The 57,671-nt window shown below is 61.8% G+C and carries 53 protein-coding genes (2 of these 53 cut by a window edge); 20 read left to right on the forward strand and 33 right to left on the reverse strand.

The window, feature by feature from the left end; all coding sequences use genetic code 11:
* The 3 genes from QEH68_RS11310 to QEH68_RS11320 all read right to left on the reverse strand — a co-directional run.
* Nucleotides 1–52: the start of a tautomerase family protein gene (locus QEH68_RS11310; RefSeq protein ID WP_280622902.1), read on the reverse strand. 353 nt of this gene lie to the left of the window's left edge; only the first 52 of its 405 coding nucleotides appear in the window; its start codon is at nucleotides 50–52; the stop codon falls past the left edge of the window.
* Nucleotides 53–296: 244 nt separating this feature from the next.
* Nucleotides 297–737, reverse strand: coding sequence for a VOC family protein (locus QEH68_RS11315; protein WP_280622903.1), 441 nt, complete (start codon nucleotides 735–737; stop codon nucleotides 297–299).
* Nucleotides 738–837: 100 nt separating this feature from the next.
* A complete protein-coding gene (locus QEH68_RS11320) occupies nucleotides 838–1,293 on the reverse strand; it encodes a VOC family protein (RefSeq protein WP_280622904.1) in 456 nt (151 codons plus the stop codon).
* A 134-nt stretch (nucleotides 1,294–1,427) separates the two neighbouring features.
* Between QEH68_RS11320 and QEH68_RS11325 the strand changes: the two genes are divergently transcribed.
* Together QEH68_RS11325 and QEH68_RS11330 are read left to right on the forward strand one after the other, a co-directional pair.
* Entirely contained in the window at nucleotides 1,428–1,817 is a 390-nt protein-coding gene (locus QEH68_RS11325; protein WP_280622905.1) for a DUF3054 domain-containing protein, read from the forward strand.
* A 71-nt stretch (nucleotides 1,818–1,888) separates the two neighbouring features.
* Nucleotides 1,889–2,167: an Lrp/AsnC ligand binding domain-containing protein gene (locus QEH68_RS11330; protein ID WP_207593620.1), complete on the forward strand. Its 279-nt coding sequence runs from the start codon at nucleotides 1,889–1,891 to the stop codon at nucleotides 2,165–2,167.
* 13 nt (nucleotides 2,168–2,180) lie between these two features.
* Here the strand turns inward: QEH68_RS11330 and trpD are convergent, their stop codons facing one another.
* Entirely contained in the window at nucleotides 2,181–3,245 is a 1,065-nt protein-coding gene (trpD, locus tag QEH68_RS11335) for an anthranilate phosphoribosyltransferase (RefSeq protein WP_207593621.1), read from the reverse strand.
* Nucleotides 3,246–3,393: 148 nt separating this feature from the next.
* On the opposite strand from trpD, the gene QEH68_RS11340 reads away from it, so the two are divergent.
* The 4 genes from QEH68_RS11340 (at nucleotide 3,394) to QEH68_RS11355 (ending at nucleotide 7,727) form a co-directional block, all read left to right on the forward strand.
* Nucleotides 3,394–4,032, forward strand: a complete 639-nt coding sequence (locus tag QEH68_RS11340) for a heme-copper oxidase subunit III (protein ID WP_089595178.1) — start codon at nucleotides 3,394–3,396, stop codon at nucleotides 4,030–4,032.
* An 88-nt stretch (nucleotides 4,033–4,120) separates the two neighbouring features.
* Nucleotides 4,121–4,909: a c-type cytochrome gene (locus QEH68_RS11345; protein WP_089595179.1), complete on the forward strand. Its 789-nt coding sequence runs from the start codon at nucleotides 4,121–4,123 to the stop codon at nucleotides 4,907–4,909.
* A gap of 96 nt (nucleotides 4,910–5,005) precedes the next feature.
* Nucleotides 5,006–6,076 (forward strand): Rieske 2Fe-2S domain-containing protein, encoded by a 1,071-nt coding sequence (locus QEH68_RS11350; protein ID WP_089595180.1) that lies wholly within the window; start codon nucleotides 5,006–5,008, stop codon nucleotides 6,074–6,076.
* Nucleotides 6,054–7,727 carry a cytochrome bc complex cytochrome b subunit gene (locus tag QEH68_RS11355; RefSeq protein WP_089595181.1) on the forward strand — a complete coding sequence of 558 codons (1,674 nt, stop codon included), beginning with the start codon at nucleotides 6,054–6,056 and terminating at the stop codon, nucleotides 7,725–7,727. The genes QEH68_RS11350 and QEH68_RS11355 overlap by 23 nt, the downstream gene beginning before the upstream one ends.
* Before the next feature lie 160 nt (nucleotides 7,728–7,887).
* Here QEH68_RS11355 and QEH68_RS11360 read toward each other — a convergent pair whose 3' ends face one another.
* Entirely contained in the window at nucleotides 7,888–8,679 is a 792-nt protein-coding gene (locus QEH68_RS11360) for a GntR family transcriptional regulator (protein WP_207593622.1), read from the reverse strand.
* Between the two features lie 156 nt (nucleotides 8,680–8,835).
* On the opposite strand from QEH68_RS11360, the gene QEH68_RS11365 reads away from it, so the two are divergent.
* Nucleotides 8,836–9,129, forward strand: a complete 294-nt coding sequence (locus QEH68_RS11365) for an HPr family phosphocarrier protein (protein ID WP_207597563.1) — start codon at nucleotides 8,836–8,838, stop codon at nucleotides 9,127–9,129.
* A 72-nt stretch (nucleotides 9,130–9,201) separates the two neighbouring features.
* Here QEH68_RS11365 and QEH68_RS11370 read toward each other — a convergent pair whose 3' ends face one another.
* The 5 genes from QEH68_RS11370 to QEH68_RS11390 all read right to left on the reverse strand — a co-directional run bounded on the left by QEH68_RS11370 (nucleotide 9,202) and on the right by QEH68_RS11390 (nucleotide 14,390).
* Entirely contained in the window at nucleotides 9,202–9,603 is a 402-nt protein-coding gene (locus QEH68_RS11370; protein WP_089595184.1) for a cytochrome c oxidase subunit 4, read from the reverse strand.
* Entirely contained in the window at nucleotides 9,600–11,324 is a 1,725-nt protein-coding gene (gene ctaD / locus QEH68_RS11375; RefSeq protein ID WP_280622906.1) for a cytochrome c oxidase subunit I, read from the reverse strand. Before ctaD ends, QEH68_RS11370 begins: the two co-directional genes overlap by 4 nt.
* A gap of 10 nt (nucleotides 11,325–11,334) precedes the next feature.
* Complete coding sequence (gene coxB / locus QEH68_RS11380) at nucleotides 11,335–12,207, reverse strand: cytochrome c oxidase subunit II (protein WP_089595186.1); 873 nt, start codon at nucleotides 12,205–12,207, stop codon at nucleotides 11,335–11,337.
* 183 nt (nucleotides 12,208–12,390) lie between these two features.
* Nucleotides 12,391–12,780, reverse strand: coding sequence for an iron-sulfur cluster assembly accessory protein (locus QEH68_RS11385; RefSeq protein ID WP_207593623.1), 390 nt, complete (start codon nucleotides 12,778–12,780; stop codon nucleotides 12,391–12,393).
* 176 nt (nucleotides 12,781–12,956) lie between these two features.
* Entirely contained in the window at nucleotides 12,957–14,390 is a 1,434-nt protein-coding gene (locus QEH68_RS11390; protein ID WP_280622907.1) for a dipeptidase, read from the reverse strand.
* A gap of 115 nt (nucleotides 14,391–14,505) precedes the next feature.
* On the opposite strand from QEH68_RS11390, the gene QEH68_RS11395 reads away from it, so the two are divergent.
* The gene (locus QEH68_RS11395) at nucleotides 14,506–15,099 is read left to right on the forward strand and encodes a DUF3043 domain-containing protein (protein ID WP_207597564.1); all 594 of its coding nucleotides are present in this window, start codon (nucleotides 14,506–14,508) and stop codon (nucleotides 15,097–15,099) included.
* Between the two features lie 107 nt (nucleotides 15,100–15,206).
* Here QEH68_RS11395 and QEH68_RS11400 read toward each other — a convergent pair whose 3' ends face one another.
* Nucleotides 15,207–16,283 (reverse strand): quinone-dependent dihydroorotate dehydrogenase, encoded by a 1,077-nt coding sequence (locus tag QEH68_RS11400; RefSeq protein ID WP_280622908.1) that lies wholly within the window; start codon nucleotides 16,281–16,283, stop codon nucleotides 15,207–15,209.
* A gap of 169 nt (nucleotides 16,284–16,452) precedes the next feature.
* On the opposite strand from QEH68_RS11400, the gene QEH68_RS11405 reads away from it, so the two are divergent.
* Entirely contained in the window at nucleotides 16,453–17,463 is a 1,011-nt protein-coding gene (locus QEH68_RS11405) for an alpha/beta hydrolase (protein ID WP_207593626.1), read from the forward strand.
* Complete coding sequence (locus QEH68_RS11410) at nucleotides 17,460–18,533, forward strand: alpha/beta hydrolase (RefSeq protein ID WP_280622909.1); 1,074 nt, start codon at nucleotides 17,460–17,462, stop codon at nucleotides 18,531–18,533. The genes QEH68_RS11405 and QEH68_RS11410 overlap by 4 nt, the downstream gene beginning before the upstream one ends.
* Nucleotides 18,534–18,548: 15 nt before the next feature.
* Here the strand turns inward: QEH68_RS11410 and QEH68_RS11415 are convergent, their stop codons facing one another.
* The 3 genes from QEH68_RS11415 to leuA all read right to left on the reverse strand — a co-directional run bounded on the left by QEH68_RS11415 (nucleotide 18,549) and on the right by leuA (nucleotide 21,954).
* Nucleotides 18,549–19,373, reverse strand: coding sequence for an isoprenyl transferase (locus tag QEH68_RS11415; RefSeq protein WP_207593628.1), 825 nt, complete (start codon nucleotides 19,371–19,373; stop codon nucleotides 18,549–18,551).
* Nucleotides 19,374–19,375: 2 nt separating this feature from the next.
* On the reverse strand, nucleotides 19,376–20,128 hold the full coding sequence (recO, locus tag QEH68_RS11420) for a DNA repair protein RecO (protein WP_207593629.1): 753 nt from the start codon (nucleotides 20,126–20,128) through the stop codon (nucleotides 19,376–19,378).
* Between the two features lie 86 nt (nucleotides 20,129–20,214).
* Nucleotides 20,215–21,954, reverse strand: a complete 1,740-nt coding sequence (gene leuA / locus QEH68_RS11425) for a 2-isopropylmalate synthase (RefSeq protein WP_207593630.1) — start codon at nucleotides 21,952–21,954, stop codon at nucleotides 20,215–20,217.
* A 249-nt stretch (nucleotides 21,955–22,203) separates the two neighbouring features.
* On the opposite strand from leuA, the gene QEH68_RS11430 reads away from it, so the two are divergent.
* Nucleotides 22,204–24,156, forward strand: a complete 1,953-nt coding sequence (locus QEH68_RS11430) for a M13-type metalloendopeptidase (protein ID WP_207593631.1) — start codon at nucleotides 22,204–22,206, stop codon at nucleotides 24,154–24,156.
* A gap of 95 nt (nucleotides 24,157–24,251) precedes the next feature.
* On the opposite strand, the gene QEH68_RS11435 is transcribed toward QEH68_RS11430, so the two are convergent.
* From QEH68_RS11435 to QEH68_RS11455, 5 genes are all read right to left on the reverse strand, one after another.
* Nucleotides 24,252–25,811: an LCP family protein gene (locus tag QEH68_RS11435; RefSeq protein WP_280622910.1), complete on the reverse strand. Its 1,560-nt coding sequence runs from the start codon at nucleotides 25,809–25,811 to the stop codon at nucleotides 24,252–24,254.
* Between the two features lie 105 nt (nucleotides 25,812–25,916).
* Nucleotides 25,917–26,879, reverse strand: a complete 963-nt coding sequence (gene era / locus QEH68_RS11440) for a GTPase Era (protein ID WP_207593633.1) — start codon at nucleotides 26,877–26,879, stop codon at nucleotides 25,917–25,919.
* Nucleotides 26,863–28,194, reverse strand: coding sequence for a hemolysin family protein (locus QEH68_RS11445; RefSeq protein ID WP_280622911.1), 1,332 nt, complete (start codon nucleotides 28,192–28,194; stop codon nucleotides 26,863–26,865). Before QEH68_RS11445 ends, era begins: the two co-directional genes overlap by 17 nt.
* On the reverse strand, nucleotides 28,191–28,664 hold the full coding sequence (gene ybeY, locus QEH68_RS11450; protein WP_207593635.1) for an rRNA maturation RNase YbeY: 474 nt from the start codon (nucleotides 28,662–28,664) through the stop codon (nucleotides 28,191–28,193). Before ybeY ends, QEH68_RS11445 begins: the two co-directional genes overlap by 4 nt.
* Nucleotides 28,661–29,743 (reverse strand): PhoH family protein, encoded by a 1,083-nt coding sequence (locus QEH68_RS11455; protein WP_207593636.1) that lies wholly within the window; start codon nucleotides 29,741–29,743, stop codon nucleotides 28,661–28,663. The genes ybeY and QEH68_RS11455 overlap by 4 nt, the downstream gene beginning before the upstream one ends.
* Nucleotides 29,744–30,167: 424 nt before the next feature.
* Between QEH68_RS11455 and QEH68_RS11460 the strand changes: the two genes are divergently transcribed.
* A complete protein-coding gene (locus tag QEH68_RS11460; protein WP_207597565.1) occupies nucleotides 30,168–31,040 on the forward strand; it encodes a GerMN domain-containing protein in 873 nt (290 codons plus the stop codon).
* A 60-nt stretch (nucleotides 31,041–31,100) separates the two neighbouring features.
* Here QEH68_RS11460 and QEH68_RS11465 read toward each other — a convergent pair whose 3' ends face one another.
* Genes QEH68_RS11465 through hrcA form a run of 3 tightly spaced genes read right to left on the reverse strand, consistent with a single transcriptional unit; the run spans nucleotide 31,101 to nucleotide 34,053 of the window.
* Nucleotides 31,101–31,865, reverse strand: coding sequence for a 16S rRNA (uracil(1498)-N(3))-methyltransferase (locus QEH68_RS11465; protein WP_207593637.1), 765 nt, complete (start codon nucleotides 31,863–31,865; stop codon nucleotides 31,101–31,103).
* A 2-nt stretch (nucleotides 31,866–31,867) separates the two neighbouring features.
* Entirely contained in the window at nucleotides 31,868–32,995 is a 1,128-nt protein-coding gene (dnaJ, locus tag QEH68_RS11470; protein WP_207593638.1) for a molecular chaperone DnaJ, read from the reverse strand.
* Between the two features lie 50 nt (nucleotides 32,996–33,045).
* Nucleotides 33,046–34,053 carry a heat-inducible transcriptional repressor HrcA gene (gene hrcA, locus QEH68_RS11475; protein ID WP_089595203.1) on the reverse strand — a complete coding sequence of 336 codons (1,008 nt, stop codon included), beginning with the start codon at nucleotides 34,051–34,053 and terminating at the stop codon, nucleotides 33,046–33,048.
* Nucleotides 34,054–34,231: 178 nt separating this feature from the next.
* Here hrcA and QEH68_RS11480 point away from each other — a divergent pair, with 178 nt between their 5' ends.
* Nucleotides 34,232–35,083 carry a DUF3097 domain-containing protein gene (locus tag QEH68_RS11480; protein ID WP_207593640.1) on the forward strand — a complete coding sequence of 284 codons (852 nt, stop codon included), beginning with the start codon at nucleotides 34,232–34,234 and terminating at the stop codon, nucleotides 35,081–35,083.
* A gap of 121 nt (nucleotides 35,084–35,204) precedes the next feature.
* Nucleotides 35,205–35,618 (forward strand): DUF4870 domain-containing protein, encoded by a 414-nt coding sequence (locus QEH68_RS11485; RefSeq protein WP_207593641.1) that lies wholly within the window; start codon nucleotides 35,205–35,207, stop codon nucleotides 35,616–35,618.
* A 30-nt stretch (nucleotides 35,619–35,648) separates the two neighbouring features.
* Here QEH68_RS11485 and hemW read toward each other — a convergent pair whose 3' ends face one another.
* Both hemW and lepA read right to left on the reverse strand, forming a co-directional pair.
* Nucleotides 35,649–36,878 (reverse strand): radical SAM family heme chaperone HemW, encoded by a 1,230-nt coding sequence (hemW, locus tag QEH68_RS11490; RefSeq protein WP_207593642.1) that lies wholly within the window; start codon nucleotides 36,876–36,878, stop codon nucleotides 35,649–35,651.
* Nucleotides 36,879–38,732: a translation elongation factor 4 gene (gene lepA, locus QEH68_RS11495; RefSeq protein WP_011774924.1), complete on the reverse strand. Its 1,854-nt coding sequence runs from the start codon at nucleotides 38,730–38,732 to the stop codon at nucleotides 36,879–36,881.
* Between the two features lie 160 nt (nucleotides 38,733–38,892).
* Between lepA and QEH68_RS11500 the strand changes: the two genes are divergently transcribed.
* Together QEH68_RS11500 and rpsT are read left to right on the forward strand one after the other, a co-directional pair.
* Nucleotides 38,893–39,420: a type II toxin-antitoxin system PemK/MazF family toxin gene (locus QEH68_RS11500; RefSeq protein ID WP_280622912.1), complete on the forward strand. Its 528-nt coding sequence runs from the start codon at nucleotides 38,893–38,895 to the stop codon at nucleotides 39,418–39,420.
* 178 nt (nucleotides 39,421–39,598) lie between these two features.
* Nucleotides 39,599–39,859, forward strand: a complete 261-nt coding sequence (gene rpsT / locus QEH68_RS11505; RefSeq protein WP_207593645.1) for a 30S ribosomal protein S20 — start codon at nucleotides 39,599–39,601, stop codon at nucleotides 39,857–39,859.
* 107 nt (nucleotides 39,860–39,966) lie between these two features.
* Here rpsT and holA read toward each other — a convergent pair whose 3' ends face one another.
* The 8 genes from holA to QEH68_RS11545 form a co-directional block, all read right to left on the reverse strand.
* Nucleotides 39,967–40,983 carry a DNA polymerase III subunit delta gene (gene holA / locus QEH68_RS11510; protein ID WP_280622913.1) on the reverse strand — a complete coding sequence of 339 codons (1,017 nt, stop codon included), beginning with the start codon at nucleotides 40,981–40,983 and terminating at the stop codon, nucleotides 39,967–39,969.
* A gap of 156 nt (nucleotides 40,984–41,139) precedes the next feature.
* Nucleotides 41,140–42,867: a ComEC/Rec2 family competence protein gene (locus QEH68_RS11515; RefSeq protein WP_280622914.1), complete on the reverse strand. Its 1,728-nt coding sequence runs from the start codon at nucleotides 42,865–42,867 to the stop codon at nucleotides 41,140–41,142.
* Nucleotides 42,860–43,684: a helix-hairpin-helix domain-containing protein gene (locus QEH68_RS11520; RefSeq protein ID WP_207593647.1), complete on the reverse strand. Its 825-nt coding sequence runs from the start codon at nucleotides 43,682–43,684 to the stop codon at nucleotides 42,860–42,862. The genes QEH68_RS11515 and QEH68_RS11520 overlap by 8 nt, the downstream gene beginning before the upstream one ends.
* A gap of 72 nt (nucleotides 43,685–43,756) precedes the next feature.
* Nucleotides 43,757–44,791 (reverse strand): DegV family protein, encoded by a 1,035-nt coding sequence (locus QEH68_RS11525; RefSeq protein ID WP_280622915.1) that lies wholly within the window; start codon nucleotides 44,789–44,791, stop codon nucleotides 43,757–43,759.
* 8 nt (nucleotides 44,792–44,799) lie between these two features.
* Nucleotides 44,800–47,328 (reverse strand): leucine--tRNA ligase, encoded by a 2,529-nt coding sequence (gene leuS, locus QEH68_RS11530; protein ID WP_280622916.1) that lies wholly within the window; start codon nucleotides 47,326–47,328, stop codon nucleotides 44,800–44,802.
* A 291-nt stretch (nucleotides 47,329–47,619) separates the two neighbouring features.
* The gene (gene glpK, locus QEH68_RS11535) at nucleotides 47,620–49,134 is read right to left on the reverse strand and encodes a glycerol kinase GlpK (RefSeq protein ID WP_207593650.1); all 1,515 of its coding nucleotides are present in this window, start codon (nucleotides 49,132–49,134) and stop codon (nucleotides 47,620–47,622) included.
* A gap of 81 nt (nucleotides 49,135–49,215) precedes the next feature.
* Nucleotides 49,216–49,968 (reverse strand): MIP/aquaporin family protein, encoded by a 753-nt coding sequence (locus QEH68_RS11540; protein WP_207593651.1) that lies wholly within the window; start codon nucleotides 49,966–49,968, stop codon nucleotides 49,216–49,218.
* Between the two features lie 169 nt (nucleotides 49,969–50,137).
* Nucleotides 50,138–51,919 carry a glycerol-3-phosphate dehydrogenase/oxidase gene (locus QEH68_RS11545; protein ID WP_280622917.1) on the reverse strand — a complete coding sequence of 594 codons (1,782 nt, stop codon included), beginning with the start codon at nucleotides 51,917–51,919 and terminating at the stop codon, nucleotides 50,138–50,140.
* Nucleotides 51,920–52,041: 122 nt separating this feature from the next.
* Here QEH68_RS11545 and QEH68_RS11550 point away from each other — a divergent pair, with 122 nt between their 5' ends.
* The 4 genes from QEH68_RS11550 to QEH68_RS11565 are packed head-to-tail and all read left to right on the forward strand — an operon-like array spanning nucleotide 52,042 to nucleotide 55,954.
* On the forward strand, nucleotides 52,042–53,004 hold the full coding sequence (locus tag QEH68_RS11550; protein ID WP_207593653.1) for a sugar-binding domain-containing protein: 963 nt from the start codon (nucleotides 52,042–52,044) through the stop codon (nucleotides 53,002–53,004).
* A gap of 34 nt (nucleotides 53,005–53,038) precedes the next feature.
* Complete coding sequence (locus QEH68_RS11555; protein WP_207593654.1) at nucleotides 53,039–53,920, forward strand: aldo/keto reductase; 882 nt, start codon at nucleotides 53,039–53,041, stop codon at nucleotides 53,918–53,920.
* A gap of 10 nt (nucleotides 53,921–53,930) precedes the next feature.
* Nucleotides 53,931–54,875, forward strand: coding sequence for an alpha/beta hydrolase (locus QEH68_RS11560; protein WP_280622918.1), 945 nt, complete (start codon nucleotides 53,931–53,933; stop codon nucleotides 54,873–54,875).
* A complete protein-coding gene (locus QEH68_RS11565) occupies nucleotides 54,872–55,954 on the forward strand; it encodes a glycosyltransferase family 1 protein (protein ID WP_280622919.1) in 1,083 nt (360 codons plus the stop codon). Before QEH68_RS11560 ends, QEH68_RS11565 begins: the two co-directional genes overlap by 4 nt.
* A 7-nt stretch (nucleotides 55,955–55,961) precedes the next feature.
* On the opposite strand, the gene QEH68_RS11570 is transcribed toward QEH68_RS11565, so the two are convergent.
* On the reverse strand, nucleotides 55,962–57,671 hold the 3' portion of the coding sequence (locus QEH68_RS11570) for a primosomal protein N' (protein WP_280622920.1). 390 nt of this gene lie beyond the right edge of the window; only the last 1,710 of its 2,100 coding nucleotides appear in the window; its start codon lies off the right edge, out of view; the stop codon is at nucleotides 55,962–55,964.

Here is a 57,671-nt window from a genome sequence, read left to right on the forward strand (position 1 = left end):
CCAGCTCCTCCGGACCCCTGCCGGCATTTACGTCAATTCGAACAAGCGGCATCTTGACCCCCTAGTAAGTTTGTCCTGACATACTAACAAATTGTGAATGGGGGATGCAAGGACGGACGAGGAACGCTGGAATCAGCAGTACTGAAGGATCAAGGGATCCCTACAGGAGCCCGGCCTTGCCCACGCCGAGACTCTTGGCACATCGGTTTGACCCGCCCGGATGCGGATGAGGTGACTTAACCAGCGAATGCCCCACCCCTGATGAAAGGGCAGGGCATTCTTCATCGGCTGCGGCGCTATTCGGCGGCCCGGCCTCCCTGATGCGCACCCGCGATGTTCACCAGCCACCCAATGCCGAACCTGTCGACGCACATCCCGAAGGCGTCACCCCAAGGTGCCGTTTCCAGCGGTACGGTGACGGTACCGCCCTCCACCAGCTTGTCCCAGAAACCACGGAGTTCACTTTCGTCCGTGGCTTCGCCGCTGAGCGAGACAGAGATGTTATCGCCGGGGTTGTACGGCATGCCGTTGGGAGTATCAGCAGCCATGAGCGTCAATCCACCCGGCGCTTCCAGCATGGCATGCATGACCTTGCCGGCCTCAGCCGGGTCCTCACTCGCCTGGTAGTCGCCGAAAGTGCTGATATTCAGCTCACCGCCGAAAACCGATTGATAGAAGGTGATGGCATCGCGGGCGTTGTCACGGAACGAGATGTAAGGGTTCAGACGGGTTGTCATTGGTCGGTCTCCTTCTGGTTGATTTTTGGTTGGTACAGAGCAGCGTTCGTTACAGTGCGACAATGCCGACTGCGCCAGGTGGCGCCCTTTCCGCAAGTCCTCAGCCGCCGTCGTACGCCTTTTGCAGGGTGTCGATGTCCAGCTTCCGCATCTTCATCATGGCCTCCATGGCACGCCGCGACCCGTCAGGATCAGAGCCACCCAAAAGGGCGGACATGGCCGTGGGGACAATCTGCCATGACAAACCAAACCTGTCCTTCAGCCACCCGCACATGCCCTCCTCACCCCCGGCGAGGAGAGCATCCCAGTAACGGTCCACCTCCTCCTGGGAATCGCAGTTCACCATCAAGGAGACGGCCTCATTGAACTTGTGGGCCGGTCCACCATTGAGGCCCATGAACTGCCGGCCATCAATCTCGAATTCAACGGTCAGGGCTTGGCCATCGGGCCCGGGCGTGATGCGTCCCATGGAGGATCCATCAAAAATCGATGTGTAGAACTCTGCCGCTTCGGCCGCTTGGCCGTCGAACCATAGACAGGTGGAAATCTTCTGCATGAAGCACTCCTCAGCGATCCGGGGGAAGCCCTGCTCCCCAGACAGACGCTAGTCCTGTGAGTTGCTCCACACAACGCTCCACTCAAGCAAACGCGACTTCGCGTACGGGTGACACCCCGGATAGTGTCGTGGGCATGCCTTCACCTTCACGACTGTGGATCCCCGCAGCCATCGCGGACGTTCTGTTGATTCTTGTCTTCGCAGCCATTGGCAGGGACGCGCACGCCCGCGGAGACATAGTTTCCGGCGCCTTCGCCACGGCGTGGCCCTTCCTGACCGGAGCAGCCCTTGCGTGGCTGGCAGCGCGCGCCTGGCGCAGTCCTTTGGCTGTCTGGCCAACAGGCGTCCTCGTCTGGATCAGCGCAGTACTGGTGGGAATGCTGCTCCGGGCTGTTACAGGCCAAACGGTGGTCCTGCCTTTCGTGATCGTCGCACTCATCTCCCTCGGGATTTTCCTGCTCAGCTACCGGGCCCTGGCCGCACTCTGGCTGCGCGTCTCCCGGAGGCGGCAACGCCGGGTTTGAACAGGACCTGTCCCCAGCCGATGCACTAGGCTGAAACAGTCCGCAACGCTGCTTTTCCGGAAAGGCCCCACGTGATCACCGCTTTCGTCCTGATCAAGACAGATGCCTCACGCATCCCGGAGACAGCAGAGCAAATCTCTGCCATACAGGGCATCAGCGAGGTCTATTCGGTCACGGGTGAATGGGATCTCATAGCCGTAGCCAGGGTGACCAAGCACGAAGAGTTGGCCGACGTCATCGCCGACAAGTTATCGAAGGTGGATTCTGTGGTTCATACCACCACCCACATTGCCTTCAGGGCCTACTCGCAGCACGACCTTGACGCGGCGTTCGCGCTCGGCTTCGAGTAAGAGACTCCCTGCCCTAAAGATCACTCCGGCTGAGTTCCGTCCACTTCGCGAGGACGCCGGCAGCCTTGCCTGAGTCCACCGACTCGGCCGCCCGGGCGAATGCCTTGCGCATGCGCTCAGTCAGGGTTCCCTCAGCGTCCGGGGCATAAGACACCAGGCCCGCGGCTGCATTGAGGAGGACGGCGTCCCGCACCGGGCCCGCCTTACCCTCGAGGATGTCGCGTACAACTCCCGCGTTTGCAGCAGCGTCACCCCCACGCAGATCCGCCACCGTAGAGGGGCCGATACCAAGTTCCGCCGGAGAGAACACCTGCTCGGTGACTGTGCCGTTCCTGATTTCCCAGACTGTGGATGGTCCCGTAGGCGTGAGCTCATCGAGTCCGTCGTCCCCACGGAAGACCAGTCCACGGCTGCCGCGGCGGGCCAGCACGCCAGCCACCAGCGGAGCCATCCGGACATTGGCAACACCCACAGCAGAGGCCTGTACGTGGGCCGGGTTGGTCAGGGGGCCCAGGAAATTGAAGGCAGTGGGAACCGCCAATTCGCGGCGGGGCACAGCCGTATGCCGGAATGAAGGATGGAAAACCTGCGCGAAACAGAAGGTGATTCCTGCCTCTTCAGCATTCCGGGCCACTTGCTCGATAGAGAGGTCCAGCCGAACACCCAAGGCCTCCAACACGTCTGCCGAACCGGAAGTCGACGAAGCTGCCCTGTTGCCGTGCTTGACCACCTTGGCGCCGGCGCCGGCAGCAACGAGCGCTGCCATGGTGGAGATGTTCACGGTATTGAGCCGGTCACCACCTGTCCCCACGATGTCGAGCTTCTCACCGGTGATTTCAATCGGGTTGGCGTGCTGGACCATGGCTTGAACCAGGCCCGCCAGCTCCTCCACGGTCTCTCCCTTGGCACGGAGGGCAACAAGGAACCCGGCAATCTGCGCAGGAGTCGCTTCACCGGACATGATCGTGTTCATGGCCCACTCTGTATTGCCCACTGCAAGGTCGTCGCCGTTGATCAGTGCTGAGATGAGCCCAGGCCAGGTATTGCTGGCTGCAGGTGCCGATGCCGGAGAAGTCACCCACTGATGCTATCGACCCTGCCACGCCGATGACCAATGTGAACGCGGTCGGGAACTTTTCCGCGCGATTTCGCGTCTTTGTAGAAAAAGTCTCCCGAATCGGTGGTTTGCATTGGGAACTCTGGACTTTTACAGACATAATGTCCTTGTGACATCTGCGACCCATGCCCCCAGTACCCCGGCGCACCCGACGCTGAACCGCCCCAACCTGGTTTCTGTTGGAACCGTTGTTTGGCTGTCCAGTGAGTTGATGTTCTTCGCCGGCCTCTTTGCCATGTACTTCACCCTGCGCTCCACATCCGGACTGATGTGGGCCGAGGAGACGGCCAAGCTCAACTTCCCGTTTGCGCTCGTCAACACGATCGTCCTTGTGGCAAGTTCGTTTACTTGCCAGATGGGCGTTTTTGCCGCCGAGCGGCTCGAACCGCGCCGTACCGGCCGCCCGCTCCAAATCACCCGCTGGGGCATGTCTGAATGGTTTGTCCTCACCTTCATCATGGGTGCCTTCTTCGTAGCCGGACAGACCACGGAATACGCCATGCTCGTCTCCGAGCATGTGTCCTTGTCCTCCAACGCCTACGGCTCCGCCTTCTACATGACAACGGGCTTCCACGGCCTGCACGTCATTGGCGGCCTGATCGCCTTCCTGTTCATCATTGGCCGCGCTTTTGCAGCCAAGAAGTTCGGACACTTTGAAGCGACGTCGGCGATCGTCACCTCGTACTACTGGCACTTTGTCGACGTTGTGTGGATCGGCCTCTTCCTGGTCATCTACGTCCTCAAGTAAGCCCGGCTTTGACTCTTTTTCTACAAGAGGCAGAATTTCAAGAAGCGGCTCGCGGAGCCGACGCAGGATCGAATAAAGGAACCACCACGTGAAGGCACTATCGCAGAAGCGACGTCACCCACTGGCAGCCATTGCGCTGCTGTTGATGGGCCTCCTCCTCACTGGTGGGCTGTACGCCGTTGCCACAACTGTCAACCAAGCCAAGGCCGACACCACCAGCTACAGCGCCAGTGACGTAGAAGAAGGCGGCAAGCTCTTCGCCGCCAACTGCGCCACCTGCCACGGCATGGGTGCGTCCGGAACCCAGGACGGCCCCTCGCTGGTCGGCGTGGGTGCTGCAGCTGTTGACTTCCAGGTTGGCACCGGACGTATGCCCATGCAGATGAGCGGACCGCAGGCCCAGCAGAAGCCCGCCCAGTTCAACGCAGAGCAGACCAAGCAGCTGTCCGCTTACGTTGCTTCCCTCGGAGCAGGCCCGGCCATTCCCGAGGAACACCTCCTCGACGGCAAGGGGGATGCCGCCAATGGTGGCGAACTCTTCCGCGTCAACTGCGCCATGTGCCACAACGCAGCCGCTGCCGGCGGTGCACTGACCCGCGGCAAGTTTGCTCCTGCACTGGCCGGCGTCAGCGCAGAGCACATCTACGAGGCCATGGTGACCGGACCGCAGAACATGCCTGTGTTCAGTGATTCCAATGTCACTCCTGAAGACAAGCGCGACATCATCACCTTCCTGAAGACCATCGAAGCCAACGGTTCCCCCGGTGGCGCGGACCTGGGAGCACTGGGCCCGGTGTCTGAAGGCCTCTTCGTCTGGGTTGCCGGTTTGGGTGTCATCATCGCATTCACCATCTGGTTGACGTCCCGCACGTCCTGATCCGGACACGACAAAACTTCTGCTGCACAGTCAGCAGTTTGAAACTGAAAATAACTCGGCCCCGGCCGAGACAACGAGAGAAGGATGAGGCGAATTATGGGCAACCATAGTGACGGCAGTCCGAACCACTCGGGCACCGTAGCTACGGCTGGTCAGAATGAGGTGGAGAAGTTCCAGGATCCTGGACTCCCTCCGCATCGTTTGCGCCTGGCTGACACGGACCCGGTAGCCGCAAAGCGAGCCGAGCGTCAGGTAGCCATTCTGTTTGGCACCTCCGTCATTGGCACGCTGGTCTTCCTGGTGGCGTACTTCGCCATCGATCTGGGCGACGACACCACCATTGCGACCATCCGTAACCAAAACCTCCTTCTGGGGCTAGGCACGGCCTTCGCAATGCTCGGCATCGGCACCGGTATCGTGCACTGGGCCAAGGCCCTGATGCCCGATCACGAAGTGTCTGAAGAGCGCCACGCCATCCGTACCGAAGAGGATCGCCAGGCAGCTGTCCGGATCGTCGACGACATCGTCGAAGAGACCGGCATCAAGCGCCGCCCGCTGATCCGCAACACCCTTCTTGGTGCAGTTGCGCTTGCCCCGCTGCCTGCTCTCGCCATCTTCGGCGACTTGGGCCCGCGTCCTGACGATGCTCTGGCACACACCATGTGGGCTCCTGAAGGCGGCAAGCTCAAGCGCCTGACCCGCGACCCCGATGGCACTCCCATCAAGGCCTCGGACGTCACCATTGGCTCTGCCTTCCACGTCATTCCCGAAGGCCTCAATGAGCTCCACGAAGGCAAGTTGAACGAAAAGGCGAAAGCCGTCGTCCTGCTGATGCGCCTGGATCCGAATTCATTGCACCCCTCAGAGGGCCGTGAAAACTGGAGCTACAACGGAATCGTTGCTTACTCCAAGATCTGCACGCACGTCGGATGCCCCGTTGCTCTTTACGAGCAGCAGACGCACCACCTTCTGTGCCCGTGCCACCAGTCCACGTTTGACCTCACGCAGGAATGCAAGGTCATCTTTGGACCGGCCAGCCGTCCGCTCCCCCAGCTGCCTATTGCAGTTGACGCAGAAGGCTACCTCGTCGCCACAAGCGACTTCAGAGAACCTGTAGGACCGAGTTACTGGGAGCGTGACGAGCATGAGCGCCTCATCAACAGCTGAAGCCCCCTTCGTTCCGAAGACCAAGGTTGGTAGTTTCACCAACTTCGTTGACGAGCGCGTGGGTGGCTCCGGCATCCTGCGTGAGTTCGGCCGGAAGGTCTTCCCCGACCACTGGTCGTTCATGTTCGGTGAGGTGGCGCTGTACTCCTTCGTCATCCTGCTGATGTCAGGTACCTTCCTGACCTTCTTCTTCGATCCGTCCATGGCGGAAACCCACTACCAGGGTTCGTACACTCCGCTGTACAACGTAGAAATGTCCGTTGCCTACAGCTCGTCGCTGAACATCTCCTTTGATGTACGTGGCGGTCTGTTCATGCGTCAGGTACACCACTGGGCAGCACTGCTTTTTGTGGCCTCCTTGGGTGTCCACATGCTGCGCGTCTTCTTCACCGGGGCTTTCCGCAAGCCGCGCGAAATGAACTGGGTGGTGGGCGGCGTGCTGCTCATCCTGGCGATGGCAGCCGGCTTCACCGGTTACTCGCTCCCCGATGACCTGCTCTCCGGCAACGGCCTGCGCATCATCGATGGCGTTATCAAGTCCATCCCGGTGATTGGCACGTACATCTCCTTCTTCCTCTTCGGTGGAGAATTCCCGGGTACGGCCATCATCGGCCGCCTGTACGTCCTGCACATCCTCCTGGTCCCCGCACTCATCCTGCTGATGATCGTGATCCACCTCTTCATGGTGGTTGTGCACAAGCACACCCAGTACCCCGGCCCGGGCCGTAACGACGGGAACGTTGTCGGCTACCCCCTCGGCCCGGTGTACGCTGCCAAAGCCGGTGGATTCTTCTTCATCGTCTTCGGTGTCCTGGCACTCATGGCCGCTGCATTCACGATCAACCCGATCTGGAACTACGGTCCGTATGACCCGTCCCCAGTTTCCGCAGGTACCCAGCCTGACTGGTACATCGGGTTCGTGGACGGCGCCCTGCGCCTCATGCCGGGTGTCATCAATGACTTCCACTTCGAATGGGTCATCTTCGGACGCACCCTGACCCTGAACGTGCTGCTTCCGGCCTTGGTTCCTGCTGGAATCATCTTCACGGTTCTGTTCATGTACCCGTGGATCGAACGCTGGATCACCAAGGACAACCGCGAACACCACGTTCTCGACCGTCCCCGCAACGTGCCTACCCGCACAGCGATCGGTGTTGCAGGCTTTACCTGGTACTGCGTGATGTGGGCAGCCGCTGGTTCCGACCTCATCGCAACCCACTTCCACGTTTCCCTGAACGACGTCACCTACTGGCTGCGAACACTGTTCTTCATCGGCCCGGTCATCGCCTTCATCGTGACCAAGCGCATCGCACTCGCCCTCCAGCGCAAGGACCGCGAGATTGCCCTGCATGGCCGGGAAACAGGACGCATCGTCCGTCTCCCGCACGGTGAATTCATCGAGGTCCACGCTCCACTTGATGAGTACAAGCGCTACAAGCTTGTTGGATTCGAATCACCGGCTCCCCTGCCGGCTGAGCCGAACGAACACGGTGTTGTCACCAGCAAGGAAAAGCGCCGCGCGGCACTTTCCAAGTGGTTCTTCGAGGACCGTGTTGCCCCGGCAACACCCGCCGAACTCGAAGCCGCCCACGCACATGGCCACCATGAAGCCATTGAAGCAGGCGAAGACCAGAAGAGCCTGAGCCACTAACGCTTGGAACTCGCATAAAAGTAGGGGCCCGGTCCAATGGACCGGGCCCCTACTTTTTGTGCACCAGCTTTACCCCCGTAAACCCTTTTCCCCGGGCTCTGTGCGGCTGTACTTCCGCACTGCCGCCATACATGTATGGGCGCGCCCGTCCTGGCGGGCGCTAGGGCTGAGTGCGGTACCCCGATGAGTAGTTGCGCGTAGGCCTCACTCCTGGGCGTTGCAGGGGGACCCAGAGCTTGTAGCGGTCAGCCCTATAGTAAGAAACGGAGTAGTCCACCATGGCGCGGGCTACGAAAGCGTGCCGTTGAATCTTCAGCAAAGGGGCACCGACATCGACGTTGAGAAGCCGGGCTGTGGAGGGCGACGCTGCCGTGGCCTCAATCATGTCCTCGCCCCACTCCATCACCAAGCCAAACCGTTCGCTCAGGACGTTGTACAGGGATGTGGGCGGCGCTTCATCCAAAAGGCCTGGGACGCGATGGGCCGGTATGAAGTTCTCATCAACGCTCATGGGTTCGTTGTCAGCGAGCAGCAGCCGCCTGAACCGCACCAGAGGTGTGCCTTCCTCCAGTTGGAGCTCCCGCGCGAGGAATGCACTGGCTGCGATCTGTTCGAAGCTGAGTACCTTCGCGGCCGGGACCATACCTCGACGTTGCATCTCTTCGCTATAGGACGTCAGTTTCACTTGAAGGTCCAGCTTGGGCTTCCTCACGAAAGTCCCCAGGCCCACAACACGCTCAATGACTTCCTCACCAACCAAGGCATCAATAGCCTGTCGCACCGTCATCCGGGCCAGACCAAAGCGCTCTGACAGATCCCGTTCCGAGGGAAGCGCAGAACCTGGCGGGCAGGATTGGGCAATAAAGGCCCGCAGAATCTCCCGGAGCTGCACGTAAATCGGCGTGCCACTGGTGCGGTCGATCTCGCCGGCGATGCTTGCTGCTTCAGGCACCGCGGCGGTCCAGCAATTGAGTCATGCCTCAAGGATAATTCAGTGACACTTCAGGTCTAGACCACTTACGGCGCATGTGGAGCGGCGGGGCCCAGGGAGCTACGCTTGTATGGACAATTTCCGACGGATGATCCGTCGGCTACCAAGGGAGCTGGGTTGCCGGAGCAGAAGGCTATCGTTGCCGCGGAAATCGGGTTGCACGCACGTGCTGCAGCTGTATTCGTCCGCGCAGTTACTGACACCGGTCTGCCGGTCACCATACGCAAGCACGACGGGCAACCTGTTGATGCACGCTCACTGCTCGAAGTGATGACGGAGGACTTCGGACACGGCTGCGAAGTACTTCTGGAAGTCGCTCCAGACGCGCTCCTCAGCGGACAAACAGTTCCTGAAGTTGAGAGTGCTTTGACCGCTCTTTCGGCCGTCCTTGGGGCCACAGAGGCGCGCTGAGCCCCTATTCAGGAATAAGAAATGGGCCCCACCTTCCGGTGGGGCCCATTTCTGTGTGCTCGTAGCTGGCTGCTAGTGCGCGTGGTCGCCGCGGCTGTATTCGAAGACCCAGCCAACCAATGCCACGAGGGCGAGGCCGCCGGCGACGTATGTCACCCAGAAGCCAATGGCGAGGCCAAGGAATCCACCGGCACAAGCGAGGCCCAGAACCAGCGGCCACCAGCTCCAAGGGCTGAAGTGCCCCTGCTCGCCGGCGCCTTCGTGGATCTCGGCGTCGGGACGGTCTTCGGGTCGAAGACCGATCCGCTTACCGGTGAAACCAAGGTATGCACCGATCATGCCCGCCAGGCCACCGACAAGGAGGATGCCCAGGACACCAACCCACTCGGACCATTCAGTCAGGAATCCGTAGGCGATAGCCACGGGGACGAAGAAGAAGACTCCGGCTCCAAAGAGCCACGATTCGATTTTCACTTACTGACGTCCTTCTGGTCGGCATTACCCAAAACAGCTGCTGCAGGCGACGGGGCCTCGGCAGTGTGGACCTGTGCCAACTCAGGGTGGTGCAGGTCCAGCGCCGGGCGCTCCGAACGGATACGCGGCAAGGAAGTGAAGTTGTGACGCGGCGGCGGGCAGGACGTTGCCCACTCCAGCGAAGCGCCGAAGCCCCACGGATCATCCACTTCTACCTTCTTGTTGCTGCGCCACGTGATGTAGACGTTCCAGAAGAACGGCAGGAGCGAAGCACCCAGGACGAAGGAGGAGATGGTGGAGAACTGGTTCATCCAGGTGAAGTTATCCTGCGGCATGTAGTCGGCGTAACGACGCGGCATACCCTCAACACCCAACCAGTGCTGGATCAGGAACGTGCCGTGGAAGCCGAGGAACAGGAGCCAGAAGTGAATCTTGCCAAGGCGCTCGTTGAGCATCTTGCCTGTCCACTTGGGCCACCAGAAGTAGAACCCTGCGAACATGGCGAACACGACCGTACCGAACACCACGTAGTGGAAGTGGGCCACCACGAAGTAGGAGTCGGAAACGTGGAAGTCAAGCGGCGGCGAGGCCAGGATGATGCCGGTGAGACCACCGAAGAGGAATGTCACCAGGAAGCCGATGCTCCAAAGCATGGGCGTTTCAAACGTGATGGAACCCTGCCACAAGGTGCCGATCCAGTTGAAGAACTTCACGCCGGTGGGCACCGCGATCAACATGGTCATGAAGGCGAAGAACGGCAGCAGCACAGAACCGGTCACGTACATGTGGTGTGCCCACACGGTGACGGACAGCGCCGCAATGGCGATGGTTGCGTAGACAAGACCCTTGTAGCCGAAGATCGGCTTGCGGCTGAAGACCGGGAAGATCTCCGAAACGATGCCGAAGAACGGCAGCGCGATGATGTACACCTCGGGGTGCCCGAAGAACCAGAACAGGTGCTGCCAGAGGACTGCACCGCCATTCTCGGGGTCGAAGATGTGGGCACCGAAGCGTCGGTCGGCGCCAAGGGCGAACAAGGCAGCTGCCAGCGGCGGGAAGGCCATCAGGACCAGGATTGCCGTGACCAGCGTGTTCCAGGTGAAGATCGGCATACGCCACATGGTCATGCCCGGGGCACGCATGCAGATGATGGTGGTGATGAAGTTGACGGCACCAAGGATGGTTCCGAACCCGGAAAGGGCCAGGCCGAAGACCCACAGGTCGCCACCTACGCCAGGGCTGAAGGTGGTGTTCGACAACGGCGCATAAGCGAACCAGCCGAAGGAAGCCGCTCCCTGGGGGGTGATGAAGCCCGAGACTGCAATGGTCGAACCGAAGAGGAAGAACCAGAAAGCCAGCGCGTTCAGACGCGGGAAGGCGACATCGGGGGCGCCGATCTGCAACGGCATAATGACGTTCGCGAAGCCGGCAAACAGCGGCGTTGCGAACATCAGGAGCATGACGGTGCCGTGCATCGTGAACATCTGGTTGTACTGCTCTTTGGTCTGCAGGATCTGCATACCGGGTTCAAACAGTTCAGCGCGGATCAGCAACGCCATGACGCCACCGAGGCAGAAGAACACGAAGGACGCGATCAGATACATGTACCCGATGGTCTTGTGGTCCGTGGAGGTAATCCAGTTGACGACGATGCGCCCCTTGGACTTAGGAACTACGGGGGCTTCTAGGACCCCCGGTGCGGATTGAGTGTACGTACCCACGTCGCTCCCCTTACTTGGTTTCGTTCAGGTTCGGGTTGCGGTCGTATTCCGCACCGAGGAGGCCCGTGTTGCCTTCCTGGCGAAGCTTGTCCATGTGGGCCTGGAACTCAGACTCGGAGACAACCTTGACGCGGAAGAGCATTTCGGAGTGGTATTCACCGCAGAGTTCGGCACACTTACCATCGAAGGTGCCCTCCTTTGTGGGGGTGAACCTGATGTAGTTCGTCTTGCCGGGGATCATGTCGCGCTTCTGAAGGAAGGCGGGAACCCAGAATGAGTGGATGACGTCGCGGGAGTTCAGCTCCAGGTCCACGGACTTGCCAACCGGCAAGTACAGGGTGGGGAGCAGTTCCTTGTTGACCTCATTGCCGGTCAGGTGGGCCTGGACGCCGGCCTCGTGGAGGTCTTCATTGATGACCTCACCCTTTTTGTAGTTGAAGTCCCAGGCCCACTGCTTGCCGCGGACGTCAACAACGACGTCGGCCGGCTGCGAGCGGTCATCGATCGCGCGCTGGTCCTGGTCGGTGAAGTAGAAGAACACCAGCACCATGAAGAGCGGAATGGTCAAGTAGAAGACCTCAAGCGGCAGGTTGTAGCTGAGCTGCTTGGGGAATCCCGTGGTGCCCTTGCGGCGACGGTAAGCGATGATGCACCAGACCAGAAGGCCCCACGTGATAATACCGACTGCCAAGGCGGCGATCCATGAGTTGACCCAGAGGTCCATGATCCGGTCAGTGTGGTTGGTCGTGCCGCGCTCTGTAGGCAGCCAACCCTTCTCTACCTCTGGTGAACATCCGGTCAAAACCAACGCGCCGGCTAGTGCCAAGCCAGTGATCGATGTGATCTTTATGCGTCGGCTGCCGGTTCGGTTCTGCGAACTCACAGACGGCCCTTCCTCTTGTTGCTGTCTCCCGGCAGGCCGAAGGCCCACCGGGCACACTAAAAGTTTTACTACCCGATGTAGAGCTTACCGCTATCAAGCGGTTTTCGCGCACATGTCAGCGCCGTGGCTCCGAATGGTTTTAAACCCACCCGGAGTGGCGCCGACATGCGGCGATGGCTCACATCAGTGGAACGAATCGCCGCAGGCGCAAGACCCGCCGGCGTTCGGGTTGTCGATGGTGAAGCCCTGCTTCGAAATGGTGTCCTCGAAGTCGATGCTGGCACCGCTGAGGTACGGAACGCTCATCTTGTCGACAACAACTTCAACGCCGTCGTAGTCCCGTACGGCATCCCCATCAAGCAGTCGCTCGTCGAAGTAGAGCTGGTAGATCAGTCCGGAGCAACCTCCAGGCTGGACTGCAACGCGCAGCCGAAGGTCGGTGCGCCCTTCCTGTTCCAGAAGGCTGCGGACCTTGCCTGCGGCGACGTCGGTCAGATTGACCTCGTGCGTGGCCAACCCGTCGTTGGCGACGAGCTGTTCTCCGGTGCTGTTTTCGTTGGTTGCAGTGCTCATTGGCCTACCTTCTTATGAAGCTCCTGGCGGCGGCGCCGGAACGCTGCCTGCCCTTACCCAAATTACCTACGGGTTATACCTAATGCTACGTCGCGCAGACGCTTAGCTATAACTCCTGACGTAACCACCGACAGCATTTGGTTGTTCCCGGCGCGCCGCCAAGGACTAATCCGACACTAGCCCCTGAGTCCTTCAGCATTCAGCCTGGCCAGCATCAGGGCTTCAGCCAGCACGGCATGCCGGAAATCGCCGATGTGCAGGGATTCGTTGGCGCTATGTGCGCGGGAATCAGGGTCCTCTACTCCCGTCACAAGGATCTGCACGTCCGGATACACATCCATGAGGTCCGCAATGAACGGAATGGAACCGCCAATTCCCATTTCCACTGGTTGTACACCCCACGATTCGCCCAGCGCCCAAAGGGCTACCCTTGCAGCCGCTGAAGATGTGTCGGTGGAAAAGGCGTTGCCGCGCTCCCCCGGCGTAAACGTCACTTTGGCACCAAACGGTGCATGTGATTCGACGTGGGTCTTCAGGGCATCCATCGCGGACCCTGGGTCCTGCCCTGGGGCCAACCGCATGCTGAACTTTGCCCGGGCGGCCGGAATCAGTGTGTTGGACGCAACATCAACGGACGGGACGTCCATACCGATGATGGACAGCGCGGGCTTGGTCCAGAGTCGGGAGGCGATGGTCCCGCTGCCGGCGAGTTGCACGCCGTCGAGCACTGAAGCATCAGTGCGGTAGTCCTCTTCGGCAAGGTCCACGGCTACGTCGTCACGGGCCACCAGGCCCGCAACCGCGACGTTGCCCTCGTCGTCATGCAGGGTGGCGATGAGCCGTGAAAGGAGGGTGGGAGCATCCAGCACAGGTCCACCAAACATGCCGGAGTGGACTGCATGGTCCAGGACACGCACCTCGAAAGTCCCGTCCACGAGTCCCCGAAGGCTGGTGGTGAGGGCCGGAACGCCGACTTTCCAGTTGCTGGAATCAGCTACAACAATGACATCGGCCCGCAGGAGCTCCTGATGTTCCTCCAGGAAAGTACGGAACGTGGGCGAGCCTGCCTCTTCCTCGCCTTCGAAGAAGAAGGTCACGCCGAGCCCGAACCCGTCACCCAGAACTTGGGTCACGGCGCTGTAGGCGGCCAGGTGCGCCATGATTCCTGCTTTATCGTCAGCCGAACCGCGGCCGTACAGCCGGCCCTCGCGCTCCTCAGCCACAAAGGGCTCGGAGTTCCAGAGGCTCCGGTCCCCCGGTGGCTGAACATCATGGTGGGCGTACAGCAGGATGGTCGGCTTGCCGTCCGCGGCAGGACGGCGCGCGACGACGGCAGGGCCACCGGGGGTGCCGTCGGCTTTGTCGCACCGCAATACCCGGACGTCTTCCATGCCCGCGGCCTTGACCAAGGCAGCGACTGCATCGGCGCTGCGGTCCAGTTCGTTCGGGTCGAAACTTGCCCACGCAATGCCCGGAATGCTCACGAGGTGCTTGAGGGACGCCAGGGTGGTGTCGAAGGAATCGTTGACTGCCCGGGACAGTTCCTCCACTGGAGTATTGCCGGCGTGCCCTTGCTTGTTCTGCGGGATCTCCGCATGTGCTGAAGTCATGGCCACACTTTACCGCCGTGATTTGGGCGTCCACAGCAGGCACGGCCACCCGCCGCCGGCCCCGGACGGCCGTCCACGTAACCTACGCCACCTCCACGAGGGGTATTCTGTAGGGGTGTTCGGACGCAAAAAGGAAGAGCCCAGCGCTCAATCAGTAGTAGACCAGGCCTACGCCACCGCCACGGAGCCCGGTGCCGGAAAGGGCACCCCCACTCCCAAGCGGAAAGACCAGGAAGCAGCCCGTAAGCGCCCACTGGTTCCCAATGACCGCAAGGCCTCCAAGGCTGCGGAACGGGTCGCCATCCAGGATCAGCGGCAGAAAATGCGGCAGGCGTTGGATACGGGTGACGAAAAATACCTGCCCCTCCGTGACAAGGGTCCCCAGAAGCGCTACACGCGTGACTACGTGGACGCACGGTTCAGCCTGGGTGAATACCTCATGTTCGGCGCCTTGCTGTTCGTGGTGATCTCCCTGATCATTCCGCCCACAAGCGCCGGCATCAGCTACGTCCTCGTTGGCTTCTGGATCATGTTCCTTGCCGTCTTCGTGGATGTTTTCATCCTGTCCCGCAAGCTCAGGAAGCGCCTCACCGAGAAATTCGGCGAGGTGGAACGCGGTTCCGTCTGGTACGGCTGCATGCGCGCCCTTCAGTTCCGCAAGCTCCGCCTGCCCAAGCCGCAGGTGAAGCGCGGGCAGTACCCGGCCTAAGCGCCCCCACCCGTTCATCAACAGGAAGACCCCGGACCAATGGTCCGGGGTCTTCCTTATGGGCGCAGGGTCTTCCTTATAGGCGCACGGCACCAGGACGGTTGGGCCTAACGCGCCTTCTTACGGATCTTAGCGAGGCCCCTGTTGATGCTGGAAGCCCAGAATGGACCCTCGTACAGGAACGCTGTGTAGCCCTGGACCAGTGTTGCGCCCGCTTCCAGGCGCTCTTGAACGTCCGAGGCGGTCTCCACTCCTCCTACCGCGATGAGCACGAGCTGGTCACCCACGGCGTCCTTGAGCCTCCGCAGTACTTCAAGCGACCGTGTCTTGAGGGGTGCTCCCGACAATCCACCGGCACCCAGAGACTCCACCTTGGCGGCGTCCGAAACGAGCCCCTCCCGGGAAATGGTGGTGTTGGTGGCGATGATGCCGTCCAGCTTCAGGTCCAGCGCCAGCCGGGCGACGTCGTCGATGTCGTCATTGGACAGGTCAGGCGCAATCTTGACCAGCAGCGGAATATGCCGTCCGGCGGCTTCATCGGCGGCGTCGCCTACTGCCCTCAGCAGCGGCCGCAGGGACTCCACGTTCTGCAGCAAACGAAGGCCGGGTGTGTTGGGAGAGCTGACATTGACCACCAGGTAATCTGCCGCGGGCGCCAGGCTGCGTGCACTCACGAGGTAATCCTCAGTGGCGTCCTCGAGCTCAACCACTTTGGTCTTGCCGATGTTGACGCCGATGACGGGCCGGACGTCCGGGTGCTTCCTTTGCAGAGCAGCCCGCGCAGACTTGAGCCGGGGCGCAACGGCTGCTGCGCCGTCGTTGTTGAATCCCATCCGGTTAACCACCGCACGATCCTCAATCAGGCGGAACAACCGGGGCTTCTCATTGCCTGGCTGCGCCTGGCCGGTGATGGTACCCACCTCTACGTGGCCAAAGCCGAGTTCGGCCAGGGCTTCTATGCCGTGGCCTTCCTTGTCGAAACCGGCCGCCAGGCCGAACGGGGATGGGAAGGTCAGGCCCAACGCCTCAGTCCGGAGCGAAGCGTCAGGGGCGGTCAGCCGGGCCAGGATCCGGCCGGCGCCCGAGCGATGTGCCGCCCGGATCCCTTGGAAGCCGATCTTGTGTGCCTTTTCGGCATCCATCCAGGAGAAGGCCAGCTTGAAGAATGTGGGGTAAACACGCATGGTCCTAGTTTTCCGGTTTACGGACGACTCGCCAAACCCGTGACCGCCGATGCCGTCGGCATATACGCATCCCGCGGGCAAACAGTGACGCGGATCATGGAAGTTATTCGACTTTCGTTGCCGACCTGCCACCGGGCGGGACGCCTCCGCCAGTGTCTAAGCTAAAGCCATGGAGTGGACGGCTGACATCCTGGGTACAGACTTCCAATCCTGTGGCGTTGATGCCACAGGACCTGACGGCGTGACCCGCCACGCCACCCTGATCCGCCACCGGGCAGAGCAAAGCGAATCCGGGGATGCACCGAGGCGCTACGGCGCCGTCCTGTTTCTGCACGGGTGGAGCGACTACTTCTTCAATACCGAACTTGCCAGGTTCTGGGCCGGGCAGGGCTACGACTTTTACGCCCTTGACATGCACAACCATGGCCGGAGCCTGACGACGGACATGCCGGGGGGCTACGTGGCAAACCTGATGGACTATGACGCCGAAATCAACCAGGCACTGGACATCATCCGTCATCACACAGCCTCGACACCGGAAGGCAGCGTGACCCTGATGGGCCACTCGACCGGCGGGTTGGTGGCCGCATTGTGGGCAAGCCGCCACCCGGAATCCATTCAGTTCCTGATTCTCGACAGCCCGTGGTTGGAAATGCACGGCAGTTCATTGGTGCGGAGGGCTGCGCAGGCCATGGTGGCTCCCATAGCAAAGTTAAGGCCGGAAACCGTCCTGAAGCTGCCGGAGCGGGGTTTCTACTTCCGCAGCATCAGCAGTACCGCGGAGGGTGAATGGGCCCTGGACGAAAATTATCGTCCACCGTTGGCTTTCCCAGTCCGGGCCGGGTGGCTCAGTGCCGTATTTGCCGGGCATTCCCAAGTTGCCCGCGGGCTGAACCTCGAGGTGCCTGTCCTCGTCCTAACGTCTTCGGCCAGCGCCAATGGCATGGTGTGGCAGGAGTCAATGCGCCGTTCGGATGCCGTGCTGGATGTTGGGGTTATTGCGCTCAGAGCCATGGCGCTGGGCCGGAGCGTCACTCTGGAACGCATCGACGGCGGCCTCCACGACGTCTTCCTCTCCGCACCAGCAGTGCGGAAAGACGCCTATGCGCGGCTTGCGCGGTGGATCAAGGGATTCATGCAGAACGATGTGACGGCAGAGCGGCAGGAAGGGGACCAATGAACACCACGGAGGCCCGGGCAACCAGGTGGCGGCGGGACGTCCTGGGCCATGGCTACGAATGCATGGACCTGCCACTGAAGCCTGACGAGGAAGGTCCCGTCCACGCCACACTCATCCGGTATGCTCCACCTGCGCCGCAAGCCACCCAGAATGGCGTCCTTGACTTCCTGTCGTCCTTCACAAAGAGAAGACGCCGTCCAGTCCCGGCCGATCCAGGTGGAGCGCCAAGGGTTGTTCTTTACCTGCATGGTTGGGCCGACTACTTTCTGCAAACCGAATTGGCTGAGTACCTCACGGCGTCGGGTTTTTACTTCTACGCAGTGGACCTCCGAAAATTCGGCCGCAGCCTGCTGCCTGGACAGACGCCCGGATACATCACGGACCTCAGCGCCTATGACGAGGACCTGGCAGCAGCGCTGGTGGAAATTGAACGGGACGTGGCTGAACGGACTGGCGACACCACCACGCCAACCATCCACATGCTGGCCCATTCCCTGGGAGGTTTGATCGGGGCACTCTGGGCCGATCGCAACCCAGGCCGGCTGGGCACCTTGGTCCTGAACTCGCCGTGGCTGGAGCTTCAGGGCAGCAGTCTGGTCCGCAGCATTGCCATGCACCTGGTGGAACCCTTTGCACGTACGGACCCCAAGCGCCCCTTCCGCTTTCCTGAGATGCCTGCCTACTGGGAGAGCGTCAGCAATGAAGCACATGGTGAATGGATACTGGATCCCCTGTGGCGTCCGCGGACCTCGTTCCCTATCCGCGCAGGGTGGACCAAAGCCGTCCTGGCCGGGCACGCCGCGGTGGAACGAAAGCTCGCCATCGATTCTCCCGTCCTGGTCCTGCTGTCCGGAAGGACAAGGATCCAAGCGGAGTGGACAGCTGACCTGATGCGGGCCGATGCGGTCATCGACGTAGAGGAAACCTCACGTAGGGCTCTTGGACTTGCCCGCCGCACCGCCATCTTCCGGTATCCAGGTGCGCTTCATGATGTTTTTCTCTCACGACGTACCGTCCGTCAGCAGGCATACCGCGACGTGGCTGTATGGCTCGCTGCGTACCCCTACTGATGTAGCGGGGGCGTGCTATTTGCCGGCGGGCGCCGCGTCCACGGCCCCTCCGTAGCGCCTGTCGCGTTTGGCATAAATCTCGACGGCGTCCCACAGCGTCCGCCTGTCGACATCCGGCCACAGCGTGTCCATGAAGACGAACTCCGCATAGGCAGACTGCCACAGGAGGAAATTAGAGAGCCGCTGCTCCCCCGAACTGCGAAGAAAAAGGTCTACATCCGGGAGGTCGGGTTCGTCCAGGTATTTCTGGATGGTTTTCTCGGATACAGATCCGGGTTTCAAACGCCCTTCGGCGACATCGTGGGCAATGGCAGAGACGGCGTCGGCAATCTCGGCGCGGCCGCCGTAATTAACACACATGGTCAACGTGCACGTGTCGTTGGCCTTCGTGTATTCCTCGGCTTCTTCAAGTTCCTTGATGACAGAACCCCAAAGCCGCGGGCGTCTTCCGGCCCATCGGATGCGCACGCCCCATTCGTCAAGCTGGTTCCGCTGGCGTCGTAGTACATCCTTGTTAAATCCCATAAGGAAGCGGATTTCTTCGGGCGATCGCCGCCAGTTCTCGGTTGAAAAGGCGTACACGCTGACGTACTTGATTCCCAGTTCGATGGCCCCTGCCATCACATCAAGCAAGGCAGGCTCACCGGCCTTGTGACCCTCGATGCGGGGAAGTCCACGCTGGTTTGCCCACCGCCCATTGCCGTCCATGACGATTGCCACGTGCTGCGGAATAAGTTCACTGGGAATACCCGGCGGCACTGCACCGGAGGGGTGCCCGTACGGCGCAACGACCGGTGCCGTCCTGGCCGTTGTTGTCTTGCTCTTCTTACCAAGTGCCACTGTCAGCTTCGCTCCACGTGTTTGAGTGATTTCAGCGCCCGTTCCAAATGCCATTGCAGATACGTGGCAACCAGTCCTGCGGCTTCACGCCGATGCCGGGGATCCGATGCATCAGCCACGCCCCAGTTGCCTGTCAGCAATGCACCAAGCAACACCACTGTCTCCGCTGCCGGCGCCGGTGAACCAGGAGGGCGGCAGTCGCTGCACACCATACCGCCAACCGGGGCGGCAAAGGCCGTATGAGGTCCCGGCCGGCCACAACGGGCACAATCGGTGAAACTCGGCGCCCACCCTCCCGTGGCCAAAGCGCGCAGCAGATAGGAGTCCAGGATAAGTTCGGGTGGATGGTCTGAACGGCTCAAGGCAGCCAAGGCTCCCACCAGCAGGTTGTAGTGGGCGGTCCCGGACTCCGTGTCGGCATCCGTGAGTTTTTCGGCGGTCTCCGTCATGGCGGCGGCCACCGTGAACCTGCCATAGTCTGCCGCGATACTGCTTCCATAGGCGCCCTTGGCCACCGCCTGTGTCACAATGTCCAACGTCCGCCCGGAGACAAGCTGCAAGTCCGCCACCATGAACGGCTCCAGACGAGCGCCGAAACGGCTGCTGGTCCTGCGCACTCCCTTGGCGACGGCGCGGACTTGGCCATGATGCTTGGTCAAGAGAGTGATGATGCGATCCGCTTCGCCCAGCTTGTGGGTACGGAGCACCACGGCATCGTCCCTGTAGGACCGTGCTGCAAACGACGGATTGGCCACAACTAATCTTCGCACTATGACCGGCCCGCTCGGCGACCACCGGACCGTGTGGTGACGGTATTTCCCGTCACCACACGCTGGGTACCCTAGGCCCGGGAGTCCCGCACGGCGCGGTTCACGGCCGAAATCAGGGCCTTGAGGGATGACGTGGTGGTGCTGGGGTCAATGCCCACGCCCCACAGGACCCGCTCGCCGACGGCACATTCGACGTAGGCTGCTGCACTGGCGCTGCCGCCCTCGGACAGGGCATGCTCGCTGTAATCAAGCACGCGGACGTCTACGCCGTCGTGGTGCAGGATGTCCAACAGAGCAGCGATGGGTCCGTTGCCGTGGCCGGTCCGCCGAACCTCCACGCCGTCGATCCGCAGGGTTGCGTTCATGGTCATGGCGCCGGACTCGTCGGTCTCAGTACTGACACTTCCCAGCGCATAGCGACCCCACTGTGCCTGCTCTTCGTCGGACGGCAAGTACTCATCCTGGAAGACCTGCCACAGCTGTGCACCACTGACCTCGCCACCCACTGCATCCGTGCGCCGCTGGATGACTCCGGAGAATTCAATCTGGGCGCGCCGGGGCAGGTCCAGGTTGTGCTCGTTCTTCAGCAGGTAGGCGACACCGCCCTTACCCGACTGCGAGTTAACCCGGATCACGGCTTCATAGCTGCGGCCGAGGTCCTTCGGGTCAACCGGCAGGTACGGAACTTGCCAGGTGAAGTCATCCACCGGCTTACCCGCCGCCGCAGCGTCCTTCTCCAGCGCTTCGAAACCCTTTTTGATGGCGTCCTGGTGCGACCCTGAGAACGCCGTGAAGACGAGGTCACCACCGTACGGAGAACGTTCCGGGACAGGCAGCTGGTTGCAGTACTCAACGGTGCGGCGGACTTCATCGATGTCGGAGAAGTCGATCATGGGGTCGACGCCCTGCACGAACATGTTCAACCCCAGCGTTACGAGGTCCACGTTGCCGGTGCGCTCACCATTGCCGAACAGGCAGCCTTCAATCCGATCGGCACCCGCCAGGTAGCCCAGTTCGGCAGCGGCCACGCCCGTACCGCGGTCATTGTGCGGGTGCAGGGAAATGATGATGCCTTCACGGGGGTGCAGGTTACGGTGCATCCACTCAATGGAGTCGGCATAGACATTCGGGGTTGCCATCTCCACAGTGGCCGGAAGGTTGATGATGACCTGGTTGTCGGCAGAAGCCTCGAAGACGTCGGCAATGGCGTTGCAGACCCGGGCAGCGTACTCCAGCTCGGTTCCCGTGAAGGACTCCGGCGAGTATTCATAGGTGATGTGCGTATCTTCGAGGGTTTCTTCGTACTTCTTGCACAGTCGGGCACCCTGCAGGGCGATGTCCAGAATGCCATCCTCGTCCTGATTGAACACGACGCGCCGCTGCAGTACGGACGTGGAATTGTACAGGTGGACGATCGCCTGTTTGGCGCCCACCAGTGACTCATAGGTTCTCTCGATCAGGTGTTCACGCGCCTGGGTCAGGACCTGGATGGTGACGTCATCCGGGATATGGCCGCCCTCGATGAGCTGGCGTACGAAGTCGAAGTCGGTCTGCGATGCCGAGGGGAAGCCGACCTCAATCTCCTTGTAGCCCATCTTGACGAGCAGCTGGAACATCTTCAGCTTGCGGGCCGGGCTCATGGGGTCGATCAGTGCCTGGTTACCATCGCGCAGGTCAACCGCGCACCAACGCGGGGCCTTGGTGATGACCTTGTCCGGCCACGTGCGGTCAGGAACCTCTACGGTGATCTGGTCCTGGAATGGCAGGTAGCGGTGAATCGGCATACCGGAGGGCTTTTGTGCATTACGCATGACGTGTGGCCTTTTCTCTAAGAACTAAATGAAAGCTTAGCCGGACACAACGGAACTCCGCGGCGAGGATGGCCCAGCTTCAGATAGCTTTCAGGCCCCGCCGCGGCAGCTAAGAAGAAGCATCGCCGTACGCACAAAATCACAGTAACACGATGCGTATGATGACAGTGCAACACCTCATGCAAAGTCCACTATGCAGACGCAGCGACGGTGGCAACGCCGGCTGCTGTGTCCACACAAGGAGCCACAGTGCCACAGTCGGGGATCACTCTTTCGAACATCGATCACAGCGTCCGGCCCCAGGACGACCTCTACCAACACGTCAACGGCGCGTGGCTCAACAACACAACCATCCCTGACGACAGGCCGCTGGAAGGCACGTTCACCGCTTTGCGGGACGGAGCCGAGTTGGCCGTCAAAGCAATTATCGAAGAAGCTGCAGGCAAAGGAGAGTCGGCAACCGGCGTCGAGCAGCAGGTGGGTGGACTCTACGCGAGCTTCATGGATGAGGCCGCAGCAGAGGCCAAAGGCCTTGACCCCATCCGGGGCCGGCTCGAGGACGTCAACGCCGTGGGATCAACCCAGGAACTGGCCGGCCTGATAGGCCGCCTCTTCCGTTCCGACGTCTCCGGGCTTTTCTCAATCTACCCGGCCCCTGACGCCGGCAACCCCGAGCGCATCCTCCTGTATATCGGGCAGGGCGGCCTTGGACTACCGGACGAGTCCTACTACCGGGAAGAAAAGTTTGCCGATATCGTTTCGGCCTACACCGGGTACGTTGCCAAGATGCTCGCCCTCGCCGGAATCAAGGACGCCGAAGCAGCGTCAGTGCGCATCGTCGCCCTCGAAACTGCCTTGGCTGCGCACCACTGGGACAACGTCACGTTGCGGAATCCCCAGAAGACCTACAACCTCAAGACGGCAGAAGAAGCAACGGAACTGTTCCCCTTGCTGGAGACCTGGTTCCAGGCAGCCCGTGTCGACGCAGCCAAGCGAAACGAGATCGTTGTCAGCACCCCGGACTTCTTCGCCGGCGCAGCAGGCTTGCTGGAGTCCGAGCCGTTGGAAACGTGGAAGGAATGGTTGACACTGAGGGTGCTGAGTTCGGCGGCCCCGTACCTCTCGTCCGAATTCGTGGACACCAACTTCGAGTTCTACGGCACTACACTCAGCGGCACGCCCCAGAACAAGGAACGCTGGAAGCGTGGAGTTGCCGTTGTCGAAGCTGCGCTTGGCGAAGCCGTCGGACAGATATACGTGGAGCGGCACTTCCCCCCGGGCCACAAAGCGAGGATGGAGACGCTCGTTGCCAATCTGATCGAGGCTTACCGTGACAGCATCTCCTCCCTGGCATGGATGGGTGAGGAAACCAAGAAGGAAGCGCTCAAGAAGCTGGAGGCATTCCGCCCCAAGATTGGCTTCCCGGAAAAATGGATCGACTACTCAGTCGTGGTCATCGATCCATCCGACCTGTTGGGCAACGTGGAGCGCGCACATGATGCTGACGTCGACCGTCACCTGGACGAGATCGGCAAGCCTGTTGACCTTAATAAGTGGCTGATGACTCCGCAGACGGTCAATGCCTACTACCACCCCATGCTGAATGAGATCGTCTTCCCGGCCGCAATTCTCCAGCCGCCCTTCTTCACGGCAGATGCTGATGACGCCGTGAACTATGGCGGAATCGGTGCCGTCATAGGCCACGAGATCGGCCACGGCTTCGACGACCAAGGATCGCAGTTCGACGGCAGCGGTGCACTGCGCAACTGGTGGACTGATGAGGACCGGACCGCGTTCGAAGCCCTCACGGCCAAATTGGTGGCTCAATACGACGCCCTCTCCCCCTACGCGGCGCCAGAACACAAGGTCAACGGCAAGCTCACCCTCGGCGAGAACATCGGCGACCTCGGCGGCCTGACCATTGCCTACAAGGCCTACCTCCTCAGCCTGGAAGGCAAAGAGCCTGAGGAGATCGACGGCTTCACTGGCCAGCAACGCTTCTTCATGTCGTGGGCAGCAGGCTGGCGCCAGGTAATCCGCCGTGAAGAGGCGATCCGACGGCTTGCCACCGATCCGCACTCCCCCAACGAGTTCCGCACCAACGCCATCGCCCGCAACCTCGATGCGTTCCATGAAGCATTTGGTGTCGGCGCAGCAGACGGCATGTGGTTGGAATCCGGAGACCGCGTCAGCATCTGGTAAGAAGGGAAAAATGAGGCCGGGCCAGTTCGTAAAGAACTGGCCCGGCCTCTTCAGTCTATGGCTGCCTCGCAGCCCGCTACTGGTCCATGTACTGACTATTGGTCGATGTACAACGGGTTCACTTGTTGGCAGACGGCATCGCTCGCGGTCTGGTTGACCACGTCCGATGGCACGGAGGTTGCTCCGTAGGTAGTGCCGGCGGCGAAGTCCGTACCCACATAAAGCTGAACTCCCGCCACGCCGGGAGCCTCCTGCACTTGGGCCGCCGGAATACCGTAGAGCGCAGCCACGTCTGCAGCGACATCGGCGAAGCCTGCCCCGTAGTAAATCACTGTCTGGTCCACAGGGTTTGCCAAATAGGAAACCGCCTGGGTAAAGCCACCGCCTGTCAGAACCGACATGATCTCCTGGGCCCGCGCGGCTGCTCCGCTGCCGTTGGCCACTGCCACCGGCTGGATCGCTTTGTCGTAGGCGGGGACCGCAGGAGTCGATGCCGTGGGCTGCGGTGCGGGAGTTTCGCTGGCAGCGGGCGACGATGTGGCACCGGGTGTGGTCAGGTCAAGGTCGGCACGCAACGCTGAAAAGAGCTGGGATGACTGCGGTTCCACAAGCTCCAGCCTGTTCGGATCAACTGCTGCTGCCTGGGTCGGGACAGCCACGAACGCAACCTTGGAAACATCAATGTCCTTCAACCGCGCTCCGATGGTCAGCAGCGACGGAACGGATGCCAGGCCCTCATCGACGGTGAGGTTCTGGGTGACCACGTCGGCAATCTGGAGGAGCCTCTGCGGGTTACCCAACGTTCCTTCGTCTTTGAGCTTCCTGGTCAAGGACGAGAGGAAAGCCTGCTGTCCCTTGATACGACCGAGGTCGCCTCCGTCGCCAAAAGCGTGGCGGGTCCGCAGGAAAGCCAGGGCTTGTTCGCCCTCAACCAGGGAATCACCTTTGGGCAGGCGAAGGCGGGAGTCCGGGTCAAAGACGGGGTCGCTGACACAGACATTCACGCCGCCAATAGCGTGGGACAACTCCTTGACGGCGTTGAAGTCCGCCATCATGAAGTGGTCGATTTCCAAACCGGTCAATTTATTGACGGTGTCAACAGCGCAGCCGATGCCCGCCTCGGCCATGGCCTCGTTGATCATCACACCGCTGCGGGCAGGGAACGTCTGGTTGTTTGTCCGATCGGTGCATTGCGGCACGTCCACCAGCAGGTCACGCGGGAAGCTCATGACGCTGACGCGCTTGTTGTCTGCTGAGATATCCAGCAGCATCATGACGTCCGAATGACCGTAGCCGGTGGAGTCTTCCGTGCTTCCGTACTCCGAGTTTTTCCCGTCACGGGTATCAGAACCAAGAATAAGGATTTGCAGGCGGTCCGATTTGTCATTGGCCAGGGTTTCACCGCTGTCGCGGGTCTCCCCTGCACTCAGCGGAGCCTTGGTGATGTTGCTCTGCAACCGGATGAACCAAAAGGCAGCAAAAGCCACGCCCGCAACCAGGGCCACAGAGACCACGCCAGTAACAATCTTCAACCACAACGGAAGTCCCTTGCGGGCCTTCATGTGGCGGGGAGTGCCCTCGGCATCCTCACCGTGGCGAGCCGCAACGGGGTCAGCGGTGCCGGTGCCCTGTGGGCGGGCGTCACGACGTCGCACTATTCGGTTTACCTTTCCTCAAACACGTGGATTCCCGCCATCATAGTTGCCGATTCTGGGAAGTTCCTTATCGCGCCTCTACGATGCCGGGACGTGTCTTGCCCGCTAGAACCCGAGTTTGACCAGTTGCTTGGGATCCCGCTGCCAGTCCTTGGCCACCTTAACATGCAGATCCAGGTAGATTCGGGTGCCCAGAAGTGTCTCGATGCCCTTCCGTGCGTTGGTACCGACTTCACGCAGCCGGCTGCCACCCTTGCCGATGATGATGGCCTTCTGGGAGGGCCGCTCAACATAGAGGTTGACCCGAACGTCCAGGAGCGGGTTGTCCTCGGTTCGACCTTCACGGGGAACGATTTCCTCCACCACTACGGCCAGCGAGTGGGGAAGTTCGTCGCGGACACCTTCCAGGGCAGCCTCTCGAATAAGTTCCGCAATCATGACGGCTTCGGGCTCGTCCGTCAGTTCACCGTCGGGGTACAGCGGGGGCGATGACGGCATGTGGCTGATCAATACGTCCGCGACAGTGGAGACCTGGAATCCGTCGGCCGCTGAAACGGGGACGATGTCTGCCCAACCTTGCTCCCCCAGGACATCGCGTCCCAAAGCAGCGACAGCGAGCAATTGCTCGGTCAAGGCCTGGCGGTCAACAAGGTCGGTTTTGGTGACAAGGGCAACGATCGGCTTCCTCCCCACGGCCGCCAACTGAGCCGCGATGTACTTATCGCCGGGGCCGATCTTCTCGTTCGCCGGCAGGCAGAATCCAATGGCATCCACTTCGGCCAGGGTATCGGCCACAAGATCATTGAGCCGCTTACCCAGGAGCGTGCGCGGCCTGTGCAGGCCAGGGGTGTCCACCAGGATCAGCTGCGCATCCTCGCGGTGGACAATACCGCGGATGGTGTGCCGCGTGGTCTGCGGCTTGGCCGAGGTGATGGCCACCTTCTGGCCAACCAAGGCATTGGTCAGTGTCGATTTGCCGGCGTTGGGCCGGCCCACCAGCACAGAGAAGCCTGCGTGGAAGCCACCGAAGTCATTATCGGCATCGAATTTCTTATTTTGCTTGCTCACGTGGAACTCCCTGTTGCGTTGAGTCGGCGTCATCGAGTAGGTCTTCAAAGTCAGTGTCTTCCTTTGGCATGGCTGCCGCAATGATGTGGCTGACCCTGTTTCGGCGACCCTCAAGCCTATCCGCCCTGAGCGATATTCCATCCACATCAACTGAACTGCCGACAATCGGGACCTGCCCCAGGGCCTTGGCAAGGAGGCCGCCTACGGTGTCCACCTCGTCGTCGTCGAGGTCAATGTCGAACAGTTCACCGAGGTCGTCGATGCTCATGCGGGCGCTGACCCGGAACGTACCGTCACCGAGGTCCACTGCTTCTTCTGCCGCGGCATCGTATTCATCCACGATTTCACCCACGATTTCCTCGATGAGGTCCTCAAGGGTCACCAGTCCGGCGGTACCGCCGTACTCATCGATCACGATCGCCACGTGGGTGGATTCCTGCTGCAGTTCCCTGAGAAGGTCACTCACGGGCTTGGATTCAGGAACGTAGCGGACGTCCCGGGCGAGGGAGTCGACGTCGTGCGCCTGCAGTCCGGGTTCGCCTCGATACATGGCCGCGGCGACGTCCTTCAAATAAAGGATTCCGCGGATCTGGTCGGTATTCTCACCGATGACCGGAATCCTGGAATAGCCCGACCGCAAGAAGAGGCCCATGGCTGTCTCGAGGTCCGATCCGGTACCGATGCTGACAATGTCTGTGCGGGGAACCATGACGGAACGGACCAACGTGTCGCCGAAGTCGAAGACCGAATGGATGAGTTCAGCCTCGTTGTCCTCGATCATGTCCGATTCTGCGGCGCGGTCCACGAATTCGCGGAACTCTTCTTCGCTGACGAATGCGTCATCACCGCTGGGCGCGCCAGGAGCCACTGCCTGGCCGAGGGCCACGAGCCACCCGGGAATGGGGCCGAGAACCCAGCAGAGGAAGCGGATCAGCGGAGCCGTGAAGCGAACAACGGGACCGGAATGGGCCCTCCCCAGCTGCCTCGGCGACACCCCCACCAGCACGAATCCGATGACGGCCATGATGCCGGTAGCAGCAAGCCCGGCAAGCCAGACGTTGTCGAGCAAACTGTGCAGCACTACCGCCACAGCTACTGCAGCGGCCATCTCGAACCACACACGCCAGAATCGCAGGGCCCTCATGTGGGCAATGGGAGCTTTGAGGATTCCGCTCAGGGCCTTGCCCTTGCTGCGCACAATTGATTGTTCGGCCTCGTGCCGGGGAAGGAAATTGAACGCGGCTTCAGCAGCCGTCAACAGGGCGACAAAGCTGAGGAAAACCAGCGCCATGCCGACCAGGATGATCCAGGTCACTGCATGGTCTCCATGGGGGCATCCTTGCCCAGGAATTCAGACAGCAGTTCGCGCTGCAAACCGAACATCTCTTCTTTTTCCTCGGGTTCGGCGTGGTCGAATCCCAGAAGGTGGAGGATGCCATGGGTTGTCAGGAGCAGCATCTCATCCTGGGTGGCGTGACCGGCATTGCGGGCCTGTACCTCGGCCACCTGAGGGCAGATGGCGATGTCGCCCAGCATTCCCTGCGGGGTTGGCTTATCCGGGGTGCCTGGAGTGAGCTCGTCCATGGGCACAGACAGGACGTCGGTGGCCCCGGGTTCATCCATCAGTTCGATGTGAAGCTTCTCCATGGCGGGTTCATCCACCAGGAGAATGGAAAGCTCCGCTTGCGGATGGATGTAGAGCCGTTCGAAGATGAAGCGGGACAACGTCACCAGCTGGGCTTCGTCCACCGTCACACCGGACTCGTTGTTGACTTCAATGCTCATTGACGTTCTCCACGTTTGTAATGTGTGCCTGACGCGTCTTTGCGGTGCGCGTCATCCCAGGTGCTGTAGGCGGACACGATGTCGGCCACCAGGCGATGCCGGACTACGTCGGCCGCCTCAAGAATGGAGAAATTGACGTCGTTTATGCCTGTCAGGATCTCCCGGACAATCCGAAGGCCTGACGTTGCGCCCAGCGGAAGGTCGATCTGGGTGACGTCGCCGGTGACTACCATTTTTGAACCGAAGCCGAGGCGGGTCAGGAACATCTTCATCTGTTCCGGTGTGGTGTTCTGCGCTTCATCAAGAATGATGAAGGCGTCATTGAGCGTACGTCCGCGCATGTACGCCAACGGTGCCACCTCAATGGTGCCTGCAGCCATCAACCGTGGGATGGATTCCGGATCCATCATGTCGTGGAGGGCGTCATACAGCGGGCGCAGGTACGGATCGATCTTGTCGCTCAATGTACCTGGCAGGAAACCGAGCCGCTCCCCCGCCTCCACCGCAGGCCGCGTCAGGATTATCCTGCTGACTTCCTTCATCTGCAACGCCTGCACGGCCTTGGCCATGGCCAGGTACGTCTTGCCCGTGCCAGCTGGACCGATACCAAAAATTACCGTGTTTGCGTCGATGGCATCCACGTAGTTCTTCTGGTTCAGTGTCTTTGGACGGATGGTCTTGCCGCGGCTGGAAAGGATGTTGTGGGTCAGCACATCAGCCGGGTTCTGCACCGACTGGGCCCTCAACAGGGACACCAGCTGCTGAAGGATGTCCGGGCTCACCACGGTCCCTTTCGCCACAAGCCCACGGACTTCCTCCAGGAGGCGCATGACGCGGGGAATGACGGTGGAGGGGCCGGTCATGGAGAGCTCGTTGCCGCGGACATGGAAGCTGACATCCTGGAATTGTTCCTCGATGTACCTCAGGGCTTCGTCATGGCTGCCCAGCGAGTGAACCATCTGGTCGGAGTTGTCGAAGGTGACGACTTCCGTGCGTGTGCCCGGTAATGTGTGCGGGAACTCGTTGGGCGGCTGGTTGCCGTTTCCGGTCCTGAGCCGCCCGTTCAAAGATTCACTCATAGTGCTGGCCCGCGGGCCTTTTCTCCTCCGGTTGGTCTGTAATAACGCCATCGATTCGACATTCTCTGCGGACTTTCGTTGCCCGCGTTGATGCCGGAATGTCTCCAATCCTACGCCAGCCCGCCCGCGATGAACCTCCCCCGGCAGCCTCATTCGGCACCCTGGGGCTGATGCGGACATTTTGTCTCAACTCGGCATCAAGCCGGTATCAATCATGTTTCAGTTGGCGCCCTCCCCCGGAAACCCGGCCGACCGCCGTCGACGATGTGCCAAGCTGGCATTGCGGGTGAAAACACGACCCCGCACCCCAGCCGACAAATGGCTGCCAAACCATGCAGGGCAGGACAGGAAACCCATCAAGAAAACAGCCAGCAACGATCATGGCGCGAACAAGCGGACCAAGTCCGCTGTTGCCGTGCCGGCGATGCTCGCTGTCCTCCTGCTGACCGGTTGCATCGCCAACGGTGGCGGCACCCAAGCCACCTCCACACCGCCGCCGCTGACCGTCCAGGAAGCCCCGGCCAGCAACGCCCCGCTGGAAACCACCCAGGCCTCCACAAAGATCCCGGTCTACTGGATCGGGCGGAGCAAGGAAGAGGTCTACCTTTATCGCGAGTTCCGGGACATCTCCGGCGACGGAAATCCTGTAACCACCGCCCTGAAAATCATGATGGCGGAAAAGCCGTTGGATCATGACTTCTTCACTCCCTGGCAGGAACCCGCCAACCTGGCCACGTCCATTTCCGGCAAAAACGTCATTACAGTCGATATTTCCCGCGATGCTTTCAACTCAAACCTGGATGCCGGCATGGCGCAGCGTGCAGTGCAGCAACTCGTCTACACGGCAACGGCCGCAGCTTCGTCTTCAGGGCTCATCAATTCGGGCCAGCAGATCCAAGTGGTCATCCTGGTTGATGGCCACAAGGACTACATGGCGTTCGGGCAAGTGCAGCTGGGTGAGCCGATGACCCGCGACGCCTCCTTGGTTGCCCCGCTCTGGATCATCGATCCGCAGGAAGAGACCACCCTGCCCACAGGACTGGTCAAGTTCAACGGGCGGAGCACTGACAGCTCCAAGCCCATCGCCTGGCAGGTACTGCAGGACAATGGCAAGGGCGAAAAGACCAGCCTTCTCACGGGCCAGACGCAAGCCACCGGCGAACCCGGGCAGTATGGGTTGTTCACTTTTGGCGCGACATTGAAGGCCGGCCAGTATGAGGTACGTGTTTCCCAGGTGGACAGCGCCGGAGACATCATCGCGACAAGCACCGACACGCGGCTGTTCAGGGTCGGGTAGCTGTTCACGGTCGGTAGCTGCCCGGAGCCGGAAGCGGACCAAAGCCGCCCGGCTGCACCGCTACCAGCGGCCCAGGATGTCGCTCGCAAGCACGACGGCGGCAGGTCCCGCCGTCGACGACCTCAAGACATGATGCCCCAAGAGAGCCGTCACGGCGCCGGCATCACTGAGCCGCGTCACTTCGCGGGGCGAGATCCCACCCTCGGGCCCCACTATCAACAGCACCTCGCGGGGTGAGGTGGCCTTGGTTGCCGCCAGCTCTTCAAGAATGGTCCGCAAAGGATTCTTGGCGTCTTCATGCAGGATGATGGCAAGGTCAGACTGGGCAACGGCTTTCGCCAGGGACCCGGTGTCCACCATGGTCCGCACCTCGGGGATCCATGCCCGCCGGGCCTGCTTGGAGGCGGCAGCAACCACTGATTCCCACTTCGCATGGGCCTTTGCTGCGCGATCGCCTTTCCATCGAACAATGGAACGCTCTGACTGCCACGGGAGCACAGCGTCGATTCCGAGCTCCGTGGCCGTTTCGATGGCAAGTTCGTCGCGATCGCCCTTGGCCAGGGCCTGGACCAGTACCAGCCGGACGTCCGGCTGTTCTTCAAAGGCCATGTCGGAGGCAGTGACGACGAGGCCGGCGGGCCCGGCCGCGGCGACCGTGCCGGTCAACCGCGCGCCGGCACCATCGGCTATGTCAACGGGCTCTCCCACACCAAGTCGCTTGACCGTAACCGCGTGCCGTGCCTCTGGACCTTCCAGCACGAACGTGCCGCCGGGTATGACATCGCTGAGGCTGCCGGCCGACGTGAAGAAAACGGGGTTGCTCACCGCTACAGGTTACCGAGCTTGTCCCGAAGCTTGGCGAACATTCCGCCGCTGGCCACAAGCTTTCCTTCAGTGAACTGCTCCCCGCGAAGCTTGGCGAGCTGCTGCAGCAATTCTTCCTGCGCAGGATCCAGCTTGCTCGGCGTTTCAACGTGGAGGTGTACCTTGAGGTCGCCACGGCCATAACCACGCAGGTGCGTGACGCCCAGGCCCCGAAGGGTGATGATCTCCCCTGACTGGGTTCCGGCCTTCACATCAATGTCCTGTGCGCCGTCGAAAGTATCCAACTGCAACTCCGTACCCAGCGCTGCGGCCGTCATGGGCACGCTGAGGGTGGCATGGAGGTCGTCGCCTTCGCGCATGAACATGGAATCGTTGTTGACGCGGATCTCCACGTAGAGGTCGCCGGACGGGCCGCCTGCGGGTCCTGCTTCGCCTTGGCCGGACAACTGGATGCGCGTACCGGTGGCAACACCGGCAGGAACCTTGATGGTCAGGGAACGGCGACTGCGGATGCGGCCTTGGCCGTTGCACTCATTGCAGGGGTCTTTGATGACCGTTCCGAAGCCCTCGCAGGAACCGCAGGGGGCAGCGGTCATGACCTGGCCAAGGATGGACCGGACAGCGCGCTGGACCTGGCCGCTGCCGCCACAGATGTCACAACGTTCCGGGTGGGTGCCCGGTCGGCAGCAGCTGCCGTCACAGGTGGGGCAGGTCACGGCCGTGTCCACTTCGAGCTTCTTGTTGACGCCGAAAACGGCGTCCTTCAGGTCAATGCGGACACTGATAAGTGCGTCCTGGCCGCGTCGGACACGGGAGGCCGGCCCGCCGTGACCGCCGCCGCCACCAAAGAACGTATCGAAGATGTCCTGGAACGCGAAGCCCTGGCCGGAATATCCGCCGCCAAACCCGTTGTCCGTTCCATTCTCATTGCCGGTGGCGTCGTAGACGCGGCGCTTCTGGGGATCGGACAGCACCTCATAAGCATGGGTCACGGCCTTAAACTGCTCCGCGACATCCTCACCTGGGTTTACGTCCGGGTGGAGTTTCCGCGCCAACTTGCGGTACGCCTTTTTGATCTCTTCCCCGGTGGCTTCCGGCGAGACTCCCAAAACGTCATAGTGGCTGCTCAAAGTCGGTATCTCTTCCTTGTTGTACTGCGGATGTTTCTTCGGGACGGCGTTCAGCCGCCAAGAATGCGTGAAAGGTAACGGGCCACGGCCCGGACTGCGGCCATGGTAGTGGGGTAATCCATGCGGGTTGGGCCCAGGATCCCCACCTTGGCACCGGAACCGTATCCGGTGGCCACAACGGAAGCCTCAGCCAATCCGTCGTAGGGATTCTCCCGGCCGATACTCACGGTGACGCCCCTGGGGTCATCCCCCATGTCTGACAACAACCGAAGCATGACAACTTGTTCCTCAAGGGCTTCCAGCACCGGACCGATGCTCAAGGGGAAGTCCACGTTGGACCTGGCGAGGTTGGCCGTACCGGCCATCAGGATGCGTTCTTCGCGGCTGTTGTCGCTCAAGGCCTGCAGTCCGTTGGCCAACGTCTGGGCCAGCCCCCGGAGCTCCGGCGGACACAGGGCAATCACCGACGGAAGCACCTGCGGCAACAGGGCCAGTTGCGTCCCTGCGATGCTGCCCAGGAAGCGGGATCTCAATCGCATCAAAGCGTCGTCGCCCACGTCCGAACCAGCGTCGATGACCTTCTGGCTGACGCTGCCGGTATCGGCAATCAGCACCACCAACACTTGTTGTGGTGCCAACAGGACGAACTCAACATGCCGTACCAAGGCGCGGTTGGAGTGCGGATACTGCACGACGGCGACCTGGTTGGTCAGTTGGGACAGGAGCCTTACGGTGCGCTCCAGGATGTCGTCTACATCATCAGGGCCTTCAAGCAGCGAGTGGATGGCCCTCCGCTCTGCGGCCGAAAGGGGCTTGACTTGGGAGATGCGATCGACGAAAAGGCGGTAGCCCTTGTCGGTGGGAATGCGACCGGCACTGGTGTGGGGCGCTGCAATGAGGCCTTCTTCTTCCAGAACGGCCATGTCGTTACGGATGGTGGCGCTTGAAACTCCAAGATGGTGCCGTTCAACAAGGGCCTTCGATCCAACAGGCTCCCGTGAATGCACGTAATCTTCAACGATGGCACGCAGCACTTCCAATTTGCGTGGCTCACTCATTGCTCCACCTCCTGACGACTGCCGTGGTCTCTGAGACCGGGTCCACTTAGCACTCAACATGCCCAAGTGCTAACCAGTCTAGTATGAGCCAACCCGTTGCTAGCATTGAACTTTCCTTTCCCAAGCCAGCACAAACCAACACTGAACAATTCAACCCAGCACAAAAGGTAGGAACTCCTTGGCTTTCGACACGTGGGGTCCGCAGGATCTGTCAGCTCCCGCCAAACGGCAACTGCCGGAGGTAGCTGTACAACGCGGGATGGTCCTTGAAGATGTCCAATCAGGCTGGGTGGGCGAAGTCACCCGGGTGGAGAAGACCGGCGGCATGCACATCGTGTCCCTCGAGGACAGGCGGGGGAAGACGAAGTCGTTCCAGCTCGGATTTGGCTTCCTGCTCGAGGGGCAGCCCATCCGCTTGATGCCCCCGGCCCCCCGACAATCGACGCCGCCCGTTCAGGCCGGTCGCACGGCGTCGGGTTCGGTGAAGGTTGAAGGACAACGCGCCCAGGTGGCCAAAGCCAGCCGCATTTGGGTGGAGGGAAAACACGACGCCGAACTCGTCGAGAAAGTCTGGGGCGACGATCTTCGCGTCGAGGGCATTGTGGTGGAGCCCCTGCACGGAGTCGATGACCTCAAGTCGGCAATCTCCGCCTTTAACCCCGGGCCCGGCCGGCGCCTCGGCATCCTGGTGGACCACCTCGTGGCCGGCTCCAAAGAGTCCCGCATCGCAGCTGACGCCATGACTGTGCCCGGCGCCGCAGGAAACGTCCTGATTGTCGGCCATCCCTACATCGATGTCTGGCAGGCCATCAGGCCCAAAGTTCTGGGAATTGAGGCCTGGCCGTCCGTACCCCGCGGAACCGACTGGAAGACCGGGATTCTCACCGCCTTCGGGTGGCCTCACGAGACCGCTGAGGATATAGGACTGGGCTGGCAACGTCTTCTTGGTGCGGTTCGCAGCTACGCCGACCTTGAGGCCTCGCTGCTGGGCCGCGTGGAGGAAGTCATCGATTTCCTCACAGTTCCCTGACCTTTGGCCTCAAAGCAGCAGCAACTGACGTGTCATCGTGGCGTTTGTCCCGGGAAGCCTGCCGGGGCCGGTATTCTGGGACAGCAACACCGCACTATCTTTACAGCAAAGGGAACACACCGTGGCAGAGAACGCTCCTGAAGAACCGGGCAGCGCCGCAGGCCAGCCCCAGTACCATGGCGCGCCTGCAAATGCGCTGCCACTGACCGCCAGCGAGGACAGGCAGTGGGCTACCTTGGCACACTTTGGCGGTATTCTCGGATGCCTGCCATCTCTCCTGATCTACTTGATCTTCCGTGACCGCGGACCGTTCACGGCACAGGAATCCAAGGAGGCGTTGAACTTCACGCTGCCTCCCACCATCGCTGCGGTTCTGGCCAACATCCTGGTGCTGTTGCCGGTAGTAGGCAACATCTTTGCTGTGATCGCCACTGGCATCTGGGTAGCCCTGACATGCTTCTCCGTCTCAGCCGGAATCCGCGTCAACCACGGCCAGCCGCACCGTTACAAGCTCAACCTGCGCTGGGTCAAGTAGCCCTCCCCCAGCCATTCAAGCGGCTGGGGGTTAGTCGGGGAGAATCCGCCGGACTACGGCGTCAGCCAGCAGCCGGCCCTTCAGCGTAAGGGTCAACCGGCCTTTGAACGCTTGCACGGGATCAACCAGCTCGTCGGCGATCAGCCCTGCCATTGCATGGCGGCCAACCGCGTCCAAGGCATCTACTTCAAGCCCTGTACCGAGCCGTGCTTCCAGCATGATGCGTTCGACTTCCCGGGTTTCGGCGTCGAGGGTCTCCCGGCCTGCCGCCGGTGAGCTTCCCGCACCCAACCGTCCTGCGTACGCTGTGGGGTGCTTAACGTTCCACCACCGGACACCTCCTACGTGGGAGTGCGCACCGGGGCCGATGCCCCACCAGTCATCGCCGCGCCAGTAGGCCAGATTGTGCCGGCACGCTTGATCGGGTGTCCGGGACCAGTTGCTGACCTCGTACCAGTTCAAACCAGCTGCGGAGATCAACGAATCAGCCAACTCGTATTTGGCTGCATGATCGTCGTCGTCAATTCCGGGCACTTCGCCGCGGCGGATCTGGGCCGCCAACTTGGTGCCGTCCTCCACGATCAATGCGTAGGCGCTGATGTGGTCAGGCTCGTAGGACAGTGCTGTTTCAAGGGACAACCGCCAGTCCGCCATGGACTCCCCCGGCGTACCGTAAATAAGGTCCAGGCTCACCGCGAGTCCGGCCTCACGGGCCCACTGGACCACAAGCGGCACGCGACTGGGGGTATGGGTCCGGTCAAGGACCTTCAACACGTGCGGCACAGCCGACTGCATGCCAAACGAAACCCTGGTGAATCCGGCATCGGCCAGCACCTTCAGGGACTCAGGGGTTACGGAATCCGGATTGGCTTCGGTGGTTACCTCGGCACCGGGCTCAAGCCCCCAATGGTCGACGGCGGCCCGCAGGATTCGTGCAAGGTCTTCCGCGGGGAGGAGCGTGGGCGTACCGCCTCCAAAGAAGACTGTGCTCATGCGCCGCCGGGGCAGCCCTGAGGCCTCCAGTGCCAGAGCCGCGAAGTCGAGTTCGGACACCGCGGTTGTGGCGTAGGCATCCTGGGAGGCCCCGCCGCCAAGCTCGGTGGCCGTATAGGTATTGAAGTCACAGTAGCCGCAGCGAACGGCGCAAAACGGGATATGGACGTAGAGCCCGAAGTTGCGGTGCTCGACGCCATCCAGCACCTGCGGGGGAAGTACTCCGTCCGCAGGCGCCGGATCGCCCAAAGGTAGGACGCTGGGCATCTACTTCTTGGCCTTGTCCTTGGACTCGTCGGTGGTCAGTGCTGCGATGAATGCTTCCTGGGGAACCTCCACGCGACCCACCATCTTCATGCGCTTCTTGCCTTCCTTCTGCTTTTCCAGCAGTTTGCGCTTACGGGTGATGTCACCGCCGTAGCACTTGGCAAGAACGTCCTTGCGGATGGCCCGGATGCTCTCACGGGCGATGATTCGCGATCCGATGGCCGCCTGGATGGGCACCTCGAATTGCTGCCTCGGGATGAGCTCACGGAGCTTGCCGGTCATCATGACACCGTAGGCGTAGGCCTTGTCGCGGTGGGTGATGGCACTGAAGGCATCCACTTGTTCGCCCTGCAGCAGGATGTCCACCTTGACGAGGTCTGCAACCTGCTCGCCGTCGGCTTTCCAGTCCAGCGAGGCGTAACCACGGGTTTTGGACTTCAGGAGGTCGAAGAAGTCGAACACGATCTCGGCAAGGGGAATCCAGTAGCGGAGTTCCACTCGGTCCTCGGACAGGTAATCCATGCCGCGCATTTGGCCGCGGCGGCTTTGGCAGAGTTCCATGATGGAACCAACAAACTCGTTCGGAGCCAGGATGGTGGCGGAAACCATAGGCTCGCGAACTTCGGAGATCTTGCCCGTGGGGTACTCGCTGGGGTTGGTGACATGGATGACCTTCTTGTCCTCCAGTGTCACCTCGTATTCCACGTTGGGAGCCGTGGAGATGAGGTCCAGGTTGTACTCACGTTCAAGGCGCTCACGGGTAATTTCCAGATGCAGCAAACCGAGGAACCCGACGCGGAAACCGAAGCCCAGTGCTGCGGACGTCTCGGGTTCGTAAACCAGTGCGGCGTCGTTAAGCATCAGTTTTTCGAGGGCGTCGCGGAGGACAGGGTAGTCCGTTCCGTCCAGCGGGTAGAGACCTGAGAAGACCATCGGTTTGGCGTCGGCGTAGCCGCTGAGCGACTCCGAGGCAGGCTTGGCCAGGTTGGTGACAGTATCGCCAACCTTCGACTGGCGGACGTCTTTCACGCCGGTGATCAGGTATCCCACCTCGCCGACCCCCAGGCCCTTGGATGGCGTGGGCTCCGGAGAGCTGACACCAATCTCCAGGAGCTCGTGCGTTGCCCGGGTGGACATCATCTGAATGCGTTCGCGCGGGTGGAGCATGCCGTCCACCACGCGGACGTACGTCACGACGCCGCGGTACGTGTCATAGACGGAGTCGAAAATCATGGCGCGGGCCGGCGCATTGGGATCGCCAACGGGAGCAGGAAGGTCGCGGACAATTTTGTCCAACAGCGCCTCAACACCCACACCGGTTTTGCCGGAGACCTTGAGGACGTCCTCGGGGTCACCGCCAATGAGGTTGGCAAGCTCTGCCGCGTACTTCTCGGGCTGGGCAGCCGGAAGATCGATCTTGTTCAGCACAGGAATGATGGTGAGGTTGTTCTCCATTGCCAGATACAGGTTGGCAAGGGTTTGGGCCTCGATGCCCTGGGCCGCGTCCACCAGCAGCACTGCGCCTTCGCAAGCGGCGAGCGAGCGGGAAACCTCATAGGTGAAGTCGACGTGGCCGGGAGTATCGATCATGTTCAGTGCATAGCTGTTGCCATCAAGTTCCCACGGCATGCGAACAGCCTGGGACTTGATGGTGATGCCACGCTCACGTTCGATATCCATGCGGTCCAGATACTGGGCCTTCATGTCGCGTTGCTTAACGACGCCGGTGTACTGCAGCATGCGGTCGGCCAAGGTGGACTTACCGTGGTCAATGTGGGCAATGATGCAGAAGTTCCGGATGATGGCCGGATCTGTTGCGGCGGGCACCGGTGCGGTGCGGGCCATGGGAGACACGCAGGATCCTTACTGTCGACACTCACACGGCAATTCCCGGAGCTGGGCATAGGCCAGCCGGAACACGCCGCGCATCTGATCCTCTAGTCTCCCATGAACCTGCGCTTCGCCGTACATTGCCTGCCCAGGTGTCAGCTCCACGCAGCTGTAGCGTTGTCACATGGCTTTCGACTTGCGCCCTTTGGGCAAACTCATCCTGCGATCATTCAAAGCCCTCGGTGGCAACAGCACTAAAGCAGCCACACCGGCAGGTGCCCGCAGGACACAAACCCGGCAGTCCGACGTCGTACGCCAGCCAGGTTCTTACCCGGGCGATTTTCGCGGTTCCCTCAAGGTCAGCTACTCCCCCAAGCCAGATGGTCAGCCGGATCCCGGCGAGATTGTCTGGGGTTGGGTTCCCTACGAAGAGGACCACACACAAGGCAAGGACCGGCCCGTACTCCTGGTGGGCCGGGATCGCGAATGGCTGTTGGGTCTTATGCTGACCTCCAAGGACCACGACAATGGCGCACGCGCGGACGACTATGTTGATATAGGAACCGGCCCTTGGGATCGGCAGGGCAGGCCCAGCGAAATCAACGTTGGGCGCATTATCCGCCTCGATCCTGGTGCGATCCGGCGCGAAGGCGCCGTTTTGGGAAAACCGCAATTCCGGGAGGTCGCACGGGCCCTCCAAGAACGGCAATAGCCGGACCGGGGGCCCAGTTCCCGAAGAGCCCGGACTTTCTGCTATCCTTTATAGCTGTGTGTCCGTGCAGGTCGACGGCCATACATGGTTGGCTGCCATAGGCATCCCCACGCCGCTCAGTCGATGGCCAACCTGAAAACCCTCTAGACCATTTCCGCATTAAAAAGAGAGTTCATACGTGGCTAATATCAAGTCCCAGAAGAAGCGCATCCTCACCAACGAGAAGGCTCGCCTGCGCAACAACGCAGTCAAGTCCGAGCTGAAGACGGCCATCCGCGCCGTCAACACCGCCGTTGAGTCTGCTGACAAGGATGCTGCTGGAACTGCACTTGCTGCTGCCAGCCGCAAGCTGGACAAGGCTGTCAGCAAGGGCGTTATTCACAAGAACAACGCTGCAAACCGCAAGTCTGCGATCTCCAAGAAGGTCAACGCACTCTAAGGTTTTTCCAGTTCGACTGAGCTGATCAAAAGGCCGGCACCCGTTGGGTGCCGGCCTTTGGGTTTAAGCGGCTGTATCAGTGGCGGCGATGCCGCCGCTGACTGGCATCAACGTCGGCTGGCTGACATGGCAATTACAGTCACCGCGTGCTCCACTGCGTAGACAGGGTCCCGCGACTCACCCTTCACCTGCGCGTCCGCTTCTGCGATGACCTGGATGGAACGGATCAGGCCCTCGGGAGTCCATCGCCGGACATCCCGCTGCGCCTGCTCAACAAGCCACGGCTGCATTCCCAGATTCCTGGCGATGGTGGCTGGAGAACCATTGGCCCCTGCAACTTTGGCCAGCGTCCGCAGCTTGGCCGCCAGTGCCGCAACCAAGGGAACCGGATCCACCCCGGTGGCCAAGGCATGCCTCAACGTGGACAGTGCCACCGGCCCATTACCAGCCATCGCAGCATCCGCAACCTTGAAGGCCGTCGCCTCAACCCGGCCGCCGTAGTAGCGTTCAACGGTCTCCGCCGTCACGGCGGTAGTGGCGTCGGCGATCAACTGGTTGCACGCTGCTGCAAGTTCGGAAAGGTTTGCGCCCACTGCGTTCACCAGGGCCTGGACAGCATCGCCCTCAATGCGTCGCCCTCCGGCCCTGAACTCGGAGACGACGAACGCGGTTTTGTCAGAGTCCTTCTTCAACGGTTGGCAATCAATGACGGGCCAGCCAGCGGACTTCACGGCATCGAGCAGCTTCTTGCCACGAACGCCCCCGGCATGACGCAAGACCAGGACAACGTCCTGGTCCGGGTGCTGGAGGTAGGCCAGTCCGTCCGCCAGAAAAGCATCATTCATGGCCTCGAGGCCATCGACCTCAATGAGCTTCCCCTCACCGAAGAGGGATGGCGTGACGGTCATCGCCAGGGATCCGGCCTCGTAGGAGCCCGCGTTGAGTCTGCTCAGTTCGACATCAGGGGTGGTGGTTCGCACCTGGGCCCGGATGCCGTCCACGGCCCGGATACCGAGATATTCTTCTGGTCCCATGACCAGGACGACGGCGGCCGGTGCCGCATCCCGCCAGCTGACGGTGTTCGCCGCGACGCTCTTGGCCCGGGTATTTTGGGCAGCAGCCACAGGTGGTTCCTTCCGGACGTTTCTTTGCAGGATTCAAGTCTGCCATGTTTTGCAGGGGGTGGGATTTGGTGTTCGGAGGTGCCTGACGCCCTGGCGGCGTCCAACCGCTTCTCGCCCCTTGGGGGCGGCTCGGTGCAGGCGGCCGAGGGCTGCAGATTAGGTGCGTCGCCAATTCTTCACCTCTGAGTTGGTTTTGTGCTTCTGCCCAGTCAGCCTTGGTCTCCAGGAAGGCCCTCTCCAACGCCAGCGCACAGATCCTTGCGGCGTCTCCGTCGGCAGCCCGCCCCTACGCCCCCGGACGATCACCAAGCGATCAAGGAGCGCCACTACAGCGCCATGAAGTCCCATGACGTGACCCATCACCTGCGCAGGGCGCAGCACCATCCAAACAACCAGGACGGTCACCAAGGATGAGAGCACCATGGCCACTATTCCAACCGGCCCCTCTGCCCACGGCAGGGCAGCCCCTGGCAGGCCGGCAAAAAGCCGCGCCACTCCCGCAACCAACCCAGCACAGGTCCCGGAGACAGCGATGGGCACCACCGCGAGCCAGGGAAGAAGTGTTGCCAAAGGTACGGCAATTGTGCCGAAAATCGTCACCGGAGCCACCAACGGGCCTGCTACCACGTTGGCAATCAGCGCGAATGTGGTGAACTGTGGCTGAAGTGCCACGATCACCGGGCCACACAGCAGCTGGGCAGACAACGGCACGGCAACCCCGGCAGCCAACCACCGTGGCACCCAGGAAGGGATCCACGACGCAATTCTCGCCGCCAGCAGCACAATTCCGAACGTCGCCAGAACCGAGAGGAGAAACCCCACGTTGGCCGCCATGGCCGGGTCCAACAGCAGCAGGATGGTTGTGGCGAGGCAGAGGAAGGACAAGGACCGTCCGCGCAGACCACCCGCCAGGGCAGCCAGCCCCACTGTCCCCATGACTGCGGCCCGTAGGACGCTGGGATCCGGCCCCACCATGGTGACGAATGCCACCAGCCCGCACGCAGCAAAAGCCCCTGCTGCCGGGCGCGCCAACCGGAAGCACCGTGCCAACAAAATGAAGCCACCCAGAATGAGGCTGCAGTTGGCTCCCGAGACCGCCGTCAAGTGAGTCATTCCCGTAGTCTTCATTGCCGCCTCCAGGCTTTCCGGCAGCGCGCTGGTATCGCCCGTCACCATTCCAGGGAGCAGCCCGGACGCGTCCGGAGGCAGCCAGTCAGCAGCGGAGACAAACCCTTTCCGCACGTCGGCCGCTGTCTGTCGGGCATCGAACCCGGATCCGGTGACGACGGGGTCAGAGGACGCGCTGAGAAGCGCAGCTTCGGATTGCCCTTCCCGCACCTGTTTCAGCGTTCCGGTTGTTCTGACTCTCTGCCCCGCCCGTACATTCCGCCAGGCAGCACCGCCCGACACAACGATGCCGGCAGTTCCACGTATCACGTTTCCCTTGGACGTGAGATGAATCAGACCCGCATCAACCATCCACCTGTCGTCACTTGAAGGCGCAGGTGAAGGCACCGGTGTGGGGCTGCCCGTAATGAGAAGGTGAACGACGACCCCCTCATCGGCGGACATCGCCGGGGCCAGTGGTCCGTTCTCACGGTTGTCGGCGATGACAGCACAATGAACCGCAACAGCGGCGCCCAGGACACACGCGAGGGCCAGGGTGGCCCACAGTGTTCGGGGCCGCACTCCGGACGGCCCCTGGCGATGCCCCACCACCAGGAACACTCCGCCAAACAAGCCCAGTGCAACCGCCACCACAGCCGACCAGACCGCATCCATGCGGCCACCTGCCAGCGCTGCAGACCACGTCACCACCACCATCGGCACGAGCCTCAGGTCTATGCGTTTTCCCGCTTCCGGACCTCCCACGGACTCAGCCACCCTCCACCGTCACAAGGTCTTTGAGGGACTCCATGAGCTTGGGCCCAATCCCATCAATGGCATCCAGTTCGTCCACCGAGGCGAACGGTCCATGGTCTTTCCGCCAGTCCAGAATCCGCTGGGCAGTGACGGGCCCCACCCGGGGCAATGTCCCCAACTCCTCCAAGGTGGCAGTGTTGATGTTGACCTTCGTGGCCCCGCCGCTGGAACTGCCAGTGCCAGTACTGCCAGCAATCGCAGACGGGGCGCCCTGCGGGGCTTCCCCCGCTACTGGAACGGCAACCTTGGCTCCATCGCTGAGCACCTCGGCAAGGTTCAGCCCGCCGAGTTCGGCGTTTGGCGCTGCACCCCCGGCGGCCTCAATGGCCTGGAAGACGCGGCTACCCAGCGGCAAAGTGACGACGCCGGGCTGCTGCACGGCCCCCGCCACGTGAACAATCAGGCTCCCCTGGGACTCCGAACCCACTGGTTGCGGCGATTCTGACGAACCCGGCACAACGGGGCCAACAGACGTGGAAGAATCCAACGGTTCTGATGTTGGCTGGCCCAGGGAAGACTGCCATAAATGCCACCCGATGAGGCCTGCCCCTACCACCGCCAGGAGTACCGCTACGCGCCAAGGGGCACGCCATCGAAGACGGGATCTGCGAAGGAGGTCTCCGGGGTCTTCCTCGTCGCCAACTGGAACAGAAGGATAATTGTCCGGCAACTCCAACAGCGGAGAAGCCAGGGTCTCTCCGGCCAATCGGGAGGTAAAGCGCTGCCGTGCTGCCGTCGCTGCGGCATCTGGGGACGAATCCCGGTTCCAGCGTGGCATGAAATGAGCTTATGGCCGGCGCCGCAGGGTCAGTCCGCCCTACATGGGCTATGTGGATAAACAGCCGGATAATCAGTCCGTTGGCGTGCTGCTCTCCCCCACAATGACAGCCAGAACCCCCAGGCCGGCATGAGCCGCCAGGACGGCAGGCAAGGCACTGATTTGCGGCGGCGGGCAGTCGGGGCATTTCTCGTTCAGCCGGGCGGCCAGGGCTTCGGCCTCCATCTGGTTGCCAAAGTGATGTACAGCCAGGCGTTGCTGTCCGGCCGGGCGGGAAGCAACATCCGCTGCAACGATCTCCTCCAAGCGAGCCACGGCGCGCACGGCGGACCTGACCTTTTCCAGCGGAACGATCTTGCCGCCGTCGACGGCCAGGATGGGCTTGATGGCGAGGACCGTACCCAACAGGGACGCTGCGGCACCGATCCGCCCACCACGGCGTAGCTGTTCCAGGCTGGGCACGTAGAAGTAGACCTTGGTGCGCTCCATGCGCCGCTCGGCGAAACCACGGACTTCGGCAGCCTCTTGCCCATCGGCAGCAGCAACCACGGCACTTTGGACCCCCATGCCCTGCGCCATGCCCACCGTGCGGGAGTCCACCACTTCCACCGGAATGCTGACGCGGGCCGCAGCCAGTCGGGCAGCATCGGCGGTTCCGGAGAGCTCGGAAGAAATGTGGATGGACACCACTGACTCGAAACCGCGACGCTGGGCAGCGAGGTAGGCCTGCTCGAATTGTCCGGGTGATGGCCGGGACGTTTTCACCGAGGCACCCGAGGCCAGGGCCAGCGATAAAGTCTGGGTGATGTCGTCTTCGCCCTCGCCATAAATTTCGTTCCCCACCATGACGGGCATGGGAACAACAGCGAGCCGTCCGTCGGCGGTAAACGCCGAGACCCAGTCCGTGGGTAGCGCAGCCGCCGAATCCGTGACGACTGCTGTCTTGACGACGGCGGCCAACGGTACGTCAGCTGCTGGAACCGGCGCAGTGGGCTGCCTAAGGCGCGCCACTCTTTCCTTGAGCCATATCCATGCGGGTGGTTCTCGCTCAGGCACGCAACCTCCAAAGATGATGGCCGGCCGCCGGCAGACTGCCGGCGGCCGCATTGTCCCTGCTAGGCGGGGACGATGTTCACCAGTTTAGGTGCCCGGACGATCACGGTCCGGATGCCGCGACCGTCCATGGCACGCTGGACGTTTTCCGAAGCCAGGGCAAGTTCCCGCAAGGCGTCCTCAGTGATGTCAGGCGACACTTCCAGGCGATCGCGAACCTTGCCCTGCACCTGAACCACAGCGGTGACGGTATCCTGCACCAGCAATGCTTCGTCGTGCTTCGGCCAGCCTGCATTCGCTACGGAAGCAGGGTGGCCCAGGGTGTTCCACAGGTCCTCGGCTGTGTACGGAGCAAACAGGCTCAGGATGACCGCTACGGCTTCCACCGCTTCGCGTACGGCGGGGTCTGCGGCACCTGCGCCGGAATCAATGGTCTTGCGGGTGGCGTTCACCAACTCCATCAGGCGGGCCACCACGACGTTGAACTTGTTGTTGTCCAACAGTTCCGCGGCATCGGCGATGGTCTTGTGCGTGACAGTGCGCAGTACGCGGTCGCCAGCAGCCGGATCCACACCCGGCTCGCTGCTGACGTCCTGGCCAAGCCGCCAGGCCCGGGCCAGGAACTTGGCAGAACCCGACGGCGAAACGTCGGCCCAGTCGACGTCGTCTTCCGGTGGGGAGGCAAAGACCATGGTGAGGCGCACGGCGTCGACGCCGAACTTGTCCAACTGCTCGCCGAGGTCCACACCGTTGCCGAGGGACTTGCTCATGGCCTTGCCGCCGTTGAGCACCTGGCCCTGGTTGAGCAGCGCCGAGAACGGTTCATTGGCTTCGATCAGGCCGATGTCCTTGATGACCTTGGTGAAGAAGCGGGCGTACAGCAGGTGCAGGATGGCGTGCTCAACGCCACCTACGTACTGCCCGACCGGCATCCAGTTGTTGATCTTTTCAGGATCGAACGGGCCCTCGGTGTAGTCCGGGGACACGAAGCGCAGGAAGTACCAGGACGAGTCCACGAACGTATCCATGGTGTCGGTATCGCGCTGCGCAGCGCGGCCGCAGTTGGGGCACTCAACATTGACCCACTCGACGGCGGCGGCCAACGGGGAGGTCCCCTTGGGCGAGAGCGCCTCACCCCGCAGGTTATCGGGCAACCTGACGGGCAACTGGTCATCGGGGACGGGAACTTCGCCACATTCGCCGCAGTGGATGATGGGGATGGGCGTACCCCAGAAACGCTGACGGCTCAGCAGCCAGTCACGCAAACGGAAGTTGACGAATTTCTCGCCGGTTCCCAGCTTCTCGAGGATCTCGATCGCTGCCGGAATGCCCTCGGACTTGGACAAGCCGTCCAAGTCGCCGGAGTTCTTCAGTGTGCCTTCGCCGGCAGTGGCCACGCCGGTCTCTGCGGGATCCTCGGCGCCTGTTTCCACCACTGCCCGGACGGGCAGGTTGAAGGCCTTGGCGAAGTCGAGGTCGCGCTGGTCATGCGCAGGCACGGCCATGATGGCACCCGTACCGTAGTCGGCCAACACGTAATCAGCGGCCCATACCGGGAGCTTCTCGCCGTTGAGCGGGTTGATGGCGTAACGGCCGGTGAAGACGCCGGTCTTCTCGCGTTCGGTGGACTGGCGCTCAATTTCGGAGAGCGCCTTGACCTTTTCGCGGTACGCCATGAGTTCGTCGTGCTGTTCCGGAGTCACCAGGTCCAGCGCCAGATGCGCATCTGCTGCAACAACAAAGAACGTTGCGCCATAGAGAGTGTCAGGACGGGTAGTGAAGACCGCGACTTCGCGCTCGGCACGCTCTTCCGTGGCTTCGATGACGAACCGCACGTGCGCGCCTTCAGAGCGGCCGATCCAGTTGCGCTGCATGGCCAGGACACGCTCGGGCCAGTGCCCTTGCAGCTGGTCCATGTCCTCCAGCAAGCGGTCAGCGTAGTCGGTGATCTTGAAGTACCACTGGTTCAGCGACTTCTTGGTGACGGGTGTGCCGCAGCGTTCACAGGCGCCGTTGACAACCTGTTCGTTCGCCAGGACGGTGAGGTCCTTGGGGCACCAGTTGACCGGCGAATCCTTGCGGTAGGCCAGTCCGCGCTCGTAGAAGCGCTTGAACAGCCACTGCGTCCACCGGTAGTACTCGGGATCCGAGGTGTGGATGCGCCGGGACCAGTCGGCGGAGATGGCGTATCGCTTGAACGACGCCGCCTGGGTGTCGATGTTCGCGTAGGTCCACTCGCTGGGGTGCGCGTTGCGCTTGATCGCGGCGTTCTCCGCGGGGAGGCCGAAAGAGTCCCAACCGATGGGGTGCAGGACGTCGAAGCCCTTCTGGCGCAGGTATCGCGCCACCACGTCGCCCATCGCGAATGCTTCGGCGTGGCCCATGTGCAGGTCACCGGAAGGGTAGGGGAACATGTCCAGCACGTAGCGCCGTTCCCGCGAACCGTCGTCGGCAGGCGTGAAGACCTTGAGGTCTTCCCAGACTTGCGGCCACTTGGCTTCCATCGCCGCGAAGCTGTAGACGCCCTCTTCAGGCGCTTCAGCTGCGGCTGTCTGTGCTGTTCCGGTCTCTGTCTCCGGCTGAACGCTCACTGCTGCCCTCTTCTGTTCTTCGATGGCGGTTTTGCCTCCTGCTGCGGTCCCGGATTGCCCCGGACACACAAAAGCCCCTCAACAATGGAGGGGCGGCCGCACGGCTGATAAAAGCCGGGCGGCTAGCTAAGCAGAAGGATCTCACGCATACAAATACCTTACCCCACCAAACCCGTGGGCCGGGTGCAAGACGTCCGTACGCCCAAGAGGTTCCGGGGACTCCGCGCCATGGTGTGGCGGGCACCGCGAAGCGGGCGGGCGGGAGTCCCCGGAACCTCTGTCGAGGTCAGACTACTTAACGTCCTCGTCGACCCAGTCCATTGATTTGGTCACTGCCTTCTTCCAGAGCCGCAGCTGACGCTCCTGCTCTTCTGCCGGCAGCTGCGGTTCCCAGCGCTTGTCTTCGTTCCAGTTGGCGCTGAGCTCACCCAGGTCCTTCCAGAATCCGACGGCGAGACCCGCCGCGTAGGCAGCGCCGAGGGCCGTGGTTTCCACCACCTTGGGACGGACCACCGGTACGCCCAGGATGTCTGCCTGGAACTGCATGAGTGCCTCGTTGGCGACCATGCCGCCGTCGACCTTCAACTCGGTGAGCGGAACACCCGAGTCCGCGTTGACGGCGTCCAGCACCTCGCGGGTCTGGAAGGCAGTTGCTTCCAGCGCGGCGCGGGCAATGTGGCCCTTGTTGGCGAAACGGGTCAGGCCGACGATGGCGCCGCGGGCGTCCGCGCGCCAGTACGGCGCGAAGAGGCCGGAGAAGGCGGGGACGATGTACACGCCACCGTTGTCCTTGACACCCGCAGCCAAGTCCTCAACTTCCGGAGCGGAGCTGATCATGCCCAGGTTGTCGCGGAGCCACTGGATCAAGGAACCGGTGACCGCGATGGAACCTTCCAGGGCGTAGTGCGGCTTGGCGTCGCCCAGCTTGTATCCCAACGTGGTGAGGAGGCCGTTCTTGGAGTGAACGATTTCCTCGCCAGTGTTGAAGATCAGGAAGCAGCCTGTGCCGTAGGTGTTCTTCGCTTCGCCGGCCTGGAAGGCTGCCTGGCCGAAGGTGGCCGCCTGCTGGTCGCCCAGGATGCCTGCTACCGGAGTTTCCCGAAGGAGCTGGGAGGTGTGGACCTGGCCGTAGACCTCGGAGGAGGACTTGATGGCCGGCATCATGGAGGCCGGAACGCCAAAGACGTCCAGGATTTCCTGGTCCCATTGGAGCGTCTCGAGGTCCATGAAGAGGGTGCGGGATGCGTTGGTGACATCGGTGACATGGACGCCGCCGTCCACACCTCCGGTCAGGTTCCACAGAACCCAGGCGTCGGTGTTGCCGAACAGGAGGTCGCCGGCCTCCGCACGTTCGCGGGCACCGTCGACGTTGTCCAGGATCCACTTGATCTTGGTGCCGGAGAAGTAGGTGGCCAGTGGCAGGCCCACCTTTTGCTTGAAGCGTTCGAGCCCGCCGTCCTGGGCCAACTGGTCCACGATCGGCTGGGTGCGGGTGTCCTGCCAGACGATGGCGTTATAGACAGCCTCACCGGTGTTCTTGTCCCAGACAACCGCAGTTTCACGCTGGTTGGTGATTCCGACGGCGGCGATGTCGTGCCGCGTCAGGTTCGCCTTGGACAGGGCGGAGGCAATAACTTCCCGGGTGTTGTTCCAGATTTCGGCGGGGTTGTGCTCAACCCAGCCAGCCTGCGGGAAGATCTGCTCGTGTTCCATCTGGCCGGTGGAGACGATGTTGCCGGAGTGGTCGAACACGATGGCGCGGGAGCTGGTGGTGCCCTGATCAATGGCGATGACGTATTGATTCATGGTGACGTCCTTGTCTTAGTGATGGTCGTTGCTGGTTACTCAGTGGTGATTGAGGGTGTGTGCGGTTCGGTACGGGCAGGATCAGCCGGCGACCGCAGGCATGATGTCGGGAACCCACAGAGCTACGACGCCCGCAAGTGCGCCGCCAACCAGCGGTCCAACAATGGGGATCCAGGAGTAGGCCCAGTCGCTGCTGCCCTTGCCCTTGATGGGAAGGAGGGCGTGCGCGATGCGGGGGCCGAGGTCACGTGCAGGGTTGATGGCGTAACCGGTGGGGCCACCGAGGGAAACGCCGATACCGACAACGAGCAGTGCCACGGCCAGCGGGCCGAGTCCTGAGGGGGTACCGCCGAAGGTCAGGATGACGAAGACCAGGACGAAAGTGCCGATGATCTCTGTGACGAGGTTCCACGGGGTGGAACGGATGGCGGGACCGGTGGAGAAAGTACCCAGCTTGTTGGCTGCCAGGGGTTCTTCATCGAAGTGCTGCTTGTATGCGAGCCAGCAGACAACCGCACCCAGGAAGGCACCCAGCAGTTCAGCGCCGAAGTACGTCAGGGTGGACGCGAAGGTGACGGCTACGTCCGGGGCATACTCTGCCTTGCCGTTGACCAGCAGGCCCAACGTCACGGCCGGGTTCAGGTGCGCACCGGACTTTGCAGCCACGAAAACGCCCGCGAAGACCGCAATACCCCAGCCCCACGTCACCATCAAGAATCCAGCGTTGTTGCCCTTGGTGCCTTTGAGCGCAACGTTTGCCACGACGCCGCAACCCAACAGGGTCAGCATCATGGTTCCGAATACTTCGGAAAGGAAAACAATTCCAAGAGACATCTTTGACTCCTCATTTTTCTGTTATCAGCCCCCTCGCGGGTGAAGAGGCCGTTTGGGACGGTTCCGCTCTCCGGAACCGTCCCGGTGTGGTGGTCCCCTGTCGGGCCCACCTACCCCATTCCGCCCCTGCCGCACGTTGGGACGGTCAAGCTGTTTCCGCTGCTTGGGCTCAGGCTACGAGACTGTGCACGTCAACCTTGTGGAACCGCTGCAGTACTTCCTGGGCGTGGCGGATTTCTGCTTCACGGGCGGCAGCATCCCAGCCGAGCGGTTCGGCCAAGGCGGCGGCAATTTCGTTCAGCAGCTCACCGGTGACCAAGCCACGGAACGCCAGGGACGTCCTGCGGATAAGGACGTCCACCAAGTGCCCGATCTGCTCATGCTCGGCCATGAACTCCAACTCACGGACGCTGAGTTCACGCGTTGACCTCAATGGCTGGTCATGGCCTGCGTTGAGGTACGCGATGACCGCGTCAGCCCGCGTACCGTAGCGGGTCAGCAGCCCGGCAACCCGGTCAGCGTCCAGGCCCGGACCCATGTGCTTCTTGATCCATTCCTGTTCGCCCTGTTCAGTGGCAGGGAAGCCGGCGCCGCCGCCGATGGCGAGTTTCGCCGTCGAGACTTTGCGTTCCATGCCGAGTTCACGCAGGACGTCGTTGGTCATGTGCTCGGCCAGGGCGCGGAACGTTGTCCACTTGCCGCCTACCAAGCTGAGTACGACGGCGGCCTTACCGCCTGGCGTGGCTACCGCACCATCGCCGGTGCGGACGCTGCGCTCGATCCGGTAGTCCCTGGAAACGAAGCCGGGCTGGGTTTCGTCGTGGCGGGGCAACGGACGGACGCCGGCGAAGCTGTAGACAATCTGGTCCCGCTCCACCTTGATGGTGGGGAACACGTGTCCTACCAGGTCGAAGAAGTAGTCGATCTCTTCTTCGGTGCACACGGCGTCTTCGGACATGTCCGCGTCGACGTCGGTGGTGCCCACCAGGACGCGGTCGCCCATCGGGTAGATGAGGACGATGCGGCCGTCGGTGTGTTCGAAGAAGATCTCCCTGCCGTTGCAGGCGGCAAGAAGTTCCGGGTGGTCAAGGACAATGTGGGAGCCCTTGGTTCCGCCCATGAACTTGCTGACGGCACCCATGGCCTGGTTGGTGAGATCCACCCAGGCGCCTGTGGTGTTGACGATCACGTCTGCCTGGAATTCAAATTCCTTGCCGGTCAGTTCATCGCGGAGGAGAACCCCGTCCGCGCCCATGGAAACGAGTGACACATAGTTGCTGGCGCGGGCGCTTCCACCGGGAAGTCCGCCGCCCAGGCCTGCCTTCTCGCCATCCTGAAGGACATCGAGGGTCAGGCGTTCGGGGTTGTGGACCGAGGCATCAAAGTAGGTTGCCGCGTACTTGATCCCCGAGTGCAGCTTGGGAAGCTCGGCCAGGGCCCGGGTCCTTCCACGGAACTGGTGGCGGGGCACACTTCCTCCGTCACGGGAGAAGAAGTCATACATGCTCAGGCCAACCTTGATGAGGAATGCGCCGCGTTCCTTGGGCTTGCCCTGCTTGTGGGTGAGGAAACGCATGGGTGCGGAAAGGATTCCGGAGAAGGTGCTGAAGATGGGGATGGTGGTCTGGAGCGGCTTGACGTAGTGCGGTGCAATGCGCAGGAGCCGGTTGCGCTCCACCACGGATTCCTGGACCAGGCGGAACTCGCCATTTTCGAGATAGCGGATGCCACCGTGGATCATGTGCGAGGAAGCACCACTGGCACCTTGGCAGTAGTCGCCGCGTTCAACAAGCGCCACATCCACACCTTGCAGGGCCAGGTCGCGGAACGTTCCTACACCGTTGATGCCGCCGCCAATGATAAGTACCTTGGCCGAGGGCCGCTCCTGCAGCGCAACGACGGAGTCGCGCTCTGTGTGCCGTGAGGTACCGGAAATCCTGTTGTGTCCCAAAACTGCTCCCTTGGGCTTGGTTCGTGCGCCGCGCCACTCGCTGCTGCACCGTTCACCACTAATCTTGCGAAGGTGGAAAATGGAGTCAAGCTATTTGCACAAACGTGCAGGAAGGAAATGAGATGGCACGATCACGTCACTCGGATGCGCTCCGGGCTGCACAGATGTATTACCTTCAGGACCTGACCATGGACGCCATCGCCCGGGAGCTGAGAACGTCCCGGTCCACGGTGTCCCGGCTGCTGTCCTCGGCACGCGAAACCGGCCTTGTGCAGGTACAGATCAGGAGCCCTTTTGACACCGGACCCGAACTGGAGAGCCAGATCCGCAACCAATATGGAGTGGACGTCCATGTGGTTCCTGTGTTGGACACGCTCAACGAAGCAGAGACCCTGGACCGCGTTGCCATGCAGGCCGCGCGAACAATAGGCCCCTTGGTGGACTCGAACGCCATCATCGGCGTGGCCTGGGGCGCGACGCTGAGTGCGGTCAGCCGGCATCTCACGCGGAAGGTGACGCACGACAGCATCGTGGTCCAGCTCAACGGTGCTGGAAACATGCAAACCACCGGCATTACCTACGCCAGCGACATCATGCGCCGCTTCGGCAGCGCCTACGGTGCACGCGTTGAGCAGTTCCCTGTTCCGGCATTCTTTGATCATGCATCCACCAAGACGGCCATGTGGAATGAGCGCAGCGTTCAACGCATTCTTGATCTGCAGGCCCGCATGAGCATCGCTATTTTCGGCGTGGGTTCGGTGGATTCGGACTATCCCAGCCACGTCTATGCCGGCGGTTACCTCGATGAACGCGACCTCACCATGCTGGCCGCCGATGACGTGGTGGGCGACGTCGCCACCGTATTTTTCCGCAGCGATGGATCGTCGGACGGCATCACCCTCAACGAACGGTCCACGGGCCCCAGCCATGAGCAATTGCGGCAAGTCAGGCGCCGCATTTGCGTGGTGTCCGGTGCCTCCAAGATCAATGGACTCCAGGGAGCACTGGCCGCCGGGCTGGCCACGGACCTCATTTTGGACGAAGCCTCGGCCCGGCGACTTGTCAGTTTCAATGGCCACTCCTGAAGCATTCGTGCAAGGAATGGGTAGAGTCTTTGCTATGAGATTCCCGTCCCGGCAGACATTGAACAACGGCGTACAGATGGACAGCCTGGGATACGGACTCTATAAAGTGCCCCCGAAGGACGCCGAAGCCCTGGTAGCCACAGCCCTGGGTGAGGGGTATCGGCGCTTCGATACGGCCGCGATGTACGGCAACGAGGTCGGCGTCGGACGAGCCATCGGCGGCGCAGTCGGAGATGCCGCGGAAGCCAACAGGGGAACGGGCGGTTCCGGAGAATCCGTTCACACCCTTGCACGGGAGGACCTCTTCGTCACCACCAAGGTCTGGAACGATGACCACGGCTACGACGCCACCCTTCGCGCCTTCGACACGTCCATCTCAAACCTTGGGCTCGACTACGTGGATCTTTACCTCATTCACTGGCCCTGTCCCCGACGTGGACTGTTGGTGGAGACGTGGAAAGCCATGGAGACCTTGTACAGGGAAGGCAAAATCCGGGCCATTGGTGTTTCCAACTTCCAACCCGGCCACCTGGACGATTTGATGCAGAAGGCCGAAGTAGTCCCGGCCGTCAACCAAATCGAGCTGCACCCCTGGTTGCAGCAGACCAGGTTGCGCACCTTGCACGAACAACTCGGTATACGCACTGAGGCGTGGAGCCCACTGGGCAGAGGGCAGGTACTGGCGGATCCGGCCATCATCCGCCTGGCGGAGAAGTACGGCAGGACTCCTGCGCAGGTTGTTCTCCGCTGGCATCTCCAACTGGGGAACCTGGTCATCCCGAAAGCAAGCTCTGCAGGCCGTATCAAAGAGAACTTCGCCGTTTTTGATTTCGAACTCGACGCCACGGACATGGACGGCATCGCAGGGCTTGAGCGGCACCATCGAACCGGATCGCATCCGGACAATGTGAATTAGGAACAGCTGCATGGAAAAAGTGGACACCGCCAACTCCCCCGAAGGAACACAGGCCCCTGGCACATTCTTCAGCGAAGCCCTTCCAGGGCGGACTGTAGCTTCGGACATTGATGTTGACGGCAGCAACGTGGCGTATTGGACGTACGAACCGGTCACCGTCACCCCCAAAACCCGTACCATCCTGGTGATCCACGGATTCCGGGGAGATCACCACGGGTTGCTCCGGGTGGCCGACCAGCTCCCGGAAATGCGGATCATCATGCCGGACCTGCCGGCCTTCGGAAGCTCCGATCCGTTCGTTGATGATGAGCACACTGTTGAACGCTACGGTCAGTTCATTTCCAGCTTCATGTCAGCGCTCGGCCTCGGGCCAAAGACCGTGTTGCTGGGCCACTCCTTCGGCTCGATCGTCGCCAGCCACTTCGCAGCGACGCACCCACACGCCATCTACCCGCTGATCCTGATCAACCCCATTGCCGCGCCCGCGCTGGAGGGTCCAAAGGGCATCATGACCAAGCTCGCTGTGCTGTACTACCAGGTGTCGGCCAGGCTTCCGCGCCCCCTGGGACTCGCAATCCTTCGCAACCGGGCGATCGTGCGCATCATGAGCATCACCATGGCCAAAACCAAGGACAAAGCCCTGCGCCGTTTCATCCACGGCCAGCACGACGCCTACTTCAGCGCCTTCGCCGACAGGAAGAGCCTGCTGGAATCCTTCAAGGCCTCCGTCTCAGGACACGTGGCCGAGGTTGCCGAACAACTCACCCTCCCGGTGCTCCTTGTGGCCGGTGAAAAAGATGAGATCGCCACCCTTCCCAACCAGTACAAACTCATGGAGCGCCTTCCGGACGCGAGGCTGGAAGTCATTCCCGGCGTCGGGCACTTAATCCACTATGAGACGCCGGTCCCGGCGGCAGAAGCCATCCGCACCTTCCTGGAGGAACATCCCGCGTGAAAATTGTCATCGACGCCCGCTTTACCAGGACGGACCACCACGATGGCATCAGCCGCTACGGTTCAAGCCTCATAGCCGCAACATCCAAAATCGCCGACGTCACCATGCTGATCAGCGATAAGCGCCAACTTGCCCTGCTGCCGGACGTCCCCTACGTGCTCGTCAACAGCCCGTTGTCACCCGTCGAACTCTTCGTAGCCCGCAAGGTCAATCCCCTCAACGCCGATGTGGTGGTGTGCCCCATGCAGACCATGGGCACCTTCGGCCGCCGGTACGGCCTGGTGCTCACACTCCACGACCTCATTTACTACCAGCACCCGACACCCCCTGGCTTCCTGCCCGCACCCGTGCGTTTGCTGTGGAGGCTGTACCACAAGGCCTACTGGCCGCAGCGTCTCCTGCTGAACCGAGCGGATATCGTGGCCACCATCAGCCGAACCACTGAAGCGTTGATGGCCAAATACAAACTGACCAAACGGCCCGTCCGGATAGTCGGCAATGCCCCTCAGCCGGGTCAGTCGCCGCGCGATCCTGGCTCCGGCGCAGATAAAACCCTTCTCTACATGGGTTCGTTCATGCCGTACAAGAACGTAGAGACGATGATTCGGGGAATGGCCGGATTGCACGATTACACCCTGCACTTGCTCAGCCGCATCACCCCGCAACGTCAGTCTGAACTTGAGGCTATGGTTCCCACCGGAGCCAAGGTCCGGTTCCACAACGGCGTCACCGACGCCCAGTACGACGAACTGCTGCTGAGGGCAACTGCCCTGGTCAGTCTCTCCCGCGCTGAGGGGTATGGCTTGCCGTTGGTGGAAGCCATGGCACTGGGAACCCCTGTCATTGCCAGCGACATTCCGATCTTCCGTGAAGTGGGCGGAGACGCTGTCAGCTATGTGGACCCCGGATCACCTACGGAGTTCGCCGGCGCTGTGGCTGAGCTCGGTGACGACGCTCTCTGGCAGCAGCGCTCCCGCCAGTCCGTTAAGCGGGCATCCGAATTCACCTGGGACGAGTCGGCGCGGCAACTGCTTGCTGCAGCCGAGGAAGTCGTGGCACTGCGCAAACGCCGGGCCTAGGGATCCCCTAGAGGACGTCCACGCCGTCCAGGCGAAGTTGTACCGGACCCGACGTGCGCTTGGCGGCGCTGGCGGCCTTCACAGCCCGCAGGGCACGCGTGGCTTCCGCAGCGTCGCCGTACGGCAGGAAATACAACGTCCGGACGTCCTCATCTGCCTCGCTGGAGGCACCCTGCGAGGCCCCTGGGTAAAGCTGAACCGGCGCAGGACCGGCCTTCCGGAGCTTGTTGCCCGACGGCAACGTCGCGGTAGCTTCAAAAGCATCCGCGAAATGCCCGACGTCGGCCCTGGTCCCGGTAATTGACGCCACCCGCACCGCTGGGGGCAAATGGAGTTCCTTCCTCAGCGCCAGTTCCCGTGATGCGAAGCCCGGCGCGTCCCAGCGCAGCAGCGCACCCGTGACGACGGTATCGTCAGCCGTGATCACCACGAGGCCCCCCTCGTGGGCAGGTTTGACCAGGGCAGCGGCATTGAACCAACGCCTGACAGTGTCCTCCCCCGCCCGGAGGTTTTCCCTCCGGAGCAGCGAGTTGCCGTCCAACAGCAGAGCGGCAGCATAGCCCCCTGGAGCCACCGGCTCGGCTCCCACGGTTGCCACCACAAGGGCAGCAGTATCGGGAACTGTTGCCTTGATGTGTTCACCGGAGGAAGTCACCACAGCCTTGCCAGGGAACGCACGGCCCAATTCCTCTGCGGTGCGCATGACGCCGACTGCGCCACGACGCAGCCGGGTTCCGCGGCAGTGGGTGCATCTCCACTGGGGCGCCGGTGTGGAGCACCACCTGCACGCAGGTATGGCGGAGCCGCTGGAAACCGCCAGCGGCCCCTGGCAGGCGTTGCAGCGGGCCAGTTCCCGGCACGTCTCGCAGACCAGCGACGGCGCATATCCGGCGCGTGCCACCTGGACCAGGACAGGCCCGCGCTCCAAGCCTTCCTTGGCCGCACGCCACGCCGAGCCCGGCAAACGGGCGATCCGTGCCAGGGGATCCCGTTCCTGCTCGAAACTGTCGGCGGTGTTCAAGACCCGCGGAACAGTCGAACGCACCACGTTTCGTGGCGCTTCAATGGCTACGGCCCACTGCATCTCGACCAGACGCTGGAGTTCGGTGCTGCGGCTGTGGGAAGCCATGAGGCACGCGGCGTTCTCCTGCTCGGCACGCAGCAGCAAAACTTCCCGGGAGTGCGCGTACGGTGCCCGTTGCTCAATGTGGAGATCGTCACCGTCATCCCAGCACACCACCAGGCCAAGGTCGCGTACAGGCGCATAGGCAGCCGAACGTGTGCCGATGGCTACCCCGGCGGATCCATTCAGCAGCCGAAGGAAGTTCCGGTAACGGGGCGTCTGCCCGTCGTCCGCGGTGAGCCGTGCGACGTCGGACTTCGGCAGGACCCTCTCCAGGGCGGCTCCCAGTTGCTCCAAGTCCCGGTAGTCAGGCACGACCACCACGGCGCCCCGTCCCGAGGACCGCACCGCAGCTACAGCGGAAGCAACAAGTGCGGGCCACCCGTACGCACCGAAACCCTGAAGCGCCGTGAGGACAGCCTTCGGCGAGCCGCCACTGGCGAGGTGCTGCAAATAGGGGGCCCCGTTGGAGTACGAAGCCCATGCGTGGGCATCACTGTCCGGCGCCGGATCCACCACGGCCTCATCTGAATCTCCGGACAGCAACTCCTTCTCCACCTTGGCGATACGGGGAGGAACAGCAGTCCGAAGGAC

The sequence above is a fragment of the Paenarthrobacter sp. OM7 genome, from assembly GCF_029873575.1.
In the GTDB taxonomy this organism is placed as follows: Bacteria; Actinomycetota; Actinomycetes; order Actinomycetales; family Micrococcaceae; genus Arthrobacter.

Excerpts from the sequence above, each read along its gene's own strand:
- QEH68_RS11315 (WP_280622903.1), bottom strand. The coding sequence starts at position 737 with ATGACAACCCGTCTGAACCCTTACATCTCGTTCCGTGACAACGCCCGC.
- QEH68_RS11320 (WP_280622904.1), bottom strand. The coding sequence starts at position 1,293 with ATGCAGAAGATTTCCACCTGTCTATGGTTCGACGGCCAAGCGGCCGAA.
- QEH68_RS11325 (WP_280622905.1), top strand. The coding sequence starts at position 1,428 with ATGCCTTCACCTTCACGACTGTGGATCCCCGCAGCCATCGCGGACGTT.
- QEH68_RS11350 (WP_089595180.1), top strand. The coding sequence starts at position 5,006 with ATGGGCAACCATAGTGACGGCAGTCCGAACCACTCGGGCACCGTAGCT.
- QEH68_RS11355 (WP_089595181.1), top strand. The coding sequence starts at position 6,054 with ATGAGCGCCTCATCAACAGCTGAAGCCCCCTTCGTTCCGAAGACCAAG.
- QEH68_RS11385 (WP_207593623.1), bottom strand. The coding sequence starts at position 12,780 with ATGAGCACTGCAACCAACGAAAACAGCACCGGAGAACAGCTCGTCGCC.
- QEH68_RS11390 (WP_280622907.1), bottom strand. The coding sequence starts at position 14,390 with ATGACTTCAGCACATGCGGAGATCCCGCAGAACAAGCAAGGGCACGCC.
- QEH68_RS11400 (WP_280622908.1), bottom strand. The coding sequence starts at position 16,283 with ATGCGTGTTTACCCCACATTCTTCAAGCTGGCCTTCTCCTGGATGGAT.
- QEH68_RS11405 (WP_207593626.1), top strand. The coding sequence starts at position 16,453 with ATGGAGTGGACGGCTGACATCCTGGGTACAGACTTCCAATCCTGTGGC.
- QEH68_RS11410 (WP_280622909.1), top strand. The coding sequence starts at position 17,460 with ATGAACACCACGGAGGCCCGGGCAACCAGGTGGCGGCGGGACGTCCTG.
- leuA (WP_207593630.1), bottom strand. The coding sequence starts at position 21,954 with ATGCGTAATGCACAAAAGCCCTCCGGTATGCCGATTCACCGCTACCTG.
- ybeY (WP_207593635.1), bottom strand. The coding sequence starts at position 28,664 with ATGAGCATTGAAGTCAACAACGAGTCCGGTGTGACGGTGGACGAAGCC.
- QEH68_RS11455 (WP_207593636.1), bottom strand. The coding sequence starts at position 29,743 with ATGAGTGAATCTTTGAACGGGCGGCTCAGGACCGGAAACGGCAACCAG.
- QEH68_RS11460 (WP_207597565.1), top strand. The coding sequence starts at position 30,168 with ATGCTCGCTGTCCTCCTGCTGACCGGTTGCATCGCCAACGGTGGCGGC.
- hrcA (WP_089595203.1), bottom strand. The coding sequence starts at position 34,053 with ATGAGTGAGCCACGCAAATTGGAAGTGCTGCGTGCCATCGTTGAAGAT.
- hemW (WP_207593642.1), bottom strand. The coding sequence starts at position 36,878 with ATGCCCAGCGTCCTACCTTTGGGCGATCCGGCGCCTGCGGACGGAGTA.
- QEH68_RS11500 (WP_280622912.1), top strand. The coding sequence starts at position 38,893 with ATGGCTTTCGACTTGCGCCCTTTGGGCAAACTCATCCTGCGATCATTC.
- QEH68_RS11520 (WP_207593647.1), bottom strand. The coding sequence starts at position 43,684 with ATGCCACGCTGGAACCGGGATTCGTCCCCAGATGCCGCAGCGACGGCA.
- QEH68_RS11525 (WP_280622915.1), bottom strand. The coding sequence starts at position 44,791 with ATGCGGCCGCCGGCAGTCTGCCGGCGGCCGGCCATCATCTTTGGAGGT.
- glpK (WP_207593650.1), bottom strand. The coding sequence starts at position 49,134 with ATGAATCAATACGTCATCGCCATTGATCAGGGCACCACCAGCTCCCGC.
- QEH68_RS11540 (WP_207593651.1), bottom strand. The coding sequence starts at position 49,968 with ATGTCTCTTGGAATTGTTTTCCTTTCCGAAGTATTCGGAACCATGATG.
- QEH68_RS11550 (WP_207593653.1), top strand. The coding sequence starts at position 52,042 with ATGGCACGATCACGTCACTCGGATGCGCTCCGGGCTGCACAGATGTAT.
- QEH68_RS11555 (WP_207593654.1), top strand. The coding sequence starts at position 53,039 with ATGAGATTCCCGTCCCGGCAGACATTGAACAACGGCGTACAGATGGAC.
- QEH68_RS11560 (WP_280622918.1), top strand. The coding sequence starts at position 53,931 with ATGGAAAAAGTGGACACCGCCAACTCCCCCGAAGGAACACAGGCCCCT.